Source organism: Gilliamella sp. B2838, from assembly GCF_026536185.1.
Classification (GTDB): Bacteria; Pseudomonadota; Gammaproteobacteria; order Enterobacterales; family Orbaceae; genus Gilliamella.
Genome location: NZ_JAFNOO010000004.1, coordinates 1 through 57,671 on the forward strand (window position 1 = coordinate 1; position 57,671 = coordinate 57,671).

A 57,671-nucleotide genomic window follows, 5' to 3' on the forward strand; every position below is an offset into this window, starting at 1 on the left:
GGATATATCAATGATAAGGATTTGAAAATTGCATTTAATAAAGAAATAATTGATTATCCTTTATATAATATTCCTATGTTGCTTACTAAAAATAAAAGCAAAAAACTTCAAGATGCTGTCATTGACACTGCCACAGCTTTATTCGGTTTTTTAAAAAAACAAAAATTATTGATCGATATTGAGCCCTTTGATGAACAAGGAAAATTAAAAACCGACACAGTGATTAAAAGGGAAAATGTAACACCAGAAGGTCTAGCATTATTTAATACAGCTGTAGAGGGATGGCTTAAATATTTAAATAGAAGTCAAGCTGCTAACAAATATCAAAACCTAAGTCGTCTTGAAAATGGCTTAGCTCAAATCAGAGAAAGTAAAAAATAATTAACTTTAAATAGGGTATTTTTATAGTCGGTATTGGATTGAGTCCGAACGGCTCATTTAGCATGCTTATTACATCAGTTTTCTGCTAGATCGGATTGGGCTTTTGGGTGGTGTTAACTTGTATCAGTATGTGCCTAAAGCAAGTATAAAAAATTTTATAAAAAGATATAATGAAAAACAGCATCAGGAAATCATTTTGAAAGTGCAAGAGTGTTATTAGTGAGAAATATTTGAACGTTAACAAGCACCCCTCCTAAAATCACCAATAATCCCCTTAAAGAATTAATAGCTAAAAATAAAAAATGTATCCTGAATTAAACAAGGTAAAACATAATAGTAAAAAAGGATGTTAAATGAAAATTTTAAAAAATGATGAATTAGTAGTTAAGTCACTTTTATCTGAATTACTTGATGAAGGGCTTCAATATTATAAAGTAAACTTAAGTGACTCAAGTCAACCAATAAATGAAGCAGATCCTTTTTCAAGATTAAGAAGTATAGTCGTCGGATTATCAAACAACGACCAAGAAACGATTTTTAATTTTTTACGCATAGTAATGGTAGACACAATGTCAACAATTTTTGGAACAATAGATGGCTCACATTTTCCTCCTAATATTAATGGTGATTTTGTCTTAACCTATAATGGCGAAGAAATACAAGGTACGTTGCAAGATGAGTTAATCGGAAAAGCAGAAGAATTAGGTATATATGAGTAAGATTAAAAGCCTTATTGAGAAATTGCATAATGAAGCTGAAGATGAAGTATATTGGCTAGGTTCTTGTGATGAATCTCAAATTAAAATACTTGAAAATAAATTAAAATTGTCATTACCAGCCGAGTTGAAAGAATTTATTTTATTAGTTGGTGGCGGCGGTATTGTAGAAGAAGAGATATCAGGCATAGTGAATAATGATGCATTAACAGAGTCTGAAGGTAGTATTTATTATGATACCTGTCAATGTCGAAATGAATACTCCTTACCGATGAATCTAGCGGTTATCTATTTTAAGGATGACGAAGTATGTTGGTGTGTTGATTGTAGAAAAGATACTTTTGGACAAATTATTAATTATGATCTTTTTTCAAAAAAAATATTAAATGTTCTTGCTCCATCGTTTGAATCTTTTTTTGAAGAATATGTAAATCTACGGACGTAAATATTGAATGAAAATTTTTATAACTGACTAAAAATGATTCAGGAAATTCGTACCAATAGAAGCACGCCAGTTGATGTTAGTGGTTATGACTGGTGTATTCAAAATAAAGAGTAAATCAAATAGACTAAATGAAAAAAAGTAATGACATCATTTATATGGGTTTTTCATGGACATGAAGCTGATTTTTGCTCAGGTGTGTATAGCGAGTTAGAACAGGCAGAAAACTTTATTAAAAAAAATCTTTTAAGTGGCGTTTTAACAAAAATGCCTCTAAATAAAAGTGTCTATGAATGGACGACAGAAAACGGTTTTTTTGAACCCAAAACGGATTATCAGCATAGCAGTAAATTTATTCAAAAATTTACTAGTGCTTATTTGGAACACTATCATTATCAAGATGGTGAGAGAATTTCATATTAAATTAATGGATAAATTAAATAAAGCTACTTCAAAATCGCAAGCTATAATAGACAGTATGCATAGTAAACATATGAAAGCTAAACCCAATTGTCTATAAATAAGGAATATTAGTGATGAGTCATTTAAATTCGGATAAAGTTACTATCCACCTGTGGATAGGTAATAATTTTTCTTCAGATGAAGAATACAAAAATTATTTTCACCAATTTGAAGGAATACAAAAAGATTACCTAAATCTTAAACCAAGCTGTCCGTTTTGTGCAGATATTGGAAATATTGCATACATGACAGAAAATCTAATCATGTTAGAAAAATTTTCTTCCCCTAAAGATATGGATTTTGTTATCAATAAAGTCGAAGTAAATGAAAATGAAAAGAAAAAAATAATAGAAAAATGCAATGAATTAGGCATTAAATCGGCAAATGCAGTATTTTGGTATGTTAATAACGATCCAATATTGGAATTAGAGGTAAAAGAACCTTATAAAGAAAATTACAATGGATTAAAATATATAGGTGAATTTGAAGCTGACTCTAAATATCCCATCATTGAACAAGATGATCTTACAAAAAATTGGCATCTATGGATAGGTACGAATACTATGCCAACTAGAGAATATAATAAATATTTTAAATTGGACTATAAGCATGATATTGATAGTCCTAAATATGTAATCTGTGGTTTTTGTAAAGACACGGGTAATGATTGGTATGATGAAGACTTTATCGGTTATCCTAAACCGTTAAAAAAAAGCGTCAAAATTGATAAACTGATTGATGAATTTGTTACATCAGATTTAGATTGCATACAACAAATTGAAACAAAATGCCATCAATTAGGTATAGAACAAGCTAATGCTGTAGTTTGGTATATAGCAGATGATGAATTAAGTGAATTCAATATCCAAAAACCTCTTAAAGAAAATTATAATGGACTAAAGTATATTGGGATTTTTAGATTTTAATTGGTTAATACTAAAACTATGTCATCAGCGGCAGAATCGAAAACTGCCGCAACTGACCTACTGGATAAAAGCGCAACGAAGACAGCAGTACCCGAAAACCAAAACGTGGTAGGCTTTAACCAACAACTTGATTTACACTGCCTCCAATACACCTACGACAGCAAACAAACTGCCAGAGGTACCCGTAGTATAGCTATGAAAAGTTAATATAGGAAAATTTGGCTCAACTAAACAAAAGCCTATAGGAATGACAACTGTAGATGGAAAAAATGGATCTCATATAATGTGTTTAGTGAAAAAGATAAAGGTGAACACTTTTTATTTGATGCTACTGAATCCGCAGTAATCAAACTTCAAAATCTATTTGTGCATCCATCTCAATCATGGAAAAATTTATGACACTTGATGATGAAATCAAAATACAACTCACTCAATTATTCGATCAACCAAAACTAATAGATAATTGGGGAGAGATTGCAGATAAATTATCAGATTCTTTTGATTGGAAAGGAACAAAGATTGATTGGACAAAAACTATTAACTATAAAAGCAGTCAACTTTTTGGAAACTATTCTAACTGGTTATTCCTGATAAAAAATTTTTTATATAACAATGATATATTTATTGAAATAAAAAAAAGTAGCGTAATTTATTATATCAATGATTCGTCTTTGAATTTTGCAGTGCAGTTAACAAATCAGCAATTTGAGCGTTTTCTTGCATTTGCTATTAAAAATATCCCTCAACATCATTATTTTTTTGATTCATCCAATAAATGGTGTCTTGTTATAAGTTCGGAAGGGTATATTGATTTTGGACTAGCCCAGAAAAATTGATAATTATAAAAAATAGACTATATTTTAATACTCACCTTGATGGTATAAGGCCGGCGAGATATGCTGAAGTTATGGATTTAAATAAACACGCTAAGATAACATAGATTAAAGCAATCAACGTTAGAAAACTATACTAGAGCAGTATAGGAGATAATTTTTTATGAATCGTGTAAAGATTGTATGGCTTCCAGAGTCTAAAGGAGGCAGAAAAACAATTCCACCTGCGGGAAAATACTATGCCGTATCTCGTTTTAAAGAGGATAAAGAATGGCCGAATAATGCATGGAGCGTAGTATTTGAGATAGGTGAGTGCGAAATTAAAAATAATGAGATATGCTCTTTAGGAGCGGTAAGATTTTTAATGGACACAGCACCAGAAAGCCGCTTGGAATCACAAAATAAATTCGAAATTTATGAGGGTCCCCAAAAAGTTGCATATGTGTATTTAATACACAATTAGTTTCAATTTATATAAATATAAGCTATAAAATTAAACTCTTTATTAGTCTAGAATTGTAAAAGAGATTTGTTAATTTTAATTTAACTTTAAATTTTGTTTCTATGACCTCACCGGCAGAATCGAAAATTGCCGCAATCACGCCGACAGGGAAACCCTGCAATACAATGCCGTAACCAACCGACTGGATAAAAGACACAAAGAGGACTGTAGTATCCAAAATCAAAACTTGTTACGCTTTAACCAACAGCTTGATTTACACTGCCTCCAATACACCTATGGAGCAAACAGCTCTCCCCACAGCAAACAGACTGCCAGCGGTACCCAGTACTATCGCTATGAGCCGAACACGCCTAACAAAAATACAACAGAACTTAAGCTCTCAAGCACAATATTTAGACAAATAAATTAGCTTACATTACAATACCTTAAGGTACTGCGACCCAGATATAGGTAGATTTACACAGCCGGACTCGATTGGGCTTTTGGATGGGTATAATACTGTATCAGTATGCGCTTAATGGGGTGATGTGGATTGATACAGTCGGTTTAAAATGTATCCTAAAAAATTTATTGAATTATTTAACTCCCTCCCTATGAATATGTTGGAAAAAAATAAAATGTATGAATTGAATAAAATTCAAAATGCTATTAAAGAATGTATTAAATTGCAAGATAGTATGCTTGATAACATTTTTTTATTAGTAAATTCCCCTAAATCTGTAGAATTAATTAGAAAAGATTTAACAGGAGTAGTAAACCCTTTATTATTACATGTAATTAAGCAACTACCAGAAGAAATGAAGGTTAACTTATTGCCAAATATCATAGAAGTAATGAAAAATTTAGATGGAAATACCAAATTATGTCAAGATATTATCCTATCTATAGATAAAAATTGGTTAAAAAAAAATATTTGGTTATACACTAAAGATGCAATTGATGATCAAGATTATCAAAATATTGGAATATTTATCTATTTGTTTAAATCTATCAGTGAAGAATTATCTAATAAACTTGCTCTTTTGGCATTAAAGAGTGATGTTGAAGATGTTCGTGAAATAGGCGAAATGTATTTTGATAAAATGGCTGTGTATTGTGAAGATGATGGTATAGCTGTAGATATAATTTTAAGTTGTTTTGGATCACAAAAAATTTCAGTTGTTTATTTAGAGTCTGAAGAATGTGATGAAAAAATGAAAACAGATATAAATTTTATTATATCTCACCAAATTGAGCTTCTTCATTTAATTGAGCAGGCAACAGCTTCATACATTGATAAAGTTTACAAAAAAAAATTAGATAAACTGACATTAATAAAAATTTATTTATTTCCCGATGTTGAATATCAATATGGTTTTTTATTTGATTGGTTAGGTGATATAGAGCATGGAATAGGGGTTAAAATTAAAAAATTAAAAGTAGAAGATATAGGTGGAGCTGAAATAGCATTTCTCTAAAAATATAATATTTATTTGTATAATCAAACTAAGCTGATACTAGAACGACTACCCCGACCGACTGGTCAGTAAAAAAACAAAGCTTTAGCTTGATTAGAAAAAGGTTCTAAAATTGAGAAAGTTAATATAAAAAATTTGGCTCAACTAAAAAAAAGTTTGTAGGAATGACTACTACAGATAGAAAAATGCGATTTAGCATTAAGTACGATAATCAATGGAAAAGGGTTGGTTAATGGGAAAAAAACCGATGAAATCAACAAAAAGCTGTTAGTTTATTAACAATATATTATTGGATAGAAAATGTTGAATAAAAATAAATTTTTTAAATGCGAAAAACAATAAACTAATGATAATTTAACCGAATGCGAAAATAAATCAGGTATCAAAATTCCTTCATCTTTAAAACAGCTTTATTTAACTTGCAATGGAGGGAATATTTACCAAATATTTACCAAAATGTTTGTATAATTGATCGTTTTCCATATAAATTTAAAATTTCAAAATTTCTTGCAATTAAATATAATCAAGCATTCAAAAATGACCCTGATTTCTTACTAGAAGGAATTGTATTAGAACATTGGAATGAAAATAAATTACCGAAAACTTTGCTACCTTTTGCACTGGATTATGGTGATGGATTTTATGTATAAATATTGATACTAGTGCTATATATCAATACATTAGATTTGCTTGGGATACTACGCTTAGTAAAGAACAAAATTTTGAAAAAAATAGTATTTATTTGATTCATTGGGAAAATTCTTGGATTGTTTAACTGAAGATGAAGAAAACAAAGATTGCGTTATAGAATATGAAGATATTAAACCTCGTAAAAGCAACAAATTTTACGATTCTCAAAAATCAGTTAACATAAATGATATAAGTGAAATTGAAAATAGTTTAAAAATAAAAATTCCAGAACAATTAAAAGAATTTTTATTAAAACATAATGGTGGTATGCCTGAAAATAATACATGGTTCGATCCTAAACATGAATATGTCACAATCCATGAGTTGACTCCAATTAAACATTATAAAAAATTTAATAATGATAAAAACTATTTGATGGACACAATAGCTAAAAATTTATGGGATAGAAATTTATTGGCCAAAAATTTACTACCTTTTGCTAGGGATGCTGGTGGTAATTATTTTTGTATTAATATCAACAATGGAAAAATTTACTATTGCACTTTCGATACATGGTCTGACAATCTATCGGTATCTGATAATCAAAGTAAAAGTACACTTTTCCTGTGTAATAGCTTTAATGAATTTATGTCTAAATTAGTTTGTGAAGATGACTTATGAATTTTTTAATATAATTGTATTACTTTTTGTTTCATCTAATAGTTAACTTATATCGATAACAAAGCTTATACACAATACGAAGTTTTACATAGTCAGCTACAATAATTCAGCTATACTCGCAATAGCCAACCGCAAAGCAAACAGACTACCAGTGGTACCCAGCATTATCGCTATTATGCCGGAAACCACCTAACCAAAATACAATAGAACCTAAGATCTCAAGGGCAATATTTAGACAAATAAATTAGCCTACATTACAATATTTTAAGGTACAGCGACCTGATATAGGTAGATTTACGCAGTCGGATACGATAGGGCTCTTGGGTGGGTTTAATTTGTATCAGTATGCGCTAGTGGATTGATATGGATTGATCCATTAGGCTTTTGTTGTGGCCTAATGGTAAAGAAAATTAAGGATTTACTGGCATCACTATCAGAACTCTGGATATATGCAGCTGATTCCACCGATTTACATAATGCAATACGACATTCAGGTGGCATTTTAATAAGTAAAAGGTAATTTATAGTTATGATCATTTGTTCTAGAAAAACGGTAACATTACAAGATATCTCTGATTTTGAGAAAAAAATACAAAGTATTTTACCAAACGATTATAAAGATTTTTTGATAAAGTTTAATGAAGGAAGACCTTTCCCGGCTTCTTTTAAATTTTTTTCAGATAGAATTGACGCATTTTCTGTTGACCAATTTCTTAGCTTAGGGAAAGAAAAAAATAGCAACCTTGAAAAGTATTATTTTAATTATAAAAATAGGATTCCATCAGGTTTTATTCCCATTGCCCATGATGCAGGGGGTAACCTTGTTATTATGAAACTAAAAAATGAAGAAAACCAGATCTATTTTTGGGATCATGAGCTTGAAGCTGATGAGGGAGAAAATCCTAATATGGAAAATGTCTATTTAGTTTGTAAATCATTTTCTGATTTTATAAACAACCTTTTTGATGAAGAAATTTAGATAATCCTAAAGGAAATGGTGGACGTTATCTCTGGCGAGTCAGCAAAGAAGACCGATGTGTAAGATTAAATGTATTAACAGGTAAAAAATTATATTAAATTTTATTATGGAGTACTTATACTATGCTGATTAAAGGTAACCTTTATCCAGTAAACGATATTATTTCTTATATAAAAAACCCAACAGAAAGAAATGATAATTTTTGTCTTTATGGCGAATTTGATGAAGATTTAAAGAGTAACAAAAGTTATTATATTGGTGACTATCCAAATGTGGATGATGATGGAAAAGAAATCTATCCATCTTTTGTTTTAAAAAAGAAACTATACTTTCTTTATTCAGGAGAGCAATTTGCTGATGTAATCGATTCAGTGATGGAACAGAAACCTTCAGCTACAACAAAAGACTTTATAAAAGCCTTAAATTATTATTCTGAATATGATGATTTTTTAGATTTCTAAATATACCCGATCATATTATCAATACTCATTGGATATGAAAACTTAAATGAATGAAATTCATAACAAGGATCAAAAGGAAAATTGGATACAAAAGCAATTTAAAGAAGCTTTAAATAAACGTATAAAAACAAAAAGAATTGAACCACGTAGTGGAAAACTATTTTAAATAAAAATTCAAGTAATTATTTTAAAGGATGTTGTTATGATTTATCAACTTATGATAGGTAATTATCCTGATCGTTATTGGTTCCAATATGACTCAACTGTCGTTGCCAATTACGAATTTATAGAATGCAAGGAGATTCAAATAAATAAACCCTTAGTTTTTAAATTAAAAGACAAAGTCAGTGAAAAGCGTTTATTCTCTTATGATTTTTATTTTAGTGATGGTCCTGATTTTATCTCGCCTAGACTTGCCAATTTACTTTCAAACAATCAAGATTTTTTACATGATGTCCAGCTAATAGATGCAACTATAACTGTTAATGGTCACAGCTATTCTGGTTATAAAGTATTAAATATTCTTCGTTTAATATCTTGTATTGATATGAATAAATCTGAATATGAACCAATATTAGATGATTACCCTGATGGACCAATGAGATTTTTTAAAATCGTATTTAAAGAAGATATAAAAGAGCAATTTTGTATGGCAAGGTGTGAAGAATCTGAAGGGCGAATTGTGATGTCAGAGTCGTTACGCCAGTTTTTTATAAACAATAAAGTAAAAGGAATAGATTTATCCACATCATGTAATCAATCTATCTATGGATGATAGTGAAGCTTAAATAAAAATTCAATTAAGTATTTTAAAGGATGTTGTTATGATTTATCAACTTATGCTAGGTAATTATCCCAATAGTTATTGGTTCCAATATGACTCAACTGTAGTTGATCTTTACGAATTTTTACAATGCAAAAAGATTCAATCAAATAAACCCTTAGTTTTTAAATTAGAAAAAAAAGTGAGTGAAAAGCGTTTACTCTCTTATGATTTTTATTTTAGTGATGGTCCTGAATTTATCTCGCCTAGACTTGCCAATTTACTTTCAAACAATCAAGATTTTTTACATGATGTCCAGCTAATAGATGCAACTATAATTGTTAATGGTCGTAGCTATTCTGGTTATAAAGCATTAAATTTTCTTCGTTTAATATCCTGTATTGATATGAATAAATCGGAATATGAACCAATATTAGATGATTATCCTGATGGACCAATGAAATTTTATAAAATGGTCTTTAAAGAAGATATAAATGAGCAATTTTGTATGGCAAGGTGTGAAGAATCTATAGGGCGAATTGTGATGTCAGAGTCGTTACGCCAGTTTTTTATAAACAATAAAGTAAAAGGAATAGATTGATCCACACAATGTAATCAACTTTTCTATGGATAATAGTGAAGCTTAAGTAAACCTTTTAAAGGATGTTGTTATGATTTATAGATTTATGATAGCTAATTATGCTAATCGTTATTGGTTCCAATATGACTCAACTGTCGTTGCCAATTACAAATTTATAGAATGCAAGGAGATTCAAATAAATAAACCCTTAGTTTTTAAATTAAAAGACAAAGTCAGTGAAAAGCGTTTATTCTCTTATGATTTTTATTTTAGTGATGGTCCTGATTTTATCTCGCCTAGACTTGCCAATTTACTTTCAAGCAATCAAGATTTTTTACATGATGTCCAGCTAATAGATGCGACAATAATAGTTAATGGTTGCAGCTATTCTGGTTATAAAGTATTAAATATTCTTCGTTTAATATCCTGTATTGATATGAATAAATCTGAATATGTACCAATATTAGATGATTATCCTGATGGACCGATGAGTTTTTTCAAAATCGTCTTTAAAGAAGATATAAATGAGCAATTTTGTATGGCAAGGTGTGAAGAATCTGAAGGGAAGATTGTGATGTCAGAGTCGTTACGCCAGTTTTTTATAAACAATAAAGTAAAAGGAATAGATTTATCCACATCATGTAATCAATCTATCTATGGATAATAGTGAAGCTTAAATAAAAATTCAATTAAGTATTTTAAAGGATGTTGTTATGATTTATGAATTAATGGTATGCAATTATGCTAATCGTTATTGGTTCGAATATGTCTCAACAGGAGATGATTATTACGAACTTTTACAATGCAAAAAGATTCAATCGAATAACCCAATAGTTTTTAAATTAAAAGACAAAGTTAGTGAAAAACGTTTACTCTCTTATGATTTTTATTTTAGTAGTGGTCCTATTTTTATCTCGCCTAGACTTGCCAATTTACTTTCAAGCAATCAAGATTTTTTGCATGACGTCCAGCTAATAGATGCGACAATAATAGTTAATGGTTGCAGCTATTCTGGTTATAAAGTATTAAATATTCTTCGTTTAATATCCTGTATTGATATGAATAAATCTGAATATATACCATTATTAGAGAGTTATCCTGATGGACCAAAAAAATTTTTTGAAATCGTCTTTAAAGAAGATATCAATGAGCAATTTTGTATGGCAAGGTGTGAAGAATCTGAAGGGATAATTGTGATTTCAGAGTCGTTACGACAGTTTTTTATAAACAATAAAGTAAAAGGAATAGATTTATCCACATCATGTAATCAACCTATCTATGGATAATAGTGAAGCCATCTATTACAATACGTTAAAGTACAGCGATCTGATGTAGGTAGATTTATTCAACTTAATCCGCTACATCAGCTTATGCAAACTTAAATGAAAGAAATTCATAACAAGGGTCAAAAGGAAAATTGGACACAAAAGCAATATAAAGAAACCATAAAGAAACAAATAAAAACAAAAAGAATTGAACCACGTAGTGGAAAACTATTTTAAATAAAAATTCAATTAAGCATTTTAAAGGATGTTGTTATGATTTATGAACTTATGATATCTTCTTGTTATCCTGATCGTTATTGGTTCCAATATGTCTCAACAGGAGATGATTATTACGAACTTTTACAATGCAAAAAGATTCAATCGAATAACCCAATAGTTTTTAAATTAGAAAAAAAAGTAAGTGAAAAACGTTTATTCTCTTATGATATTTATTTCAGTAGTGGTCCTGTTTTTATCTCGCCTAGACTTGCCAATTTACTTTCAAGCAATCAAGATTTTTTAAATGATGTCCAGCTAATAGATGCAACTATAACTGTTAATGGTTGCAGCTATTCTGGTTATAAAGTATTAAATTTTCTTCGTTTAATATCCTGTATTGATATGAATAAATCTGAATATGTACCAATATTAGATGATTATCCAGATGGACCCAAAAAATTTTATAAAATGGTCTTAAAAGAAAATATAAATGAGCAATTTTGTATGGCAAGATGTGAAGAATCTATAGGGCGAATTATGATGTCAGAGTCGTTACGACAGTTTTTTATAAAAAATAAAGTAAAAGGAATAAATTTATCCAAACAGTATATTGATAATGACTTCATATTTTCGTACTGATATAGACATATTCACGTAGCCTGACCCGATAGTTAACTGTTAGTGAAATAAAATAATGAACGAAATTGATTATACTTTACATAATTTACCAATGTTGCTTACTAGAAATAAAAACAAATGGTGGCAAGATAGCGTTATGCAAAGCTCAACAGCTTTATTTGGTTTTTTAAAAAACATGAATTATTGATCGATGTTGAACCGTTTGATGAAGAGGGTAATTTAAAAACTGATACGGTTCTTAAAAAATCAAACCTTACACCAGAAGGTCAGGAGTTATTTGATATTGCTGTTGATGGATGGTTTGATTATTTAGCTAGAAGTACAGTTACAACCAAATATCAAAATCTTAGTCGGCTTGAAAAAGCTTTAGCTAAAATTCGAGAAAGTAAAAATAATGAAGTAAGATAAACATCTCACAATAGATAATAATTAAAATATGAGGTATTTATGGCTTTGGATTTTATAGCATCAAGTAATCAAAAAGAAATAGATGAAAATTCACCGATATTTTCACTTGAAAAATTTGATTACGATGAATTATTCAATAAAGCAAAACCAATAAATCAGTATTCAATAATAAAAAAACTTGATGATTATTATGCTGATACAATTATTCTATATGGGGAAATTCAGCCGTTAATAAAAGAACTTGAAAATCTTATTAAAATAAAAAAATTCCAACCGCAATCAATTATTGATTTTATTAATTTTTTAAAAGAATCTTTTAATGATGGATTAAATATATATATCAATAGTGACTAAAGGGATTGAGTGGTAGACTTTATTTTATCTGTGCTGTGATCTTAATATTGACCGATTTAATGAGTAACACTATACGGCATCGATTGAACGGCAAAAATTACATGTATCACACCGTGTCGTTGTTTTGTATGATACCTGATGGATTAAAGGGCTAAAAAATGGATGTCAAATATGAGTATGGTAGATTTAGATATCGTAGATGTTATAAAAAAGGTGGTTTTTAGCGTGTTTTTCAACTCCAGAAAATAGACATTTATTAATGATTGTCAATTAAGTGTGATGAAATCAGCTTTTTTGTATACGGCAACTTTAAATCTTTTTAATATAGAAATATGCATTCCCAAAAAACAGCGAAATGGGTATGAAACAATCGATAATAAATTGTCCAAAAACATCAATTATATAAACTATATCAATTTAAGTGATTATCACGGGATAATGAAAACAACATTTAATGATCTATTACAATCTAATACGATCTTACTGTTACCAGAATATACAATAAAACAAGAAACGGATATTGAACAAATTGAAATAGAATTTAATAGCGGCACTACTATCATTTATCAAAATAGCAATTTGCCTCCTGCAATTATATCGAATAAATTAAAAAATCTCATTTTAGAATAAACGACAAGCTTACTGGGTAGCCCACAATACCATGCCACATCAACCTACAGGATAGCGAGTTTAGACCGATCGAGTATTGAGGATGTAGTGAGTTATGCCAAACAGCAATTAGATAGCGTGACACAAGAGTGAATAAAACTTAAGCCATTATTTACCTTACTTAGCATATAAAACGCCACCAGCTTTTTCACTGAATCTCCCATTAAAAAAATTTAATTGTGCTGAATATATATTGTTGTTTAAATGGAAAATAGCACTTAAAATCAAAACAGTGATAAATCGAAAGGATGATGTAATGAAAATTGATTTTTTATTCTTGTGGGCTGAAGTTGGCGTTTGTTACGAGATTACTAATACGGTTTTAAATCCGTGGAGATCAAATCTCAATAAATTAAACAAAACACTTCCACATTATGACAAATTGTTTAAAACAACAGATTATGAATTAGTATTTACCATATCTGCTACACAAGAACACAAAAATTTAGTCTACGGTCCTACAACATCGTCAAAAAACAAAGTGGTTTATTTCACAATTTTTATACCTTATAAAACGTTTAGTTGTTATAAGCAACAAATGTTCTATGTTCTTGATACCATCGCAGAGGGAATTATTTTTGTATTTAATAAATATAAAGTGGATCCTTCAGGAATAAAAGATGTGTTTGAAACATTAAAAACATTGATTGCCAAAGATCCGGAAAGATATCAAAAATGGCTAAAAGATCTAGAGGACTGAAAATTTTAAAAATTTACAGCGCTTAAGGCGTTATTGCCTTAGATAGATTGCAAAAGTAGCTAACCATTTGATAAAAGTTCTTATCGAAAAACACAAAACTAATGCACAAAACAATACGAATATTGAAAGTGCTGTTTGGAAAAATATAAATAATGGTAAATTTAAGGAATATCCATGAAGCGTGAACCACTTTATCACCTGTATTATTCAGGAATAGACACTGTCGATATCGTTCCCGAATGGGAGCATAAAAACAGAGAGCAATTTTGTCATTATTGCCATAGACTAAAACTACCTCACGGTGGTATGGATGTGATTACGGATGGCAAAATTAGAAAAAACCTAGATATGCCCATGGTAGGCGATCTTATGATACCTAGTATTATGTCGCTGCGCTTATTGAATTTGCTGGGTGAAGAGGCTGAAAAACATTTAAATATAGGTTTTATTTATAATAAAGTGGAAAGTGAAAAGCATAAACAGCCATTTATGACTTTTATTAGTAAATATGATTACGTTGTACTGAGAGGTGAAACGCCAAATATTTTTGATGGACAGCCTGTTCCTGAGAATGATCGTCTAGTTGTCTGTCCTGAATGCCATTTCCAATCAAGAAGAGAAAGAGCGCCAAGGTTTTTACTTGAGCGCGAATATCCACCATATCCAATATGCTGTACGGAATTTGGTTTACTTTTATATGAAAGTATTTATGAAAGGCTGAAAAATATTAAATTAGTTGGGGTACTTGTAGAGAAAGTCAAAGTTAAATAGCAAGATACGTATTCTTGAAATCATAATAGCAGGCTTGTTGGTGCTGTTTGGGAAAATATAATTAATAACAGATATAAGGTATACAGAAATGAAGCGTGAGCCACTTTATCACCTGTATTATTCAGGAATGGACACTGTCGATATCGTTCCCGAATGGGAGCGTAAAAACAAAGAGCAATTTTGTCATTATTGCCATACACTAAAACTACCTCACGGTGGTATGGATGTGATTACGGATGGGAAAATCAGGAAAAACCTAGATATGCCCATGGTAGGTCGTCTTCTGATACCTAGTATTATGTCGCTGCGCTTATTTAGTTTGCTGGGTGAAGATGCTGAAAAACATTTAAATATAGGTTTTATTTATAATAAAGTGGAAAGTGAAAAGCATAAACAGCCATTTATAACTTTTATTAGTAAATATGATTACGTTGTACTGAGAGGTGAAAAACCATATCTTTTTGATGGACAACCTATTCCTGAAAATGAGCGTCTTTTTGTCTGCCCTGAATGCCATTTTCACTCAAGAAGAGAAAGAGCGCCGTGGTTTTTACTTGAGCGCGAATATCCACCATATCCAATATGCTGTACGGAATTGGGTTTACTTTTATATGAAAGTATTTATGAAAGGCTGAAAACTATCAAATTAGTTGGGGTATGTGTAGAGAAAGTCAAGATTAAATAGCAAGATACTTATGCTATTGAAAATATAATAGCATGCCGAAAAGATTTTCCCAATCTTTTCGGCTATCATATCCGACATTCTTACCGACCGCCGTTACCAGTACGACAATCTGGACAGACTGGTGAGTAAAAAAACACCCGTCAGGGACAGACCGATTACCATTATGACGTCACCGGCCGAATCGAAAGCTGCCGCAACCAAGCCTACTGGGAAACCCTACAATACGATGCCGCCGCCAACCTGCTGGATAAAAGACGCAACCAAGACAGCAGTACCGACAACCAGAACCTGGTCCGCTTTAACCAGCTACTTCACTTCCGTGGCCTGTAATACACCTACGACGCAAACAGATATCCCCACAACAAACACAGACAAGCATTATCATTATGAACAGAACACCACCTAACAGAAATACAGCAGAATCCTAAGCTATCAAGAGCAATATTTAGACAAACAAACTGGCTTACATTACAATACTTTTAAGAAGAATTGGTTTACGTAGTGGAAAAACTATTTTAAATAAAAATTCAATTAGGTCGTCTAATGGATGTTGATATGATTTATGAACTTATGATAAGTAATTATCCTAATAGTTATTGGTTCCAATATGACTCAACTGTAGTTGCCAGTTACGAATTTATAGAATTCAAGGAGATTCAATTAAATAAACCATTAGTTTTTAAATTAGAAAATAAAGTCAGTGAAAAACGTTTACTCTCTTATGATATTTATTTCAGTGATGGTCCTGTTTTTATCTCGCCTAGACTTGCCAATTTACTTTCAAACAATCAAGATTTTTTACATGATGTCCAGCTAATAGATGCAACTATAACTGTTAATGGTTGCAGCCATTCTGGTTATAAGGTATTAAATATTCTGCGTTTAATATCCTGTATTGATATGAATAAATCTGAATATGTACCAATATTAGATAATGATCCTGATGGACCAAAAGAATTTTATAAAATGGTCTTTAAAGAAAATATAAATGAGCAATTTTGTATGGCAAGGTGCGAAGAATCTGAAGGGCGAATTGTGATTTCAGAGTCATTACGACAGTTTTTTATTAAAAATAAAGTAAAAGGAATAGATTGATCCATATAATTCAATTTAGTAAACCTGGCTATTAACAATAGTCAGGCAAGACATCTGATAAACAAAACGCTATCTGTGGGACGGGCTAAGCATAATTCAGGAAACCCGTACTGACAGAAGCAAAAGCGTCTATATCTACACTGATGAAAGCGGCTATGAACCCTTAGCTAGAGTAGAGACCACCGGTACGGAACAGAAAGTGCTGTACTACCACACCGATGTCAACGGTGCTCCGGAAGAACTTACTGATGAAGACGGTCACACTGTATGGGCATGCAGCTATCAGCTGTGGGGCAAGCCGATACAGGAAATCGAACATACCGATATACAACAGAACCTAAGGTATCAGGGACAGTATTTAGACAGAGAAACGGGCTTACATTACAATACTTTCAGGTACTATGACCCTGATATAGGCAGATTCACGCAGCCGGATCCGATTGGGTTACTGGGTGGGTTTAATCTGTATCAGTATGCGCCTAACTCACTGATGTGGATTGATCCGTGGGGCTGGAGTTGTCGTACAGATGCTAAAAAATTACGTACTAATATGAAAAAAGCGCATGTACCTGTGCCAAACTATAATTATTCAGCACACCATATTGTTATGTCTAATTCACAAGATGTAAGAATGAAAAAACTTAGAGATAAGATGAAAGTGCTAGAAGTGGATAAAAATTCATTTGAAAATGGGGCATATTTACCGACTTCTTCTAAAGATAAAGCAAAGGCACAAACTAAAGCAATTGCTCATTCTAAAGTTCATACTGATATATATATGGAGAATGTTTATAATAGACTTATAAATATAAATGACTCTAATGAATTCACTAATGAATTGATAAAGATAGGTAAGGAGCTATTAAATGGAACATTTGAATATTAAACTAGGAAAATTGAATTTAGTTAACATAATAAATATCCTTAAGAAAAAATATGAAAATATTATGTTGTCCCCCAAAAAAATAAATGATGAATATTATCAAAATGCTTTGTCAGAATTTGCATATAAAAAAATATCTAAAGGTCCAAGTGTTAATATTAAACCATTTGATTTTCAGCTAGATGGTTTCAAAAAGGGTAGAGAATTAAAGGCATTACCAAAAAATATCGATTATACACATGTATATTACTTTGATAATAATAATAATTTGCTTTTAACTGAAATTTATGGTCAATCAGAAAATATTGTTAATAAAGAGTACTATTTTTATGATGAAAATCATATTGAATCAATCTATTTTGCAAGTGGTACAAATAATGTACGTAATATTTCATTTTTGATAAATGAAAAAAAACAAGCAAAATATTGGATAAATTATTCTGAATATGGATATGGAGTTTCGGAATATATTTATAATGATGATAAGCTTACAGAGATAAATGTTAAAATAAGACAACATGAAACAAATGAGTGTACATGCTTTACCAATTTTTTTGAATACAACAAAGGTGAATTAGTTAAAATAACGAGTAAATATTCTAATGGTTATGAAGAACAACTCTACCCATAAAAAACATGTTCATTAAATCTTTATTACTTATCTTGAACTGCAATAATAGCCAACATACCATAAAAAATTAACATGTTTATTAGTTAAAGGATATATGTTTGAATGCTTTTTTTGATTTTCTCAATGAGAAAAAAATTAAATTTAATATAAGAGACCAATATATTTATATTCATAATGATTTAGATTTAAGATATACTAAAATTAAAACATTGCCTAATAATTTGATTGTTAACGGTAATTTAAATTTAGAATACCTAAATATTAACATATTACCAGAAAATTTATTTGTTAAGAAAAATTTAAATTTAGCATATACAAAAATTAAGTCATTACCTAATAAAATACGTGTTGATGGTAATTTGTATTTAAGAAATACAAAAATTAAAATGTTACCCCAAAATTTGGATGTTCGTGGTAGTTTAGATTTAAGATATACAAAAATTAATGTATTACCTAAAAATCTATGTGTGAATGGTAATTTATTACTTGCTCATACAAAAATAGAAACATTGCCTGATAATTTATCTATAAAGGGTGATTTATATTTAGAATATTCTAACGTTAAGATTTTACCTAATAATTTATCTGTTAGTGGTTTTTTAAGTTTAAATCATACAGAAATATATAAGTTACCTAATGATTTAAATGTTAAAGGAAGTTTAGATTTAGCATTTACAAAAATAAAAACATTACCAGATAATTTTATTATTAATGGTTTTTTAATTTTGAATTCATCTAATATAAAAGTATTGCCAGAAAATCTATCAATTAAGGGATTTCTAAGTCTAGATAATACAGATATTGAACAGTTGCCTAAAAGTTTATTAATTGGTGGTGATCTATTCATAAAAAACACGAAAATTAAAAATTTACCTGACAATTTTTTTATAGGTGGAAGTTTAGAATTAATAAACACAGAAATAGAAACATTGCCTGATAATTTAACAATTGGCGGTAATTTGAATGTAAAATCAAAAAAAATAAAAATATTACCAAAAAAAATGTTAATTAAAGGTAATTTAGATTTAAGTCACACACAAATTAAAATTTTACCTCATGATTTAATTATTCTCGGCAATTTAGATTTGAAATATAGTAATATTGAATTATTACCTGAAAATTTTTCCCTTCAAGGAAATTTAAATCTAAGAAACACTAAAATTAAATTTTTACCCAAAAATTTGTTTATTGGTGGCAATTTAGATCTGAGCTATAGTGATATAAGAACATTGCCGGAAAATTTATTTGTTAGTGGCTCTTTAAACTGTGAGTTTTCAAAAATTGAGTTTTTATCAAAAAATATTATTGTTAATGGTGATATAATTCTAAGACATACTCCAATCGAAATTTTACCTGAAGATTTTTCTATCAACGGCAGTTTAGATTTGGGATTTTCTAATATAAAAAAATTACCAGAAAATTTAAAAATTGCTGGTTATTTGAATTTAACTAACACTTCAATCGATATATTGCCTGACAATTTGTCAGTTGATGGAAATTTAAATTTAGTAAATACAAATGTTAAAAGATTGCCTAAAAATTTATCAGTCGGTGGAAAGTTATTTGTAAACAAAAATAACTCTTTGGAATAATATAAATACTACTATAATACGATGCGATTGCTAACCTACGAGGCCAAAGACGAAACCAAGACAGCCGCATTGAAAACCAAAACTTCGTACGCTTTAACTATATATTTCAAAGCAGTAGGAATACTTAACTGAGGCGGAGGAGCATTAAAAAAATAAAACCAAATCTAAAACAAGTGGAAAGAAATGTTAATCAAAAACAACGCAGTCAAGAAAATACAGTATTCGGTGTCTATATAAAAGATGGGTTGTATTCATTAGCGCAATCCAGAAAAAACCATTGGATGGAGTTTTTTAATATATTTAATGATAAAGATGAATGGAATGGGGTAGACCTGAATAAGGTTAATATCTTATTTACCTATTCAGTGGCAGCACACAGACTTAAAGAGTTATTAGTTTCTATACAAGATGAACATGTACGAAAAAATGTACGCCCACAGCAATCTAGAATTATTGCAATAACAGATATTTGGCTGGTACAAGAAGTCTGGTGGAAATGGATGACAGATATGATACCGTAGATAATAAAGTTTTGATTCCTCAATTAACTGTAAAAGATTATTTAGATATTATTCATACAAAAGAATTAGCAGGCATGCACGGAGATTCTAAAGATATCCAAAAACGTATACTTAAATTTTACGAAACGGGAGTCAATTGGGATGAATCTAAAAAATTTTTATTTCCTGATGTAATACCACCAGCACCTACCCAAAAACCTTTAACCAAAGAAGATTATTTGCACTAGTATAAAAACTTGTATGCAAAAACTTTATTAAGGTTTGGATGGAACAAGTTATAACTATAGTCTACTAAATAGGAAAAGAACGAGGTTGCCAAGATAAATTTTGAAGGGCGAATCTGCTTTTAATTTATCACCTTTCCCAAATTACCATTACATTGACCGTAGCCGAAGCCAACACAACATTTCAGCTACCGTTTTAAGGATATGCTTTTAAGTGAAACCAACGCTTAAGGCACACGCAGCCATCACTACAATTAACTAAGTAAACAAATTACCGCCACCTTTATACACCTACGACGAACACGGTCGCACCCACAGCAAACAGACCGCCAGCGGTACCCAGTATTACCACTACGATGCCGAACACCGCTTAATCGAAGTTCGTATCGAAAAATTAAACCGTACTGAACGCTATGGCTACCTCTACGACGCCTTAGGCCGACGTATTGAAAAACACCAAATAGACCTAGCAGGCAAAGCGTATAACCGAACTCGTTTCCTGTGGGATGGTTTACGCATGATTCAAGAAACCAGCCCAAACAAACAGCACAGCGTATATATCTATACCGTTGAAAGCAGCTACGAACCACTGGCACGAATAGACAGCAACACCGGTACGGAACAGAAAGTGCTGTATTACCACACAGATGTCAATGGCGCCCCAGAAGAACTCATTGATGAAGACGGTCACATTGTATGGACGTGTAGCTATTAGCTATGGGGCAAACCGATACAGGAAATCGAACACAGCCAGATACAACAGAACCTAAGGTATCAGGGACAGTATTTAGACAGAGAAACGGGATTACATTACAATACTTTTAGGTACTATAACCCTGATATAGGCAGATTCACGCAGCTGGACCCGATTGGGCTATCGAGTGGGTTTAATCTGTATCAGTATGCGCCTAATGGGGTGATGTGGATTCGATCCTTGGGGGTTAATATCGACAGATGAACCTGGATATTTTGTTTATGCATTATATGACCAAGGAGCTAGAGAACCTTGCTATATTGACATTACCAATGACATTGACAGAAGAACGATTGAACATCGAGAAACTGGAAGATTATCTGCATCTGGATGAATGGAAGTATTAGAAAAAATATTATATATGGGCACGCAAGAGGTTATGAACAATAGTATATTGAAACGTATGGAACGAAAACTGGTAAAATAGAAGAAAAAATGTCTTCTACAAATAGAGGAAATAAATATAATTCCTTTAACTATCAGCATAATGATGACAGAGCTAAAATATTTAAATAAGCCTATAACATTAAAAAAGCGAGTGATGTAAAGAAGGGTAAGTCAGGGAAAGGAAAGTGCTAATGAATGATTTTAAAATATGGGGTTGGGATAAAAAACCTCGTACGATGTTACGCTACATTAAAGCAGGAGACATATTCTGTTTTAAATTAGATAATCAAAATTATTGTTTTGGAAGAATTGTTATTAAATTTATAGTTGGCCATATTGCTGAGATTTTTGATATTATTTCCAATTCTCCAGATTTATCAGAAGCAAAAATTAGAAATGCTCACCGAATGATTGATCCGGTAATATTAGATAGCTATTTACTATTTGATAGAAAATTTGAAGGTGATTGGAGAATAATTGGGCATCAACAAAACTACTCACCCAGTAATATGCAAAATGTATATTTTACATATGGAATAGAGCCTTGGTTTAAAAAAGTAGACATATGGCAAAATGAAACATCGATATCTGAAAAAGAAGCTGAATTTTTGCCTCGCGTATCGCCACTCAATGATTATCATATTAAACAATTAATGAAAAATTTTAATATTAAGCTGAATATACATTAAGCTTTCTTTATGGCATCTATTTTTATTATGGATATCAATTTAGTTATCTAATGAATCAAAATAATCATTTGATATCAACTTAATTTGCATTGAAAAATAATTACTATACTAATAACTAATAACTAATACTAAACATGAATATTATCTTTTTTTCATAATAAAATTGTATGTGTTTTTTAATAAATACTTAAAAAATTGGTCGAAAGAAATGTTAATCAAAAAACAACGCAGTCAAGAAAATACAGTATTCGGCGTCTATATAAAAGATGGGTTGTATTCATTAGCGCAATCCAGAAAAAACCATTGGATGGAGTTTTTTAATATATTTAATGATAAAGATGAATGGGATGGGGTAGAACTGAATAAGGTTAATATTTTATTTACCTATTCAGTAGCTGCAAACACTTAAAGAGTTATTCGTTTCTATATGAACATGTACGAAAAAATGTACGCCTACAGCAGCCCAAAATTATCACTTATACAGATCCATTAGCTGAAAAAATAGTTCTGGTGGAAATTGATGATAGATATACTTTTATAGATCAAAAAGTTTTGATTCCACAGCTAACCGTAAAAGATCACTTAGATATTATTCATACAAAAGAGAATGTGGGAATGCATGGAGGTTCTAAAGATATCCAAATACATCTACTTAAATTCTATGAAAATGGCATTAATTGGGATGAATCTCAAAGTTTTTTTCCTCTGATGTAACACCGCCAGCATCTATCCAAAAACCTTTAACTAAAGAAGAATATTTACACTAGTATAAAGACTCGAGCGCAAAACCTTTATTAAGGTTTGGATGGAACAAGTTATAACTATAGTCTACTAAATAGGAAAAGAACGAGGTTGCCAAGATAAAGTTTGAAGGGCTAATCTGTTTTCAATTTATCATCTTTTCAAATTACCATTACATTGACCGTAGCCGAAGCCAACACATCATTTCATTTACCGTTTTAAGGATATGCTTTTAAGTGAAACCAACGCATAAGGCACACGTAGCCATCACTACAATTAACTAAGTAAACAAATTACCACCATACGCCCGCAGCCTTCAATATACCTACGACGAAAACGGGATGCACCCACAGCAAACAGACCGCCAGCAGTACCTATTATTACCACTACGATGCCGTACGTCGCCTAATTGAAGTTCGTATCAACAAATACCAAATAAGACCGTGCGAACAAAGCCTGCAACTGCCCTGGTCTTGTAATTATAGGATCATGTTAGTTTTTTATTGAAGAATTGCGTTATGCAATAGGATTATGTATAAAAAGAGTTATTATAGATAAAAAGTTATAACTATCTAAAATTTTACTTAAACCAAAAACAGTGATAGACCGAAAGGGCGATGTAATGAAAATTAATTTTCCATTTTTGTGGGCTGAAGTTGGCGTTTATTATGAAATTAGAAATACGGTTTTTAATCCGTTGATAGAAAATCTTAATAAATTAAACAAAACGCTTCCATATTATGACAAATTATTTAAAACAACAGATTATGATTTATTCTTTACTATCTCTGCCACACTAGAAAACAAAGATTTAGTTTACGGCCCGTTAGCCTCGTCAAAACGAAAAGTGGTTAATTTCTCAATTTTTATACCTTATAAAACGTTTAATTGCTACACACAACAAATGTTTTATATGCTTGATACCATAGAAGAGGGAATTATTTTTGTATTTAATAAATATAAAGTGGATCCTTCAGGAATAAACGAAGTGTTTGAAAAATTAAAAACATTGATTGCCAAAGATCCAGAAAGATATCAAAAATGGTTAAAAGATATTGATGCAAAAGATATAGATGAATGGTGACACTAGAATGAATAGAACTTAAGGCATTATTTACCTTACTTAGCATATAAAACGCCACCAGCGTTTAACCGAAATCTGCATTGAAAAAATTAAACTAACCGAACGTCTATGATGCCTTAGACCCACGTATCTTAAAACATCATCGGGCATCAAATAAAAGAATAACACTCTATTTTATTTAAAGTTGATAGCGCTAAGGCTAAAATAGTTAAACGACAAAATGTTTTTTTAAGACGATACATAGAAAACATTTTACTGAGATAAAAAAATAAACTTCAAAGCGATATTAACAAGAATTTACTATTGTGAGTGAGTTTGAGGGGAAAATATGGAATGGACTGGTAATATGTATGGATTTTATACCGATAAATCCGTCGATAATGTATGGTTTTCATTAATTGAAAAATTATCATCTATTAATTATAAATATGAACAAAGTAGTTTTAGAGATGAAGAGTTTTTATTTTGTTATAAAAACGATGAAATGCGAGATTATCATGATAATCATGGTTACAATTTAGATTTACAAGGGGAAGGTTGTTTTTCAGTTGAAGCAAAAAGCACACAGTTAAATGGAATAGCAACTTTATTTGAATTCGATAATGCTTCTGATTTTGAACCCTATGATATAAATTTGCAGTTTAACCAGGTCTTTTATTATGTACTTGTGTTACCTGATCTCATTGAGAATTCAAAATTTTGTCATGACATACATAGTTTGTTTATTAAGATTCTTCATGAGAAAAATGACAACATTAGGTAAATATCTACTTTCAAAGTTGTTATTGTTGAAATTGCATTAATCTGAAACAAGATATTTTATGAAATATCAGAGGACGCTATTCGATAGAGATGCATTAAACATACTTCATCTGAATGGTTTAAAACAATAGTCACCAAAGCTTTTTTTACAAGCTTTAAAAAAAGGCTAAAAATATTTTGATGATATGCTAACTTTAATACTAACAATTTTGTTTTTGAATTATACCCTATTCGTTGAATGGAGAATTTTAGATGGAAAAAAGAGTTATTGAAATGTTGAATATTCTTGAGCAAGAGATGAATATTAAATTTCCGAATTTGTATGTAAAATTTTTATCCGAAGAGGTTCAAGATAAAGAGCCATATGAATTAATCAATGAAAGGGAAGAGTACATATACATCTATAATATAAATAATATTAAAGAGAGAAATAGTACCTATAATATACAAGACGTTGAGCCTAATTATTTTTTAATCGGTCAAGATGGTGATATAGGCTATTTTGTATCTGTAAAAAAAGATAATGAATCTAATTATATATATAGTTTGGATTTGGGGGCGTTAGGCTGCCTTGACATGGATAAAGAAGCAACTGATATTTATCACTTAGGAAAATATGTTAAATGATGTATCTGAAAACACTATTCAAAATGAATTGCTTCGTTTTCTTATACCATTAAGCTGATGATAGTTGAATATAAAATAGTGGATTGATTGGAGCAATAACTCGGTATAATGCTTTGAATATTTGCTCATGAATAATAAAAAAGAAAAATGCCCAAAGTGGTCCTAATTTTTGCGAAATATAGTCGTAAAGCTTAACTAACATAATATTATTAACTGTAGCGTATCAAAAGTGGGAGGAAGAAAATAATGGATAAACCAGATCCTATTTTATATGATTTGCCCATGTTGATAGCTAAAAATAAAACAAATCTTTGGCAAGAGCATAGCACTAAAACTTCAACAGCTTTAATGCGTTTTTTAAAAAAACATGATTTATTGATTGGTGTTGAACCGTTTGATGAACAAGGAAAATTAAAAACTAATACAATAATTAAAAAGTCAAACCTGACGCCTGATGGCTTAGAATTATTTAAAACAGTTGTAAATAGTTGGTTAAAATATTTAGACAGGAGTAGTGCTGCTAATAAATATCAAAACTTCAATCGACTTGAAAATGGTTTAACCGAAATTAGAGATTTTATAAAAGCAAGGGATGAAAACGATTATGCTTTACATAATTTACCAATGTTGCTTACTAAAAATAAAAACAAATGGTGGCAAGAACCCATCATGCAGAGCTCAACAGCTTTATTGAGCTTTTTAAAAAAACATGAATTATTAATTGGGGTTGAGCCGTTTGATGAACAAGGAAATTTGAAAACCAATACGGTAATTAAAAAGTCAAACCTGACGCCTGATGGCTTAGAATTATATAAAACGGCTGTAGATGGTTGGTATAATTATCTAGACGGGAGCACTGTTGCTGATAAATATCAAAACGTCAGCCGTCTTGAAAAAGGTTTGGCAAAGATTAGGGAAAATAAAAACAAAGAAGTCGATTTTATCGTATACGATGTTGCTGTGTCACTGGCTACTAATAAAATCAATCAGTTACCTGAGCCTATCATACAGTCTTCAATTGCTTTATTGGTTTTTTTAAAACAACATCAATTATTGATCGGTGTTGAACCATTTGATAAACAAGGAAATTTGAAGACTGATACGGTGATTAAAAAGTCAAACCTGACGCCAGATGGCTTAGAATTATTTAAAACAGCAGTAGATGATTGGTTAGCGTCAGTAGACAAAACAACTGCTGCTAATAAATATCAAAACGTTAGTCGTCTTGAACAAGCTTTAGCACAAATTAGAGAAAGTGATTAAGTTAATTCGTATTGAATTGAAGCGTTGTTTCTGATTTTTATTGATTCATTTTTAGACGTTTATCGAGAAATGAATTAGCATTGGGTTATTGTTGTTAAATAACCTGCCATAAAATAGATCGCCTTAGGATCAATCATTCAAAGTTTAAAGAAATGGAAAGAAAATATATATTTGTTAGTTAAGGAATAATATGGAAAAAAATGTACAGCAGGCTGTATCAGTGTTAAAAAATTTTATAACGGATATGAATAAGTGGGAAGGATATTGTGAACCACTTTGCGAGCTAATCGAAAATGGTGAGGATGACGAGCCTTTAAAAGATAAGATGAGAAGTGAGTTAAATACTATATTCAATCAGTATTGTACTATTAAAGAAAGAAAGTACGGTCGCCAAGTTTCATTAGACTGTGGATATCCACCAGAGTATTCACCCGATGAAGAAATACTAAAAACAGAACAACTATCAGAAAACAAACTACTCATTTATACGCAACAACATACAGAATTTAAAAGTCAGTTTCGTTATTCCTTAATATATACTCATAAACAATGGCGAATTGATAAAAAAGAAATATTTGATAAGTCTGACAATAAATGGGAAAAATTTTCATTATAAAAAGGGATAACGGCTTGTAACATCGCTTTAACTTGATAATTGTCGTTATTCGATTGCTAAGCTGTATGCCTGAAATTATAGATATCACTACCAGCCAATATAAGCTCAATAAACGAAATGAATTTATTTCATTTGATGAGTTGTTATCTCTATTTACCTTTTTTTAGATACGTTAAATAAAAGCTAAAAGCCTATAGCGTATTATAAAATGAATTAAGTCGTCTTTATTACATAACAGAATAAAGACTATTAAATGGCATTGACACTTAAAATTATATTGAATAATTTTGCCTACTTTGTGATTGATGCTTATAACATTATGCCAATGTAGCAATAAGACTTAAATTTTTAACTTACTTAAATATAAGCTATTAAATTTAATTAAATCAATGTAATGCAAAGTATCGTTGAACAACATACTGTTAAATTAAATGTTATATTGTTAACTCCATATAATGTTATAATTTAATAAGTTCCAATTAATTTTAAAGAAGTTATGGCAAAGTCTAAAAAATGATAACTAAAGCGATACCAATCAAATACGGCATTATTTATGCTCGAAACGCATTAATTCTAAAAAAGGTTAACTTGGATTGCTACCCGTTTACATTGATTGTTGAAACGTCATTATCGCTAGCTAATTGTCAGCCCGAAGTGTTGAACGTGCCTGATGTATGGGTAAAATTTATTTTTACTGATATTGATAACTTATCTATTTCTCAATTAGATAATTATCCTAATCAAAGATATTTAACCTCAAGTTTTGATCTTGTTGAACAAGTTCATCACAAAGGTAAAAAACGCATAATACTCAGCACGTACGATCATATTTTTGATGTTGTTGGTCGTTATCGTATTGAATACTAAGCATAATCAAACGTAGCGTATTGATTAAAAATAATGGGTGCAACATGGCTAACAAATAAACCGGCAATGTTTGGTAAAAGTTGTATTAATGAGCACTATAATATAGCTCGCTACTTGGTGTTAAAAATATTGCAATTAACTCGTATTCTTACTTGAACAAATGGGCTTTGGGTTCTAATCAAAATGCACTAATATAAGAGAAAGTAACACAATCCTACATCCAAATAAAACGTAAAACAGTTAATGTCAAAATATATTGGTTACCCACTTAACAAGGTGGTAAAAATATTGCTACTAAATATACTATATTATCCAACGACTGAACCTCTTCAACACCATCATTAATCCCCCATAACTTGGTCATTTTCGATAAGAATTGATAATAATAGTCGAATTAATGATTATGAAATAATAGGTTAGTGAGAAGCGTAATTTTGAATAGATAATGTATCTGATCATTAATTTACAAAAGGTTTAAAGTCAATATTTTTGAAGAATCAAAACTTATTGCTGTTATGGGGGTCGATTAGTCTATTATTAATAGAAAAAAAACTCGTTAGTTCGAATTAACCTATAACCATCAATATGTTACATAAAGAAATTAACAAATTTTTTCGCGGTTGATTGTATATATTACTAGGTATTGATTATTAATATTATTTTTTTCGGTTAATAAGCTATGGACGATATATTCTGTATTACTCATGCATCAGTTTTATACTAATTGCAAACTTTATCCAATAACACACTCATCTTACTCTTGGAAAATTGAATTATATTGAAAATGAATGTAATCGAAATTAATTTAGTGGTTTTCTAACAAAGATGATATGCGTCAAAATGTAAAGTCATTGTTGAAAAAGTGTAAATTCTATATTAATATATTGAAAACTATATAGAATATATGGTTATTAAATAAAAATTATTGATAAGAGTAATTATTTCTAAGCCTTAAGATGATACTACAAATATAATAAATTAGCTCACAGCTATATAGGTATCTAAATCAAAGTTAAAGGTTAAAATAATAAAAAATTAATATAACATGCGCTTATATCAAATGGTTAACATACTTAGACAGTATATATTCTATAAAGAATAAAATATTCATATGTAGCGCGATTATCAATTAATGGATTAAAAGTTATTTTTTTACAAAACAGATTCGGAGTTACAATGAAAAAACTAATTAGTATATTTTTATCATTATTTGTAGTTGGGTGTGCAAGTAATATAGATCCAATGATTGAACAAAAAGCAAAAGAGCCATTATACTGCGATGGAGCTGAACAATGTTCTCTATATTGGAAAAGAGCGGAATATTGGGTTTCTACAAACTCTAGATGGAAACTTGAAACAGTAACAGATGTGACTATTAGAACAGCTAATCCATTAGCGAATGATCCTTACTTAGCATTTCAGGTTTCTAAAAAACCTATTACTTCTGATAAATATCAAATCTTGATCGCCGCCTATTGTGATAATATGTTTGGATGTGTACCAAATAAATATGGAGCTATGGCTGCATTTAAACAATATGTTAAAACAGGTGCAGATAACTAATTTAATTAAATCCCCGTTTAATCATAATCATCCTAAAACCTTCATTGCGAAGGTTTTATTGTATTTGCTGAAATTTTTCTTTAAAAAAATTAAATGATTTTAAAATCTAGATAATTGAACACTGAATCAATCATTTATAAAAGTAAGATCACCTTCAATAATGTTTTATTCTTTTAGAAAAGTATTATCCATACATGCATTTAGCACTTAAATATGTAAGTCATAACTATTCACGGTTTGTGTGTCGGGTCTTCAGTGATGAAAATTCAATCCATTCTTGATGAACCACAATATCCAGTTGCAAAACTTAATTAAAAAATCCAAAATTTACTGTTATCTATATGGCAATATCAACATTTATTCAGCTAATGATGTTGTCGAAGTAATCAATATTGATTTTCACGGTAATCAAAAGCATCCCGTAATATTGGGAAAACCCGACAATTGGCGACTTGCAAAATGGTTATCATGGGCTGAAAGTAACGCTTGGCAAGTTGAACAGGGGGATCAACTGGTTAATTTATCTACCAATAATTTGATCATTCAATTATTTCTAAGTGGCAAGTTAGTGTTAGTTTCACTCTACTCATCTTAAATTAGTTTGTAAATTGTAAATAGGCCAATTTTAGAATATTTACTATAAACTTTTAACTAACCTTACTATATGTTTAAAACTTAAAATAGTTATGAATTTATTGGTAAATTAGTGTGATAAAATACATTGAGTACCACATCGATTTAATCATCAATTGCGAAGTAATTTAAAAATATGGATATTTATAATAAAAAACTACCAACAATCAGGCAATTGCAATATTTTATTGCGATTTGTGAAATGCATAGTTTTCGTGCTGCGGCAGATAAACTGGGTGTAAGTCAACCACCACTATCTGTGCAAATAAAAGAACTAGAAGATAAACTGCAAGTGAGCTTATTTTTAAGAAATTCCCACAACATGGTATTAACTAAAGAAGGTGAAAAATTTAAAAGCCAAGCACTGGAGGTATTAAACAGTTTATGTCAATCAGTGGATAAGATTAAATCTTGTCAAGGCAATAAAATTATGTTAGGTATGACGAAAACTTTGTGTTTTGATTTTATTCCTTTTTTCAAAAAGTTTTTAGCAAATTTTAATGATAGCATACAACTTTATCAACATGACTACACGTCTAAAGAGCTATTATTAGAACTCCAAAAAGGCAATTTGGATTTTGCTGTTGTATCTGATTTTGCTTCAAGAAACCAACAAGAAAATTCGATGTTAATTTATAAGGAGCCACTTATTTTGGTTCTTCCAGAAAGTCATCCTTGTAGCCAACAAGATTATGTTGATCTAAATGATGTCACTGATTTACCTTTATTTTGGTTTAAAGCTCATTTAAATAAGACTTTTTATGCACAGTGCGAGTCTGTATTTAAAACCTTAAATCATCCATTGATTCGCCGAGCTGAACGACCAGACACGCTTTCTATGTTATTGGATATTGCACTAGGTAAAGGTATGATGCTATTACCTCAGTCGATGACACAGGCTAAAATTGATGGGGTAGTGTATAAAAAATTAATTAGTACCCAAACCAGTAAATTATATATCGACATTTATCTTGTTTGGCGCAATAATTTACATGCAAATTTGATTTATGAACAAATCATCAATTATTTCAAATTGTTATAAGTCGTTACTTAAGGCGTATTTGACTAATTGTGATGTAAAAATAGTGATGATAGCTTTACAAAGTAGTTTAATCAAAGGAGCGCATGATTAAACATTGTATTGAAAGGTAATGTCGTTTTTACTCTAGACTAGCTCGATAACCCTTAAGCGTTTAAAAATGGCATTGCGGTAGATTGTATACAGTTGATGTTATCGTATTGAAAAATTAGAAAGATTTTTACATATTAATGATATTGTAGCTAAAAGTTCGGACCTAATTTTGTTTTAAAAGGTCCGAAATGACATTTATAGAAATGATACCATTAAAAATTTTACCTTTGCCTATAATTGATTAAGCGTGTTTTTTATGGATTGATGTCAGTTAATTGATAAACCGATTCATCACCCCAAGTACCGATATACAGTTGGTTTTTGTACAAACTTAATGCAACAGCACCAGACAATGATGTCACTAGTGTAGTGGTATTTTTGCTATTAACATCAACTTTACGAACAGCCCCAGCACCATTATCAATGACAGCAACTTCGCTAGGTGAAAGACTTACTATACCTACACCGGGTTGGTTAAATGCACTCCCTAATTCTATCTGTTTTCCATTAGGTTCGATTAAAGTTAAGCGTCCACTATATTGTGACACAACTAAGCGATTGTCAGCTAATTGTGTTACACCGACAGGTAATGATAATCCTTTTGCAACAACCTTTTTTTGCTTTGTCGTTAAATCCAAAGCGACAACCTCGCCAGAGGAGCGATTAGTAATCAACAATTCACCTGTATTAGAAAATGCAATTCCAGTTGGCGTATGATAGTCAGTCGATATTTTTTCTACTTTGCCATTTTTGGTGATTTGTAAAATATAATTGCCACTATAAGATGAAACATAGATATTATCTTGTTTATCAATAACTATTCCTGCAGGAGAGGATATGTTGTTATAGATAGTGTTACGTTTACCTTCCGTTGTGATTTTTTCTATTGAACTTCCAGACCAATTTGTCACATACATCGAACCTTGGCTATCGAAGGCGATAGCGGTTGGCGCACTAAAAGATTTTGCAATAAGATTCAATTTTGCCATAGCTAATTCCCCATATAGAATAAAACAGATAAATAGTGCAATTTGAAAAAATACTTTTTTGATCATTGTTTTTCCTCGTAAAGTGATAGTATTGCGATATATGTTCGCCTATTGTTTAAGTATTGCTCTGTTTAATTTTGATTAATTTAATACCAAGTAAAGCTAAAGCAACATTAAGTATGGTTAAAATTAAGATAGCCACAATTAAATTAGGCCAATTTAATTGTTGATAAATGCTTCCTAATAAATAAGTGCCTAAACTGCCACCAATAAGGCATGCAAGTAAATATAAAGACGATACCGCGCCTCGTAAGTCGAGTGGTACAATTTGATTAAGTATAGCCATGACAATGGGTTGAATTCCAAACACAAACATAAATAGACAAAAAATACCTAAACTAATCATTAATATGTTGGTACCAAAACCAATGATCGTAATTGAAGCACTTACGCATAAAAGTAATAAGATGAGTAAATTGTTTTTATTGATAATCTGTGCCAATTTTCCCGTAATGATCGAACCAATTATTGCGCTGATTCCTGCAAAATTTAACCAACCAAGTTCTGTTGAGGTTAGATAAAATGGTGAACCTTTCAAATAAAAAGTGAGCAATGAAGACAACCCTAAATAAACAAAAAAGAGCAAAAATCCAACCAATAAGAAAATAATGACAGTTTGATTAAACAGCAGTTTTGATGCGTGTTGATAAGTTTCAATGATGCTGATTTTAGCCGTGTTGTTTAAAGTGGGTTTGATCGCAGATGGAATAAAAATAGTGACAATTAAAATCAGGCAAGCATAAACCCCAAAAGCAACTTTCCAAGAATAGATATCGGTTAACATGGCTGCTAAACTACGGCTGAATATCATTCCTACAATTGAGGCCGAAATTAACATCCCCATTGCTTGTGATAATTTTGCGTTGTCTGTATTTTTAGCGGTGTAAGCAAATAAAGCGGCCGGTACTGAGGCGGCAAAAAAGCCAATTAATGACATTACACTAAGATATAGATTAAATGACGTTACTATACTTGCATCTAAAATCTCAATGTTAAAGTTTATCGATATCTCCTGAAAAATAAGTTGAGTAATATAAACCGAACCAACCAAAAGCATAATAAGAAGTGCAGATATAATAATGCTCATTTTATTTGATAATCGTTGAGTGGATGTCATCCTTGAATTCATACGGCTAAAGTTCCTTATTAAACAATATCGTGATTGATGTGTACTGAAGGTTTAGGTCGAGAGTAAAACGATCTAAACCTTAGATTTACTATCACTGTTTTTGGCAATAAGCATAAAATAACAAGTGTAAAATATGGAAATACTTATTTTGTGATAGTAAAAAACTATCAGAGTTGAAAAGTCAGTTTAAAACGTGTTGCTTAAGTGTTTTTACTATAAATATTAATCGGTATAACAATATGTTAGCTATAAAACTTAGTTTGATCGTATAAAATCAAACAGTCTAATTGATTTCTGTTTTTGAATAATAGGGATAAGCAAAGTCGACTATTTTTATGCAAGGATTGATGATTAAAAGGCGTGGTTATTTAAATAAAACAATGTAAATTTTCATCTAGATAATTGTCTTGTAAAATAACAAAAAATGATGATTGTGCTATTAAAATGGTAATTGAAAATGTATTTATGAACAGTGAATAAATTAAATTACTTGCTTTATGCTCAATCTCTTTTTTTATTACCCGTTTATTCAGAACAAAGTTTTTAAAAAAAGTTCAGTTAGGTCTTGGAAACAATCAATCTAAAATGACCGGATTATTCATCTCATTTTTAAAATTAATTATTGTTATGCTTTGTAAGCATAAAGCGCAGATAGTTTAATTTCAAGATGAATGATTTATTCAACTTTATGGCATGTATAAGATTGTTATACATTGTTTTTTGAATAGCTGATTGATTAAAAAATAAGGTTATTGGATAATGTGGCGACTAAATAACCATGTCTACACTATATGGAATAACAAAATGAAATTAAATCTAATCCGTCCGTTATTTTTTATTACCATTGTTTTGTTATTAACCGGCTGTTTTTTTTGTACCTATAAAGTCAACACCGCTGAAGTTAAATTAGATCAAAATCAAAAAGTTTGCATCAACATACCAAAAGAAAAAGCGCGTTCAACTGATGTGTTTAATATTTCATCTAGCAGTATTTTTGTAACGCATATTGGGTATATTTGGGAACAGGAAGATCATGGTTCAATTTATCAAGCTAAAGCAGGTGAATGTTTACGCTTTGATTATCCTTTTCAAGTCGATGTGGATTATTCAATTGATTTTGTTTCAACCAACCTCAAAAATAATGAGGATAAACCATGGATTGCTAGTTTTCGGTTAAAAAAGAAGGCTGATGGTAATTTGAAAATATTATGGCCAAATGATCCTGATGAAACTAAAACTGAATAAATTCAGTCAATTTAATTTGAACACTTGAAGGAAGCTGATTGAGCGTAACTTGGCAATCGGACCTTTGTTTGACAAATTGATCAACCCATAATGGTATTTTTTGATAGGTAGATAGACTAAACCCAATTGATAAGGTTTGTTGATACTTTTTATTTATCTGTTTGGCATAAGTAAGAAAATTGTCATGTGATTGTAGAATCGACTTTGCTTGAGCATAGAGTTGACCACCAAAAGTAGTCGCGGTTGCACCTTGCCGACCTCGAAAAAAAAGTTGACCGCCAGTTAAAGATTCTAACGCTTGTATTTGTTTGGATAAAGCCGGCTGGGTAATAAATAACGCTTTTGCTGCCAAACCGTAATTACCGGTTTCAACAAGTTTTACAAAAGCACGTAATAATCTTAACTCTATTCCTTGCATTTATTGAATCCTAAAAAATTGGAATTATACAGAGTCTAAAATCAAATCTATGATAGGCGTTATTTAGTCAGGATAACAGATATGGATTGTTTTGACTTGTGTAAGATAAAAGATAAGGAAAAAATTATGCGTGAAACTCTTACTAAAATTACTGCGGTATTGTTTGATATGGATGGGGTATTGATTGATTCGAATGAGGCAATTGAACGAGCGTGGCGTGAAGCTGTACACATGTATGGTCGAACTATTAGTGACACAGATATGGTTAAACATATTCATGGTCAACCTGGTCGACATACGATTGCGACGCTATTTGGAGATTTGTCTATTACTGATCAACAAAAAGTTCAGGCCCATATTATTTATGTTGAAAACACTGCGATTTACAAACCAATTGCTGGCGTTGCTAAGTTCATTACTGCTTTACATAAAGCTGGTGTGAAAGTCGCCATCGTTACCAGCAGTTGGCTAGACAAAGTCAATTCGGTCATGAATTTATTGAAAGTGAAGGAGTGTATTTCGGTCATTATTGATCGTGACAGCGTCACTCGAGGTAAACCTTATCCAGACCCTTATCTAAAGGCTATCAAGTATCTTAATATTGCAGCAAAACAGGCAATGGTCTTTGAAGATTCAATCAGTGGCGTTAAATCTGCTGTGGCTGCAGGAACATATTGTGTTGGTGTTGGTCATGAATCGCTAATGACTTTAGGGGCAAAATTTACTATTGCTGATTTTTCGCTTATAGAGGTGATTATTCAACCTAATGGATGCGCAATTATTGATTTTGGTAATGCGCATCGAATATTGGTTGGATAGAATAAAATAACCTTGAATAAATTCGCTAAATTTGAGTAGACGATGGAACAAATTGTTAAGTCACCGGTTGATATCTTTATTAGAATAGACCAATTTTCATTAATTGATTACCCAGAGTAGATTCGCATTTTTATTTTATATGCTTCTATTTATGATTTTTTTATTTGTTTTTTTGTTTTATTTTGAGATAAAAGAATTTTGTTCGTCTTTTTAATTGATCCTTATTGTTAAATCACCTACTATTGATACTCAATTTATAAGTAATGGAATGATATGAATAAAAATATAATTATTGGACTAGTGTGTTTAGTCATGTTTGGATGCAGTGAAAATAAAGTCACCGAACAAATGCTTATTGGTAGTTGGTCTTGTGTTTCAAATCTAAAGTCTGCTAAATGGCGAAATGGCGCTTTTGAGGATTATGGTGAAGTTAAAACCGAAAAGGGCAATATTAATTATCTGTTAGAAGGTGGCCAGCTTTTATGGAAAACAGAAACAGATTCATACCCCTTTGATTTAAAAACTTTTTATGATAAACCTAAACAGTTAAAAATAGCTCATGGTGGAATGAGAAATGTTCATAAAAGTATTGAGTATTATTCACAGAATAAATTTAAAATGGTTAATGTCTTTGAAACCATTTATCCAGAAGATAGCCTAAACAATCATAGAGAAAAAATTGAGTTTGAATGCTTACGTCGTTTAAATATATAAATGGTATTAAGATCGAGACGATCTTTTATGTTTAATAATCCAGTTTTGTGATTGTTTATCAGCTAACACTATTTAGTAATTTTGTTAATTAAAGGTTGTTAAGAAATCAGTTGATAAAAATAGACTACAGGTTAACGTTACCTTTGAGCAAACTAATTCCAATTTTACTATCAAAATTGTTGTCATTTAATTAGTTCAAAAAATTTATCATGAATTAATAATGCTTGCAAATCAGATTAATTTTATTATTTTTAATAGATTATATTTTTATATCACTATTTTGCTTTTGATAGCCAAACGAATGAAACAAAATAAAGTTAATACCAAGCTTGATTTTTTATTGAAACCGCGTTTATATAGTACTGATAAGTAATGTGCTTATCGCTAACATAACCTTACTGGAGAAGCTTATTATGGTACAAAAATTTGCTGCATACGGTAGTGATGTTTCAGCTGGCACTTATAAGTGTGCCGACTGTGGTTATATTTATTCAAACCAAAGTAAGAAATCTTTACCACCTTGCCCTGATTATAATAAAAAACCGCATAGCAAAAATGGTTGGTATGTGATGTCAGGTCAAGGTGATTCTGTGAAAGATCCTCATCCAAATAAAAAATAATTGTTTTACGTTTCATCAAAAGGTAACCAATTTGTGTTACCTTTTCGATTATTTGCTTGCTCGTTTAATATTTGTTGTTTTAATGGCTCTAGCAAATCACGAAACCAAAACAGCGCTATGTCTTTATCCCGTTCCCTTAAATTCAAATTTTCAGTAATAACTCTTGAAAGTAATTCAGCCCGTTCAATTGTTTTTATTTTTTCTAACTCATCCATTATTTATTACCCTTTTACTGCATTTCTATACAGTTAATAATAATTACCTTTCCGACCAACTGTTAGTTGATAATATTATTGATTAATCAGAATGTTATGAATTTTTCTGGTTATTTAACAAAATGTTATTTTAGCTAACATTAACGATACATTTGGATCGGTTTTACTAATGTTGTTTTAAAAATCACTTTCAGAACAGACCTTTAAAAAAACCATTATTTGGCTTTTAACCTAGACTAATCTGCATTTACACTATACCGTTAATTTTTTATTTTTGCTATCCCGATAAATTCAAAAAAGTCGGTGTTTGGTTAAAATAAATGTGTGAAAAGATCGTTTAATTTTATTAAAGTTATATATCTTTTAATTAGTTATAATACTAACGGTTTCCAATTATTTTTTATTAAACATTTTTCTTAGAAAAAATAAAGTGAGTTTAATTTGCATTTTTAGAATTGGTTTATCTTTTCAAATGATTAATTAATGGATAAATATATCGTATATTTTTTCAAATAAGCATATTATGATGGTTATGAGATGCCAGTAAAATGGAGCATTATAAAAAACGTCTTTAATAATTTTTTTCGAAAAATTAACTATTCATAATTTTATACCCAGTTTTTAGATTAAATTTATTAATTTGTAAAAAATTAGTATTGGCTTATTCCATAATTTAGTGCTTAAATATGCGTTATGACTCATAATGGATCCTTGAGTAAGTTAAGTAAAGGATTATATAATTTAGACTTTTATGGATAAACTCAGTCATGTAGCTTATGGTTATTTTCTATTCGGCTTGTTCGTGAATCATATTCTTCACGGATATATTTTGCCTAATCAGCATTCATGCCTATATCCAAACAAGTTTGTCAATCGTAATATAACTCGCTGAAATAGAGATTGAAATTGATGTCATCATGGTGCATTATTCCTAGCTAATTGTAATTTATGATTGTGTTTTAATTTAACTTACAAAGTTAAATTGAATATAAAATTATATTAGTTTGAGTTTAATGTTTTTTTAATTATTTTTATCTGAGCTTAATTTATTATGAGTATTAATTTTAATTCTGGTGGAGCTAAAGTATTAGATAGAATCATTGAGGCTTATGGTTTTCGATCCAAAGTTGAATATAGCAATTATTTGGGTACATCTGCTGCAAGCTTATCCATTCGTTATAAACGAGATTTGTTTCCTTCTGATTTAGTCATTAAATGTATGGACGAAACAGGTGCATCATTACAATGGTTAGCATATGGTCAAGGAGAGTTTAATCAGATGGATACGGATAAAGAAGTGGTTATATATGATAAAATTTTAGATAAACTAGAGCGGCTAATAGCCTTTAAAGAAAAAGGTGATATCACACCGCAAGAGTATAACGAATTGAAAAGGGCACTTATCAAAATGGGTGATGTAAATAATGAATAGTGATTAAAAACTATTAAATAATCATCTCTTATTTAAAAATAAAACATTCCAATTCAATGCTAAAATAATTTTTTTAATTTTTTATTTGATAACATGACATTATAAGATGCCCACCATATTTAATTCTTTTGCTAGCTAGTCAATTTCAAATTTGTTTTTTATTTAGTTGATGTTAGATGAGTTGAATATTATCAATCACTTAAATAAAGCAAATAATCTAATTCGTTTAACTTGGACTAGCTATCTATTTTGTTTTAACTTATTCTTTATTTTTATGGTAATAGCGTCGTTATAATGGAATGGATTAATAATAGCCGTTGAGTGTTATTTGATGTAACTTTGCCAGTCTTATTTCAGCTTGATAAAGATGAACGTTTAGCTATGCTTTATATTTAATGTATTGAATATATTGATAAACTAAAAATAATTGATTTGAGAAAATGTCTATCACTACCTATCTTATTAAGATCAATTGCACAATAAAAATGTACTAACTTAATTAAATACTCTTTTTTTATAAAAAATTTTGTGTAAGATAACCATCAAATATATTAATGAATAAATATTTGATAATTATCAGCAGTTACTAGAGTACTTACTCAAAATAGTGAATGAGCATTTTTTATCGGGTAAGATTAAATAATACAATAAGGGATAGCACAATGAAAAAATTAGCGAAATCAGCAGCGATATTGATTGGATTATTGATGTTTTCATCAGCTTATTGCGATGAATTACCGCCAGTATCTAAAGTAAGTTCGGCTATTGTGAATAGTGCAAAAAAATCGATTTTAGGTGAAAACGGTAAGTTTCCATATAAGACGGCAGATGGTACCGAATTAACCAATATTAGCGCAAATAGTAATAACATTATATTTGAGTATAAAATTCCCGCAGATAGCCAAACCCTACCCGTACAGGATCTTTCTGATTATTTTAGAGTTCAGCTTAAAGATGAATTTTGTAATAAGCAAGATGTTGTCAATGTCTTGAGTTTTTATGATATTCGTTTTTTATTTCGTTTTCAGTATTCTGATGATCGTAACGTACCAGCTACGCTATCGATTAAAGAAATTTGTCAGTAATATTTTTAGTTAAGAATGCGTTAGCTAATCGCTATTGGATAAGCTTTAATAAAATAATGCCCATATTTTGTAAAAGTCTTATCCAAACATAACGTATTTATTGATACCACTTCCTATTCCACATAAAAGCCCAAACTGGCTACTAGCGTATTGGTTTTCGCCAAATCTACATCGTTAATATGTTTAAATAAGGATTGACTAACTGCTCATCAAAAACTCATTATTCAAGTTATAAATCATGTATTGTAATTTCATTCACAATATTCATCTATTACTGTTGGGTAAGGCAAAAGATCGCAGTCAGGCAATGACTATTACCGCATTATTGCGAATCATTTATTGTGCCAATTGTTAGTCATTTTAAAGAGACATTTTGATTAACACTCATCATCACTATTTGTGTCTATTATTGGTTTGTAGACTAGTTTTTAGCAATAAATACTGCCCGCATTGGGGCAGGATAGCCTTCTACGGTTTTGGTTATGTCATTGGGATCTAAAAAATCAGCCAGTGAATCAGATGTCATCCATTCTGTTTTACGTTGTTCATCCAAGCTAGTAGTCGAAAGATCAACAAGCTTAACTTTGGTAAAACCACATTTATTGAGCCAGTTAATCATGGTGGGTACTGATGGAATAAAATAAACATTACGCATCTGAGCATAACGTTCACCGGGCATTAGCGCTTGATGCAGCTCACCATCAATGACAAGTGTCTCTAATACTAATTGTCCACCCTTAATCAGCTGATCTTTTAATTGATAGAGATGATCAAGCGGGGAGCGACGATGATATAAAACGCCCATTGAAAATACGGTATCAAAAGCATTGAGTTTGGGTAACTCTTCAATACCTAGTGGTAATAGGTGGGCTCGCTGGTCATTACCTAATAATTTACGGATTGCTTCAAATTGGCATAAATAAAGCGCCATTGGATCAATGCCCACAGCCAATTTGGCTCCAGCACCAATCATACGCCATAAATGATAACCACTATTACAGCCAACATCTAAAACTGTTTTACCTTCTAAGGTATCAATATGATTGATTAATCGTTGCCATTTCCAATCTGAACGCCACTCGGTATCAATATAAATATCATACAAATTAAAAGGTCCTTTACGCCAAGGCATCATGGTTTTTAATAACTGCGTAATCCGTAATTGTTCGCCATTAGTTAGCGGTTGTTCGGTTTTTGCTGTGACACTATGCAATAAATCAATTTGATAAGGCGTGATAGACGGTAGATGCTTAATACTGTTGAGCCATTGATTAAAGCGATTATCAATGTTTTGTTTTTGCCAATTGGCTAGTTGTGCCGGTAAAACCTCAAGCCAACGACTCAGTTTACTTTTTGCGATTATCTGGTAAAAATCACCAAAGTCGATCATGTGTTATTCCTTGTTATCTGTGTTTGCATTTATACATTATTTGATTGCGATAATAGATCCAAAATTAAAACACTGGAACCAAGTGTCTATATGATTAAACCCTGCCTGAGATAAGCGTTTTTTATGTGTTTTGATCGAATCGGTCAGCATCACATTTTCTAACATGTTTCGTTTTTGACTAATTTCAAGTTCGCTATAGCCATTCGCACGTTTAAAGTCATGATGCATATTGAACAGTAATTCATCAATAGTTGGATCACTAAAACTAAATTTTTCAGAAAGGACCAAAATACCATTAGGTTTTAATGCTTGATAGATATTATTTAAAACACGTTGACGATTGTCTGGGGTTAAAAATTGTAAGGTAAAATTAAGTACCACCATTGATGCATTTTGCATACTAATATTGCAAATATCATCACAGATGACTTCAACAGGAACTTTAGCTTTGTATGCTTCGATGTGTCGTTTACAACGTTCAACCATGGGTTCGGAATTATCTACTGCAATAATACGACAATTAGCATGATTGATATTACGTCGAATAGAGAGAGTAGCCGCACCTAAAGAGCACCCCAAATCATAAACTGTTGAATTTGGTTGAACGAATCTTTCTGCTAACATGCCAATCATTGAGATAATATTAGAATAACCAGGAACCGAACGTTGCACCATATCAGGAAAAACTTCTGCAACCTTTTCGTCAAATGTCCAATCGCCTAATTTATCAATGGGTGTCGAAAATAATTGGTCTTTTTTGATATCCATAAAAGTTATTGGTACTATAGAAATTAATTCTGTTATCATACCATTTTTTAGGTTCAATTGTTCGGGTAATTATGAGTTTTATTGCGCTTATTGCCATAGTTGTTAGCATTCTGATCGCTATCTATTTAGGCAAACGTTGGCAATTTTGGTTTAAATGTCATCCACGTGGTGTATATCAAATTGCTTATTGGTTTTTTGTTGGTATCGCGAGTTTATCTTTAGTACTTTCTAAGATATTTGATAGTTTGTCTACATATTGGCTGCCTTTATTGGCGAATGTTACTTTCGGTTTAATTATCTGCGCTATTTTTGTCACTTTATTGTTTGATATTGTGCATAAACTTATTAAAAATAAATTTAGCCCCAATTTAGCGACCAAAATTATCTATATCATTTGTGTTCTCGCACTATTTTGTTATGGCCATGAGATGGCTTTCGAATCTAAAATTGTTAATTATCAAGTTAAAATTAATAAACCGGCTAATGTTGATCATTTACGTATTGTTCAGCTTACAGATATTCATATCAATGAATTAACTACACATAGAATGATTCAACAAATGGTTGATAAAGTGAATAGTTTGAATGCCGATTTTATTGTTATTACTGGTGATACGTTAGATAAACGTTTAAAACCATTTATTGAGCAAGATTTTTATAAACAATTTCAGCAATTAAAATCAAAATATGGTACATATATCATTTTCGGTAATCACGAATATTTAGGTACAAAGGAACCGAATAATCGTGAACAAGATATCATTAATGCCTTTCAACAAGCGAATATGAAAGTGTTAAAAGATGATATAGTTTATCTGGATGATGTCGGTATTAACCTGGTTGGGCGCGATGATTTTTCATCTGCGTTATATGATGTAAAACGGGCTTCTTTATCTGACTTGATGATGTTTACTGATACGCAAAGCCCAGTTATTTTATTGGATCATCAACCGAAAGATTTAGTTGAACCTGCTTCGTTAGGAGTGGATTTAATGATTTCAGGTCATACTCATGGTGGACAAGTGTTTCCTATTAATTTGCTCGTTGCGGCAATGTATAAAAATGCCCACGGCATCTATCAAGATAATGAGAAACCTTTTGTTAGTATTGTGAGTAGTGGTTATGGTCTTTGGGGACCGCCAATTCGTTTAATGACGCGTTCTGAAATCGCAGTTATCGATATCGATTTTGCTAAACAACCAGCATCAAGCACTAACTAAACTAATTAGGAAACAGACCTTGCCATATCAATTTATTACCAATAATGCGCAGTTAAATCAATACTGCGTAAAAATTGCCAATAGCAATGCAATTGCTTTGGATACAGAATTTGTGCGCACTCGGACTTTTTATCCTCATTTAGGATTGTTGCAAGTGTTTAATGGTGAATATGCTGCCCTGATTGATCCGCTAGCAATTACTGATTGGCAGGCTTTTTTAGCTATCTTAAATAATCCTACTATTGAAAAATATTTTCATTCTTGCAGTGAAGATATTGAAGTCTTTTTACACTTTTTTGGTTGCTTGCCAACGCCAATTATTGATAGCCAAATATTCGCTTCGTTTTTAGATAATCCAATAAGCAGCGGTTATGCCAGCTTAGTTAACAAATATTTAAATGTTGAATTAGATAAAAGTGAAACGCGTACAGACTGGTTAAAACGTCCATTAACTGAAAAGCAATGTAATTATGCTATTAATGATGTTTTGTATCTATTCCCTTTGATGAATTTACTTAAAACGCAATTAACGAAACAAGGTTATCTAACGGCAGCTTATCAAGAATGCCAAACCGTAATTAAGCGTAAGTGCGAAATCATTAATCCAGATGATGCTTATCTTAATATTAAAAACAGTTGGCAACTAAAGGGCAAAAGTTTAGGTCAATTATATAAACTCGCACGTTATCGTTATAATACCGCTAAACAAAACGATATCGCTTTAAATTTTGTCGTGAATGAAGAAACACTATTTAAAATAGCGCGTTATTCGCCAAGTTCCTTGGCTGAACTTGATAAATTAGGTATGAATGGCAAGGAAATACGGTTATATGGACAGGCTATTTTAGCTATTTTATTAGAGCCTATTCCAGACATTCCACCTATTCGTCGAGTGAACTCTTACCCTAACTACAAATATATTGCAGATAAATTAAAACAAGCAGCACAAGATATTGCTGAGCATACTGGGTTGAATCAAGATTTGTTATTATCAAGACGATTAATCAATCAGTATGTTAAATGGCAAATAGATAAAACCGATGCTTTACCTGATATTTTATCTGGTTGGCGAAAGCCTTTATTTGAAAAATATATCGCGAATGAGCAGTAAAAGTTCAAGAGTATTGTGATGGCGATTATTTTTTTAATCCAACTATAGGTAGTGTTAAATTACGATAAATCGCTAATAGGCGAATAATAAGTGTAACTGAAATACCGAGCAGGGTGGATATCTCTAACGGCAAATTAAGTCCGTTATAAGCAATGACATGTGTTGTTCCACCGATTATGCAGGCAGTTGCGTAGATATCAGTTCTAAAAACCATAGGAATATCTCTGGCAAGTACATCTCGTATAATTCCACCACCAACACCTGTCATAACACCCATACACACAGCAATTAGGCTATTGACTTGAGAGTCAATAGCTTTGTTTACCCCAATACCGACAAATACAGCAAGACCAATTGCATCTAATACCGAAAATAACCATTTAGGAATAGTAAGGGTTGATGAATAACGCAACAACAACATGGTTATTAGTGAGGCGATAATAGCAACATATAAATCTGTTGAGTCAGTTATCCAAAAAATCGGTCCATGATTTAACACCATATCTCGAATAGTTCCACCGCCAATAGCGGTAATAACAGCTAAAACAAGTGCACCAATTGGATCCATCTCTTTTTTTGCGGCTAACAATACGCCAGAAATAGCAAATACAATAGTGCCTAAAAGGTCAAACCAAAAAAGGTAACTCACGCAAGTTCACTCAACATTGATTCTACAATCAACGATGACTGTGCAGAAGCAAGTTTTAAAAATGATTGAAAATCAATTGCTGATTCATTATCACCATTATCGGAAATTGCTCGCACCACAACAAACGGCACCTTAAAAAGCCAACATACATGACCAATTGCTGCAGCTTCCATTTCAACAGCAATTGCATCAGGAAAGGTTTGTTTTATTCTATCTAAATGGTTTTTACCATTAATAAATGCATCGCCACTACCAATCGAACCTACAATTGCATTGACGCCATGTTTTTTTATGCAGTTTTCAGCAAGTAATTGATATTTTTCAGCAGATTTAAAGGTGGCAGGGCAGCCAGACATTTGTCCTGGTAGGTATCCAAAAGCAGTTAAATCAACATCATGATAAAAAACATCCTGTGACACAACAATATCGCCAATATTAAGTTTAGATGATAATCCTCCTGCTGAACCCGTATTAATAACGGCATCGACGTTGTAATTATTCAATAATAATGTTGTGCCCGATGCTGCTGCAACTTTACCGATACCGGATTGGAGCAATACAATGTCACAACCGGCAATTTGACCTAAATGAAAATCACATCCTAAATGGTTTTCTACACGATAGTGATTGATTTTAGTTTTTAATATAGCAACTTCTTCTTCCATTGCGGCAATAATCGCGATTTTCATTTAATCCTCTTAGCTTTGATTAACTCACTTAAATTTAGATGTGCTATCATAATTGCAGAGGATTAACTTGACAATATATCATTACAAAGGAGTGACCAAATTTGCGAACAATATTTATTACCGGTTGTTCTAGTGGTATTGGTTTGATTTCAGCGATTGCTTTAAAAAAACGTGGATATCGCGTTATTGCATCGTGTCGTAAAGCGTCTGACCAGAAAAAACTTATTGAGCAAGGGTTTGAAACAGTATTACTTGATTTAGATAACCCTGAATCAGTTAAACAGGCAGCAAAAGAGGTGTTAACATTAACTGATGGTAAATTATATGCATTATTTAATAATGCAGGTTTTGGTGTTTATGGTCGGTTAAATACCATTAATCGTGAGCAATTAGAAGCTCAATTTTCAACCAATTTTTTTGGTGTTCACCAGTTAACCCAATTACTGCTTCCTGCAATGCTTGAACAAAATGAAGGCCGAATTATTCAAACAAGCTCTATTGTGGGCATCGTAGCAACCCCTGGTCGGGGGGCTTATTCTGCAAGCAAATATGCGTTAGAAGCATGGTCAGACGTATTAAGATTAGAATTATATAAAACCAATATTAAAGTTTGTTTAATTGAACCAGGTCCCTTAAAAACCTATTTTTCCAGTAATGTTAATCAAACTGAAAAGAATAATACTATAGAAAATCCACCTATTGCTAAACGATTTACGCTTCTTCCTGAAGCGGTATTACCTTATTTATATCATGCATTAGAGAGTAATAAGCCAAAAATTCGTTACAGGGTAACAAAAGTCACTAAACTTGCTGCTATCGCTAAACGTTTGCTTCCCGATAGATTAATGGATAAAATTTTATCTAATAAATAATAAGCCGAAAAATTTAGGAAACATTTATGCAAAACCAATTTATTTTTGATGTGAATGAACACAATATTCAAGCAATTATTGAAAAGTCATCGCTATCACCGATATTGTTTTACTTTTGGTCTGCACGAAGTCCAGAACACGAAACAATGACACAAACACTAACAAAATTAGCAAACGAATTTAATGGGCAATTTATATTAGCAAGTGTCAATTGTGATGAACAGCAAATGCTAGCGGCTCAATTTGGTTTAAGAGCAATACCAACTGTGTATCTATTCCAAAACGGCCAACCTGTAGATGGTTTTCAAGGACCACAATCAGAGCAAGTGATAAGGGATTTTTTAGCTAAAGTATTACCAAATGAAGATGAATTAAAATTAATCGAAGCACAATCATTATTTAATGAAGCTAAATACGAACAAGCTTTACCTTTGTTAAGACAAGCTTGGAAAGCCTTGACCGATCATCTAGGTAAGCCAAGATCTGATATTGCACTAATGCTTGCTAAATCGCAAATAGAACTCAAACAATTAAGTGAAGCAAAAGAGGTACTTAGTACCATTCCATTGCAAGATCAGGATTCCACTTTTCATGGTTTACAAGCAGAAATAGAACTACTCGAACAAGCAGCTAATTCACCTGAATTACAATTGTTGCAAGCGCAATTAGCTCAACATCCCGATAATATAGAATTAATGATTCAATTGTCTTCTCAATTAATGCAGGTAGGGCGTCATGAAGAAGCGTTAGAATTATTATATCAACCGCTGACCAAAGATCTCAATGCTGGAGATGGGCAAGTGAAAAAAACATTGCTGGATCTATTAGCGGCTCTTGGTACCAGTAATCCTCTGGCAAGTGCTTATCGACGTAAACTTTATACATTATTATATTGATAGATAAAGTGTATCGAAAAAGATCAATATTTATTGCTATCTATTGTTTTATTGACTTTAATCATTAACAGTATAACTAACTAATAAAGTGAATTGTTTGGTATTGGTTAGTTAAACAATAGATAGCGAATAAAAAATGGTGGTTTGCTAAAAATAATAAGTAATGAAAGATTCAACAACTGTATCATTGTTGAATCTTTTTTATTTAGTGTTCAATAATGCGAGGAAAGTTTTCATCTTTGCGTAAGGTTAACACTTCAACGCCGTTATCGGTGACTAAAATAGTATGTTCATATTGTGCAGAAAGACCATGATCTTTTGTTTTAACTGTCCAACCATCTTTCATTGTGCGAGTACGCCAATCGCCGGTATTAACCATTGGCTCGATAGTGAAAGTCATTCCCGGTTTTAAAATCACTCCGCCATCGTCAGCATCATAATGCAATACCTGTGGTTCATCATGATAGACATTACCAATACCATGACCACAATATTCTCTAACTGATGAAAAACCGAATTTTTCAACATATTTTTGAATCGTTTTACCGATTTCTTTTAAACGAATACCAGGCTTAATAATTTTTATTGCTTCATATAAGCTTTCTTGAGTGACTTGACATAATTTTTCACCGGCAATTGTTGGTTTACCCGCAATATACATTCGTGAGGTATCGCCATGATAACCATCTTTAATAACAGTGACATCAATGTTAAGAATATCACCATCCTTAATTTTTTTTTCGAAACTTGGAATGCCATGACAAACTACATCATTGATTGAAATACAACTAGTATGTTTATAGCCACAATAACCAATATTGGCAGGAATTGCTTTTTGAACATTAACAATATGCTCATAACAAATTTGGTCAAGTTCACCTGTACTTATACCGGGTTTAACATAAGGTTCAACTATTTCTAATACTTCAGCGGCAAGTTTACCAGCTATACGCATTTTTTCGATTTCATCGGGAGTTTTTAACTTGATAGACATTAATTCGTTCCTATAATATTAACGGCATTATCCTATCATATACCGGTATTTCGTCAAATCATAGCTATTAGTATATTTACAATGAATCGAAAAATGTTGAAATGTTTGGTAAAAAAATTAAGGTAAGCTGATGTTTTAGTATAAAATTGAATAGAAATCATCACTCATAAAAAATTATCAATAAAATATACATTAAAAAAATAGGTTTTATCATCATGCAATGTCGCTATTATCAGCAAAAAAAGTGTTTATCGTGTCCATGGATTGAACGACCTTATCAAACACAACTCGATGAAAAACAACAACAATTGATTAAACAATTAACACCTTTCCAACCGTTAGAATTAAAAGCGCCTTTTGCCAGTGAACAAAAAGGGTTTCGTAATAAAGCAAAAATGGCAGTACTTGGAACAGTTGAAAAACCAATCTTAGGTATACAACACCAGGGACAAGCTGTTGATTTATGTGATTGTCCACTTTACAGTGATAGCATGCAAAGCATTCTTAAAATTGTACGTAGCTATATTCGTAAACAAGGAATAGTTCCCTATAATATTAATAAACGAAAAGGTGAATTGAAATTCATTATTATTACTGAAAGTGCTAGTAATAATCAAAACAGTTATATGTTACGATTTGTCCTAAGATCCTTAAAATTTGTTGAACAAATTAAAAATACAATCAGTCAGTTACAAAGTTACATACAAAATTTACACGTAGTATCAATTAATATTCAACCTAATCATGCCGCAATTTTAGAGGGTGAACAAGAATTGGTTATTACTGAAAATCCATATTTACCAATAAAATTAAATAATATTAAACTCTATATCAAATCGAAAAGTTTTTTTCAAACTAATACCTATGTTGCTGAAAATCTGTATAAAACTGCAAGTGACTGGGTCACTCATTTACCAATTAACTCTATTTGGGACCTTTTTTGTGGGGTAGGTGGTTTTGGGTTAAGTTGTGTGACAAATATTGATAATACTATTTGCAATGATATTAAGTTAACAGGAATTGAAATCAGTAGTGATGCAATTGAATGTGCCAATAAATCTGCTCAAAAACTTGGGTTTAAACATTTAACTTTTAAATCACTCGATGCAACTCAATTTGCCATTAATCAGCACGATATTCCTGACTTAGTGTTACTCAATCCTCCTCGACGTGGGGCAGGTAAAACGCTTATGCAATATTTAGAACAGGTTGAGCCAAATTACATTTTATATTCGAGTTGTCATTTGACGTCATTAGTAGATGATTTAAATGAATTATCTAACTATAAGATCTTAAAAACTCAATTATTTGATATGTTTCCACATACCTCTCATATGGAAATATTAGTCTTATTACAAAAAAAAGATTAGTTTCCCCATAGCCAGTTCTCAATTTTCTTTATGCTATTAACCACGCATTATTAATGGTAATTATTTTTCATCACTTTTATGAACGTTATACAAATTACCATTTTTATTGCACGACTACTTCTATTTTATTAAGCACAAAGCGTTTTTATATAACCTATTAATTTGATTGAATATAATTTATATATCGTCAACATGATAATCATTATCATATGTAAATGGTAATTATTATCATTGATAATTTTAATTAAATTTGTTAGATTAAAAAATAAAAAATGATAATTATCAAATATTGGAGCAATAGTTAATATAGTTCATATGGATAGGGTTTTTAAAACAGGATGAAAGTAAATAAAGTATTGTTAACTATTCTGGCTGCTTCAATGACATTTCAGGTTTATGCTGAAAATGATGATTTAGATACCATTACGGTAACCGCTAGTCGACAAAAGAAAGCAAAATTGGCCATTCCCGAAACGGTTGATGTGATTAATAAAAAAAATATCGAAGATCATCAAATGTCAACAATGGAAGATGTAGTTCGCTATCTTCCCGGCGTTACTGTTAGCAGACAAACCTCGGGGACTGATCCTTTTGGTAATTTAGGTGGAATTAGAATACGAGGAATGACAGGTAACCGCATACAAATGCAAGTTGATGGTGCGAGAGTCATAGAAGGGTTACAAGATGGCAACCGTAATTTTATCGATTTATCAACAATAAAAGCGGTTGAAATTGTTCGTGGTCCGGGCTCTGTATTATGGGGAGCGGACGCACTGGGCGGTGTGGTTGCCTTTAAAACATTAGATCCAAGTGATTTATTGCAGAATAAGCCTTATGCAGTGCAAATTAATGGTGCTTATGATAGTTTAAATAAACAAAATACTAAAACGGGTATGCTTGCTTTCGAATTAATGCCAAATTTAGAAGCTTTACTAAGTTTTAGTCGGCGTGATTATCAAGAAGCTAAGTTAAGAAAAGCTAAAGCTAATGGGGGAATTTGGGGGTGCCCAAGAGGGGATGAAGCCATCGGATGTAATAAACTTAATCCATTAGATGCTAAAGCAGAAAACCTGTTATCTAAGTTGGTTTTCCATAATGATAACCGCGAAACAAAATTAACTTTTGAACATTTTCGTTCAAACTCTTATGTAAAACAGCTGTATGATTATGGTTTGCAATCTTCGGGAACCTTTAATGGCGACTATAAGCGCACTCAAATACAAACACGAAAACATTATGCCATTGATGATACGTGGTCACCTTCGGTAAATTTTGTTGATCAAATAAAAACAGTGATTTCTTATTCACCCCAAGAGCGATATTTAAAATCTCACCGTGAACAGAGAGATAAGAAAAATAAACCTATCTATACTTATACTACTAATGATTATAAAGAGAAGTTTTTACAGTTTGATTTACAATTAAATTCTAGCTTTGATTTTTTAGATACAGCGCATGATTTAGTATATGGTTTTCAAGGTGATATAACCCGTAGCCATTATCGTAATGAGAGCACTAAAAATGGTGTAAAAACAATTGGTGGCGGATTTAACTTTGCCAATGCAAAAACTCGTCGAGCAGACATCTATCTTCAAGATGAATTTCATTTAATTACAGAGCGCTTTAAAATCAAACCAGGGTTACGTTATGCCACTTATGAAATCAAACCCAATATTGATGATTACTATGTGGTGATTAAAGACAAAGAGCCTCGTAAATTGACTTCACATCGTTTAATCCCACAACTCGGTACACTTTTTTCCCTTACTGATCAATATTCAATTTATGCACGTTATGCCGAAGGTTTTAAAATGCCAACGGCGCAACAGCTATATACCTCATTACCTTCGGCTTCAATGAATTTGATTCCTAATCCTAATTTAAAACCCGAAAAAGTAAAATCGTATGAGACGGGGTTACGCGGTGATTTTTTAGAAGGCTGGTTTAGTTTTGGTCTATTTAAAGCCAATTATAGTAATTATATTAAAAACTTTATTCAGGTTGGGCCTAAAGATTATACCTACAAAAATTTATCTAACGTTAATATGTGGGGGATAGAGTCATCTGCTGAGTGGCATTTTCTAGAGAATTGGTCTTTGAACACTTCGGCCTCATACCAGTATGGTAAAAAGCAATCTTCACCTGGCGAGAAAAAATCTTACTTTAACGAAGCGATGCCTTTACAAGGTAATCTTGGCATTAAATGGCATCAACCCGACCTTAACTTAGATAGTGAGATTGTGAGTTCGTTTTCTAAAGCGGTTAGCCATGTATCAAAAGATGACGAGACAGCAGGCGACGTATTTAAACCTCAAGGGTATGCCATTTATGATGCCTATTTTAATTGGCATCCTAATCAACATATCACGTTAAGAGCCTCAGTCTTAAATATTTTCGATAAACGTTATTTTAAATGGCCTATGTTCAGTACTTATTATAAAGATCCGAAAGATAATGTGAAAGCAACCAATCCATTGGAATTGCAAACCGCACCGGGACGAACATTTGGTTTTGATATAGCGGTTAGTTTCTAAAAAATTTAAATCTAATTAATGATCAATTTTTGTTTAAAGAATTGATCATATTGATGAGTAATAGGCAGTATAGAGAGTAAAGATGTTGCAAACCTTAAAAAATATTTTTTTGCTCATTAAGTTATGTTGCAATACAAAACAAGGTAAGTTGGGATTTGGTTATGCATTTATTGTCATTAGCTTGAATATTATTCTAATAAAAATCAGCCTCGAAATGATAGGTTGGAATAAAAACTTCTATAATGCATTAGAAAAGTATGATATGCAGGGTGTTTTAAATCAAATAATGGTTTTTATTTTATTAACTTTTTTAGGGGCGATGACTTATCTTATTGCTGATTATTTAAAAAAAGTTTTGACTATTACTTGGCGTAATACACTTAATAATAAGATTTTAGATTATTGGATTGATAATAGAGCTTATTGGTATCTTAATAACAAACAACAAAAAATTGATAATCCAGATCAAAGGATAGCTGAAGATTGTCAGTTATTTGTTGAGAAATTAACCAATGAAGGGTTTTCATTTATTACACAGTTAATAGGACTTTTTTCTTATTTTGTCTTGTTATGGCAAATTACCGACAGTTTTGTATTAGCTTTTAGTATTTGCGGTATCAATATCAGTATTTCTCATTATCTGATTTGGTTAGCGCCGTTGTATGTATTATTTTGCTCATGCCTTGCCCATTGGTTAGGAAGACCTTTAAAAAAACTCTTAGTTGAACAACAACATAAAGAAGCAAATTATCGTTTTGCTTTAACGCGGTTTCGAGAATCGAAAGAGCCTATTGTTTTATTAAAAGGTGAAAATGTTGAAAAGCAAATTTTAAATCAGTATTTCGATGAAATAAAAAACAATTGGTATCAATTAATTAAGCGTCAATTACGATTAGGTTGTTTCACAAGACCTTATAATTTGACTGTACTTCAAATTCCCACTTTTTTTGCATTACCGATTTATTTGATTGGCAAAGTCAGTTTAGGTTCATTGATGCAAATTAGCAAAACTTTTAGTAATGTTGTGGTTAATTTATCTTGGTTTATTTTTAATTATAATAAATTGGCTGAACTGATTGCTTGTAGTCACCGGTTGTGTCAATTTGTCAAATATACACAATCTGTTACGGAAATACATCGTCAATCCGATCAACCTGAAGATACGATAAATACTCTGCAAATTAACAATTTGATCATAAAAACTCCGCAGGGCAAAGTTTTACTTAAATGCCCAACATTTCAGCTAAACCAAGGTGAATCGGTAATTTTGTCTGGCGTATCTGGAGTGGGAAAATCGACACTGTTAAAAATATTATCTGGCATTTATCCTTATTATGAAGGAACAGTGCAATTACCCGCATCAAAAATACTCTTTTTATCTCAGACACCTTACTTTCCAATAGGTGGATTAGCGCATGCAGTTAGCTATCCCGAGCCTTTACTCGAAAAAAATTTAACACATATTAAAGCACTTTTATTAGTAGTTGGTTTTTCGTCAGAAAATATCGAAAATCAATTACTTGATTGTGATTTTAACAAACTATCTGGTGGTGAAAAGCAGCGCTTAGTAATCGCCAGAATATTGATGCAAAAACCTGATTGGATATTTATGGACGAAACAACCAATGCCCTCGATAAAAAATCAGAACAACAACTATTACAATTATTACAACGTAAGTTACCCTCAAGTAGCTTTATTATTATTTCACATACAGATGTCTCAAATTATTTTACCAATTGTTATCAATTGATTTTATAACACATGACAGTAAACATAATTTGAAGATTAAATTAAAATAAAAAAGGAGTTTTTCTATGGCTGAGTCCACAAATGATCTTGTACATAATACTTTAAATAGTTTGCATGAGTCAGTTTTAACCTTGATATTATCAACAATAAATAAAGATACTGGTATTGAAACTAGCTATTCACCTTACTTTTTTGATGGGAATGATTACTATATTCTGATCTCTAATTTGGCGCCTCATAGTCAAAATATTAAAACAAATCCTAACCTATCGTTTTTAATTATTGAGGATGAAACAAACACTAAAAACATTTATGCTCGTAGGCGTATAACATCACAAGCGACAGCTAAGATCATAGAAAGAAGTTCAGATGTGTTTGAACACATTATTGATAATTTGGCTAAGCGAGTCAGTAAAATGGTTTATATGTTGGCTGAAATGAATGATTTCAATTTATACAAAATCACACCAACAGTGGGTCGCGTTGTAATTGGTTTTGGTCGAACATTTATTTACGATCATCAAACCAAAGCGATAACGCCAGTTGATGAAAGCTATCTTGCTAATCAAAAAGCACAACAATAAAAGTAAAATCAGGGTTCAGTTTTAAAAATAGTTAAAATTGAGTAGGCTAATAAAGTCTACTCAATTTATAAACAAATAATAACGTTGCATTTTATTTTCTATCTATCAACATCTTTACATTATCAGTTTGATTATTGGAATCGGCACTTTGTTCAATCAATGTTACCATTTTTGCCGACTAACTCTATAAAAACTTATTTAATGATTTTAATAATATCAAAATTGCATTTAGCATAAGGCAAATTGTGTTAATATGATATTAATAAAAAATATGATTAAGGAAGCACTAAACTATGATTCCTGATGTTTCTAAAGCACTCAACTGGTTAGAAAAGCATTATACTATTTTACAAGGTATTCAACGTGGTGTTGAACGTGAAACATTGCGTATTTTACCTGATGGTACATTATCTAAGACCCCGTTTCCTAATAAAATTGGAGCTGCTTTAACTCATCCATGGATCACAACAGATTTTGCCGAATCGATGTTGGAATTTATTACGCCAGTTAATACCAACATCGATTATATGCTAACGTTTTTACGTGATTTACATCGTTACGCTAGTGTCAATATTGGTGATGAAATGATGTGGCCTTTAAGCATGCCGTGCTTTGTCGCAAATGAAGATGACATTATTTTAGCGCAATATGGTAAATCAAATGAAGGACGCTTCAAAACAACATATCGAGAAGGTTTAAAAAATCGCTATGGCGCGATGATGCAAACCATATCTGGCGTGCATTATAATTTTTCATTACCAATGGCTTTTTGGCAAGCTCGTGATGGTGTTAAAAATAGTGAAGAAGGTAAAGCGGTCATTTCTGAAGGCTATTTTAGATTAATTCGTAATTATTATCGTTTTGGTTGGGTCATTCCTTTTTTGTTTGGTGCATCACCCTCTATGTGTTCTTCTTTCATTCAAGATCCCCAAAAAGCCAAAGCGTTTATTGAACAAACCAATGGTAATTGCTATTTACCTTATGCGACCTCATTAAGATTAAGTGATATAGGCTATACCAATAATGCTCAAAAACAATTAGGTATTACTTTTAATCATCTTGAGACTTATGCCGAAGGATTAAAACGAGCAACGCAAACTAAATCCCCAGAATTTGCAAAATTAGGTATCAAAGTTGACGGTCACTACCGTCAATTAAATGATCATGTATTACAGATAGAGAATGAATTCTATGCGCCAATTCGACCAAAACGCGTGCCTAGGGCTGGTGAAACCCCATCAGATGCTTTATTACGTGGTGGAATAGAATACATTGAAGTTAGAGCCTTAGATGTAAACCCATTCTCACCGATTGGTATTACTGAGGAGCAAATTCGTTTTATTGATCTATTTTTAATATGGTGTGCCTTAGCACCCGCACCCGAAATGAGTAGCCAAGAGCTTGAATGTGCAAAATTAAACTGGAATCGTGTTGTCATAGAAGGGCGTAAACCTGGGCTTGAAATTGGTATAGGTTGTGATAGTTATCATGAGCCGCTTTCTAAAGTTGGTCATGATTTATTTAAAGACTTACTGCGTGTTGCTGATGTTTTAGATCATAAAGATGATCAACAGCAATATCGTAAAGTTTGTGAACGATTAGAATTGATGTTTGATCAGCCAGAGCTAACACTTTCAGCAAGAACATTACAGGCTATTAGTGATTTAGGTACGTCTGAATTTGGTTTAGTACTTGCAACTCAATATAAAAAACAACTTATTACCGAACCACTATCGTTATTAACCGATGGTGATTTTGTTCAGCAACGTATTTTATCTATTGAAAAACAGCAAAAGAAAGAGCAAAGTGATACATTATCATTTGATGATTATTTGAAACAAAAAATGACCGTTTAGTATGTTTAAAAATCGTGATTATACATTAAGATATCAAGGAAATAATGATGTTGAATTGATTTTACCTAATCATCATATCATCGTAAATCAACCTTTAATTGACCAAAACTCTTTTTCAGTTTTAGTTTGGAATATTTTCAAGCAAAAAAGGGCGGATTGTATTCAAATTTTGGAGCAATATGCAAAAAGTACCAAAATAATCTTATTACAAGAGGCCCAAACCACACCACAATTATTAAACTTTATTGCAAAGCATAATAAAATAGCTGATCATGTTCCGGCTTATTGTTTAAATGATATCTATGCAGGCGTTATGACCATAACTGATAGTTTACCTACTGCCTTATTATCTTTTAAAGAGAGAGAGCCACTAATTAGAGTACCTAAGTCAGCATTAATTACCTATTACCCGATTGAGCACTCTTTAGAGCAATTATTAGTCGCCAATATACATGCTATTAATTTTAGTTTGGGGGTAAAAGTTTATCGCCAACAAATGTTCATATTGTTAAATCGTATTAAAGAACATCATGGACCGGTCATTTTGGCTGGGGATTTTAATGCGTGGAGTCGTCAACGTTTAAATCTTTTATATCATCTGATTCGTTCTATAGGATTGAAACCGGTCAATTTTTCTGTCGATATTCGAAAAACATTTATGGGTAGACCGTTAGATTTTATCTTTTATCGAGGATTACAACTTGATGCGGCTGA

The 57,671-nt window shown here is 31.3% G+C and carries 68 protein-coding genes and 2 pseudogenes (1 of these 70 running past the window's edge); 61 read left to right on the plus strand and 9 right to left on the minus strand.

The genetic code is table 11. From position 1 onward, the window contains the following. From J3U63_RS05470 to J3U63_RS05675, 45 genes and pseudogenes are all read left to right on the plus strand, one after another. The coding region (locus tag J3U63_RS05470; protein WP_267370811.1) for a hypothetical protein at positions 1-381 on the plus strand (381 nt) is incomplete at its 5' end. A 353-nt stretch (positions 382-734) separates the two neighbouring features. After that, positions 735-1,100: a hypothetical protein gene (locus J3U63_RS05475; RefSeq protein ID WP_267332755.1), complete on the plus strand. Its 366-nt coding sequence runs from the start codon at positions 735-737 to the stop codon at positions 1,098-1,100. Then, a complete protein-coding gene (locus tag J3U63_RS05480; RefSeq protein WP_267332756.1) occupies positions 1,093-1,542 on the plus strand; it encodes an SMI1/KNR4 family protein in 450 nt (149 codons plus the stop codon). The genes J3U63_RS05475 and J3U63_RS05480 overlap by 8 nt, the downstream gene beginning before the upstream one ends. A gap of 141 nt (positions 1,543-1,683) precedes the next feature. Further along, positions 1,684-1,962 carry a DUF7710 domain-containing protein gene (locus J3U63_RS05485; protein WP_267332757.1) on the plus strand — a complete coding sequence of 93 codons (279 nt, stop codon included), beginning with the start codon at positions 1,684-1,686 and terminating at the stop codon, positions 1,960-1,962. A 113-nt stretch (positions 1,963-2,075) separates the two neighbouring features. Further along, positions 2,076-2,927: an immunity 22 family protein gene (locus J3U63_RS05490; protein WP_267332758.1), complete on the plus strand. Its 852-nt coding sequence runs from the start codon at positions 2,076-2,078 to the stop codon at positions 2,925-2,927. Beyond that, positions 2,928-3,134, plus strand: a complete 207-nt coding sequence (locus J3U63_RS05495; protein WP_267370814.1) for a hypothetical protein — start codon at positions 2,928-2,930, stop codon at positions 3,132-3,134. It begins immediately after the preceding gene. 188 nt (positions 3,135-3,322) lie between these two features. Then, on the plus strand, positions 3,323-3,763 hold the full coding sequence (locus tag J3U63_RS05500) for a hypothetical protein (RefSeq protein ID WP_267370817.1): 441 nt from the start codon (positions 3,323-3,325) through the stop codon (positions 3,761-3,763). Between the two features lie 160 nt (positions 3,764-3,923). Continuing rightward, complete coding sequence (locus tag J3U63_RS05505) at positions 3,924-4,223, plus strand: hypothetical protein (RefSeq protein ID WP_267332760.1); 300 nt, start codon at positions 3,924-3,926, stop codon at positions 4,221-4,223. 446 nt (positions 4,224-4,669) lie between these two features. Beyond that, positions 4,670-4,741 carry a hypothetical protein gene (locus J3U63_RS13385; RefSeq protein ID WP_416380301.1) on the plus strand — a complete coding sequence of 24 codons (72 nt, stop codon included), beginning with the start codon at positions 4,670-4,672 and terminating at the stop codon, positions 4,739-4,741. A 33-nt stretch (positions 4,742-4,774) separates the two neighbouring features. Further along, positions 4,775-5,680, plus strand: coding sequence for a hypothetical protein (locus J3U63_RS05510; protein ID WP_267370818.1), 906 nt, complete (start codon positions 4,775-4,777; stop codon positions 5,678-5,680). A gap of 354 nt (positions 5,681-6,034) precedes the next feature. Next, positions 6,035-6,148: pseudogene (locus J3U63_RS13390) on the plus strand (SMI1/KNR4 family protein); the annotation flags it as partial. Between the two features lie 294 nt (positions 6,149-6,442). Continuing rightward, complete coding sequence (locus J3U63_RS05515; protein ID WP_267370819.1) at positions 6,443-6,991, plus strand: SMI1/KNR4 family protein; 549 nt, start codon at positions 6,443-6,445, stop codon at positions 6,989-6,991. 529 nt (positions 6,992-7,520) lie between these two features. Further along, positions 7,521-7,970 (plus strand): SMI1/KNR4 family protein, encoded by a 450-nt coding sequence (locus J3U63_RS05520; protein WP_267370820.1) that lies wholly within the window; start codon positions 7,521-7,523, stop codon positions 7,968-7,970. A 122-nt stretch (positions 7,971-8,092) separates the two neighbouring features. After that, positions 8,093-8,431 (plus strand): DUF7716 domain-containing protein, encoded by a 339-nt coding sequence (locus J3U63_RS05525; protein ID WP_267332763.1) that lies wholly within the window; start codon positions 8,093-8,095, stop codon positions 8,429-8,431. 202 nt (positions 8,432-8,633) lie between these two features. Then, the gene (locus J3U63_RS05530; RefSeq protein WP_267370823.1) at positions 8,634-9,206 is read left to right on the plus strand and encodes an imm11 family protein; all 573 of its coding nucleotides are present in this window, start codon (positions 8,634-8,636) and stop codon (positions 9,204-9,206) included. A 49-nt stretch (positions 9,207-9,255) separates the two neighbouring features. After that, positions 9,256-9,795 carry an imm11 family protein gene (locus J3U63_RS05535; RefSeq protein ID WP_267370824.1) on the plus strand — a complete coding sequence of 180 codons (540 nt, stop codon included), beginning with the start codon at positions 9,256-9,258 and terminating at the stop codon, positions 9,793-9,795. A 70-nt stretch (positions 9,796-9,865) separates the two neighbouring features. Next, positions 9,866-10,438, plus strand: coding sequence for an imm11 family protein (locus J3U63_RS05540; RefSeq protein ID WP_267370825.1), 573 nt, complete (start codon positions 9,866-9,868; stop codon positions 10,436-10,438). A 49-nt stretch (positions 10,439-10,487) separates the two neighbouring features. After that, on the plus strand, positions 10,488-11,060 hold the full coding sequence (locus J3U63_RS05545; protein WP_267370828.1) for an imm11 family protein: 573 nt from the start codon (positions 10,488-10,490) through the stop codon (positions 11,058-11,060). Positions 11,061-11,312: 252 nt separating this feature from the next. Further along, positions 11,313-11,897, plus strand: a complete 585-nt coding sequence (locus J3U63_RS05550) for a hypothetical protein (RefSeq protein WP_267370830.1) — start codon at positions 11,313-11,315, stop codon at positions 11,895-11,897. Positions 11,898-12,080: 183 nt separating this feature from the next. Further along, positions 12,081-12,305, plus strand: a complete 225-nt coding sequence (locus J3U63_RS05555; protein WP_267344161.1) for a hypothetical protein — start codon at positions 12,081-12,083, stop codon at positions 12,303-12,305. 39 nt (positions 12,306-12,344) lie between these two features. Next, complete coding sequence (locus J3U63_RS05560; protein ID WP_267344160.1) at positions 12,345-12,659, plus strand: hypothetical protein; 315 nt, start codon at positions 12,345-12,347, stop codon at positions 12,657-12,659. A gap of 438 nt (positions 12,660-13,097) precedes the next feature. After that, positions 13,098-13,289, plus strand: a complete 192-nt coding sequence (locus J3U63_RS05565) for a hypothetical protein (protein ID WP_267332769.1) — start codon at positions 13,098-13,100, stop codon at positions 13,287-13,289. 295 nt (positions 13,290-13,584) lie between these two features. Beyond that, a complete protein-coding gene (locus J3U63_RS05570; RefSeq protein ID WP_267344159.1) occupies positions 13,585-14,028 on the plus strand; it encodes a hypothetical protein in 444 nt (147 codons plus the stop codon). Positions 14,029-14,202: 174 nt separating this feature from the next. Beyond that, entirely contained in the window at positions 14,203-14,799 is a 597-nt protein-coding gene (locus J3U63_RS05575; RefSeq protein WP_267370832.1) for a hypothetical protein, read from the plus strand. Positions 14,800-14,887: 88 nt separating this feature from the next. After that, entirely contained in the window at positions 14,888-15,484 is a 597-nt protein-coding gene (locus tag J3U63_RS05580; RefSeq protein ID WP_267370834.1) for a hypothetical protein, read from the plus strand. A gap of 555 nt (positions 15,485-16,039) precedes the next feature. Continuing rightward, positions 16,040-16,579 carry an imm11 family protein gene (locus tag J3U63_RS05585; protein ID WP_267370836.1) on the plus strand — a complete coding sequence of 180 codons (540 nt, stop codon included), beginning with the start codon at positions 16,040-16,042 and terminating at the stop codon, positions 16,577-16,579. Between the two features lie 70 nt (positions 16,580-16,649). Next, positions 16,650-17,465 (plus strand): annotated as a pseudogene (locus J3U63_RS05590) (RHS repeat-associated core domain-containing protein); the annotation flags it as partial. Beyond that, positions 17,446-18,093, plus strand: coding sequence for a hypothetical protein (locus tag J3U63_RS05595; RefSeq protein WP_267370841.1), 648 nt, complete (start codon positions 17,446-17,448; stop codon positions 18,091-18,093). The pseudogene J3U63_RS05590 and the gene J3U63_RS05595, both read left to right, overlap by 20 nt. 98 nt (positions 18,094-18,191) lie before the next feature. Next, entirely contained in the window at positions 18,192-19,685 is a 1,494-nt protein-coding gene (locus J3U63_RS05600; protein ID WP_267370844.1) for a hypothetical protein, read from the plus strand. 245 nt (positions 19,686-19,930) lie between these two features. After that, a complete protein-coding gene (locus tag J3U63_RS05605; RefSeq protein WP_267370846.1) occupies positions 19,931-20,206 on the plus strand; it encodes a hypothetical protein in 276 nt (91 codons plus the stop codon). Then, complete coding sequence (locus J3U63_RS05610; protein WP_267370848.1) at positions 20,182-20,433, plus strand: hypothetical protein; 252 nt, start codon at positions 20,182-20,184, stop codon at positions 20,431-20,433. Before J3U63_RS05605 ends, J3U63_RS05610 begins: the two co-directional genes overlap by 25 nt. Positions 20,434-20,947: 514 nt before the next feature. Next, the gene (locus J3U63_RS05615; protein ID WP_267332779.1) at positions 20,948-21,145 is read left to right on the plus strand and encodes an RHS domain-containing protein; all 198 of its coding nucleotides are present in this window, start codon (positions 20,948-20,950) and stop codon (positions 21,143-21,145) included. Positions 21,146-21,160: 15 nt separating this feature from the next. After that, the gene (locus tag J3U63_RS13395) at positions 21,161-21,388 is read left to right on the plus strand and encodes an RHS repeat-associated core domain-containing protein (protein WP_416381298.1); all 228 of its coding nucleotides are present in this window, start codon (positions 21,161-21,163) and stop codon (positions 21,386-21,388) included. A gap of 374 nt (positions 21,389-21,762) precedes the next feature. Then, entirely contained in the window at positions 21,763-22,260 is a 498-nt protein-coding gene (locus J3U63_RS05620) for an immunity 26/phosphotriesterase HocA family protein (RefSeq protein ID WP_267370849.1), read from the plus strand. A gap of 208 nt (positions 22,261-22,468) precedes the next feature. Beyond that, on the plus strand, positions 22,469-22,669 hold the full coding sequence (locus J3U63_RS05625) for a hypothetical protein (RefSeq protein WP_267370850.1): 201 nt from the start codon (positions 22,469-22,471) through the stop codon (positions 22,667-22,669). Between the two features lie 101 nt (positions 22,670-22,770). After that, complete coding sequence (locus J3U63_RS05630; protein ID WP_267370853.1) at positions 22,771-22,974, plus strand: hypothetical protein; 204 nt, start codon at positions 22,771-22,773, stop codon at positions 22,972-22,974. A 649-nt stretch (positions 22,975-23,623) separates the two neighbouring features. Next, complete coding sequence (locus tag J3U63_RS05635; RefSeq protein WP_267370856.1) at positions 23,624-24,085, plus strand: hypothetical protein; 462 nt, start codon at positions 23,624-23,626, stop codon at positions 24,083-24,085. 328 nt (positions 24,086-24,413) lie between these two features. Then, positions 24,414-24,848, plus strand: a complete 435-nt coding sequence (locus J3U63_RS05640) for a hypothetical protein (protein WP_267370857.1) — start codon at positions 24,414-24,416, stop codon at positions 24,846-24,848. A 251-nt stretch (positions 24,849-25,099) separates the two neighbouring features. Continuing rightward, positions 25,100-25,474: an SMI1/KNR4 family protein gene (locus J3U63_RS05645; protein WP_267332784.1), complete on the plus strand. Its 375-nt coding sequence runs from the start codon at positions 25,100-25,102 to the stop codon at positions 25,472-25,474. A 246-nt stretch (positions 25,475-25,720) separates the two neighbouring features. Next, on the plus strand, positions 25,721-26,737 hold the full coding sequence (locus J3U63_RS05650) for a hypothetical protein (protein ID WP_267370860.1): 1,017 nt from the start codon (positions 25,721-25,723) through the stop codon (positions 26,735-26,737). Positions 26,738-26,927: 190 nt separating this feature from the next. Beyond that, positions 26,928-27,353 (plus strand): NTF2 fold immunity protein, encoded by a 426-nt coding sequence (locus tag J3U63_RS05655; protein ID WP_267332786.1) that lies wholly within the window; start codon positions 26,928-26,930, stop codon positions 27,351-27,353. A 513-nt stretch (positions 27,354-27,866) separates the two neighbouring features. Then, positions 27,867-28,220, plus strand: a complete 354-nt coding sequence (locus tag J3U63_RS05660) for a hypothetical protein (protein WP_065632922.1) — start codon at positions 27,867-27,869, stop codon at positions 28,218-28,220. A gap of 1,176 nt (positions 28,221-29,396) precedes the next feature. Then, positions 29,397-29,783, plus strand: coding sequence for a hypothetical protein (locus tag J3U63_RS05665; protein WP_065632923.1), 387 nt, complete (start codon positions 29,397-29,399; stop codon positions 29,781-29,783). 280 nt (positions 29,784-30,063) lie between these two features. Continuing rightward, positions 30,064-30,378 carry a hypothetical protein gene (locus tag J3U63_RS05670; protein ID WP_267370862.1) on the plus strand — a complete coding sequence of 105 codons (315 nt, stop codon included), beginning with the start codon at positions 30,064-30,066 and terminating at the stop codon, positions 30,376-30,378. 174 nt (positions 30,379-30,552) lie between these two features. Next, positions 30,553-31,458, plus strand: a complete 906-nt coding sequence (locus tag J3U63_RS05675) for a LysR family transcriptional regulator (protein ID WP_267370864.1) — start codon at positions 30,553-30,555, stop codon at positions 31,456-31,458. 344 nt (positions 31,459-31,802) lie between these two features. On the opposite strand, the gene J3U63_RS05680 is transcribed toward J3U63_RS05675, so the two are convergent. Both J3U63_RS05680 and J3U63_RS05685 read right to left on the minus strand, forming a co-directional pair. Next, the gene (locus tag J3U63_RS05680; RefSeq protein ID WP_267370866.1) at positions 31,803-32,603 is read right to left on the minus strand and encodes a PQQ-binding-like beta-propeller repeat protein; all 801 of its coding nucleotides are present in this window, start codon (positions 32,601-32,603) and stop codon (positions 31,803-31,805) included. 49 nt (positions 32,604-32,652) lie between these two features. Continuing rightward, positions 32,653-33,714, minus strand: a complete 1,062-nt coding sequence (locus tag J3U63_RS05685; RefSeq protein WP_267370868.1) for an MFS transporter — start codon at positions 33,712-33,714, stop codon at positions 32,653-32,655. Positions 33,715-34,530: 816 nt separating this feature from the next. Between J3U63_RS05685 and J3U63_RS05690 the strand changes: the two genes are divergently transcribed. Continuing rightward, entirely contained in the window at positions 34,531-34,971 is a 441-nt protein-coding gene (locus tag J3U63_RS05690; RefSeq protein WP_267332795.1) for a putative T6SS immunity periplasmic lipoprotein, read from the plus strand. Here the strand turns inward: J3U63_RS05690 and J3U63_RS05695 are convergent. Beyond that, positions 34,958-35,389 (minus strand): LysR family transcriptional regulator, encoded by a 432-nt coding sequence (locus tag J3U63_RS05695; protein ID WP_267370870.1) that lies wholly within the window; start codon positions 35,387-35,389, stop codon positions 34,958-34,960. The two genes, J3U63_RS05690 and J3U63_RS05695, sit on opposite strands and share 14 nt — an antisense overlap. Positions 35,390-35,515: 126 nt before the next feature. Between J3U63_RS05695 and J3U63_RS05700 the strand changes: the two genes are divergently transcribed. The 3 genes from J3U63_RS05700 (at position 35,516) to J3U63_RS05710 (ending at position 37,542) form a co-directional block, all read left to right on the plus strand. Continuing rightward, complete coding sequence (locus J3U63_RS05700; RefSeq protein ID WP_267370873.1) at positions 35,516-36,208, plus strand: HAD family hydrolase; 693 nt, start codon at positions 35,516-35,518, stop codon at positions 36,206-36,208. A gap of 273 nt (positions 36,209-36,481) precedes the next feature. Next, entirely contained in the window at positions 36,482-36,922 is a 441-nt protein-coding gene (locus J3U63_RS05705; protein ID WP_267370876.1) for a hypothetical protein, read from the plus strand. 413 nt (positions 36,923-37,335) lie between these two features. After that, a complete protein-coding gene (locus tag J3U63_RS05710) occupies positions 37,336-37,542 on the plus strand; it encodes a hypothetical protein (RefSeq protein WP_267332799.1) in 207 nt (68 codons plus the stop codon). Positions 37,543-37,547: 5 nt separating this feature from the next. On the opposite strand, the gene J3U63_RS05715 is transcribed toward J3U63_RS05710, so the two are convergent. Continuing rightward, a complete protein-coding gene (locus tag J3U63_RS05715) occupies positions 37,548-37,757 on the minus strand; it encodes a hypothetical protein (RefSeq protein ID WP_267332800.1) in 210 nt (69 codons plus the stop codon). 1,051 nt (positions 37,758-38,808) lie between these two features. Here J3U63_RS05715 and J3U63_RS05720 point away from each other — a divergent pair. Both J3U63_RS05720 and J3U63_RS05725 read left to right on the plus strand, forming a co-directional pair. After that, positions 38,809-39,189, plus strand: a complete 381-nt coding sequence (locus J3U63_RS05720; RefSeq protein WP_065632876.1) for a helix-turn-helix transcriptional regulator — start codon at positions 38,809-38,811, stop codon at positions 39,187-39,189. Between the two features lie 662 nt (positions 39,190-39,851). Continuing rightward, on the plus strand, positions 39,852-40,274 hold the full coding sequence (locus J3U63_RS05725) for a hypothetical protein (protein WP_267332802.1): 423 nt from the start codon (positions 39,852-39,854) through the stop codon (positions 40,272-40,274). Between the two features lie 421 nt (positions 40,275-40,695). On the opposite strand, the gene cmoB is transcribed toward J3U63_RS05725, so the two are convergent. Continuing rightward, the gene (gene cmoB, locus J3U63_RS05730; RefSeq protein WP_267370878.1) at positions 40,696-41,664 is read right to left on the minus strand and encodes a tRNA 5-methoxyuridine(34)/uridine 5-oxyacetic acid(34) synthase CmoB; all 969 of its coding nucleotides are present in this window, start codon (positions 41,662-41,664) and stop codon (positions 40,696-40,698) included. 36 nt (positions 41,665-41,700) lie between these two features. Next, complete coding sequence (gene cmoA, locus J3U63_RS05735; RefSeq protein ID WP_267332804.1) at positions 41,701-42,471, minus strand: carboxy-S-adenosyl-L-methionine synthase CmoA; 771 nt, start codon at positions 42,469-42,471, stop codon at positions 41,701-41,703. A 32-nt stretch (positions 42,472-42,503) separates the two neighbouring features. Between cmoA and J3U63_RS05740 the strand changes: the two genes are divergently transcribed. Together J3U63_RS05740 and rnd are read left to right on the plus strand one after the other, a co-directional pair. Next, the gene (locus J3U63_RS05740) at positions 42,504-43,652 is read left to right on the plus strand and encodes a metallophosphoesterase (RefSeq protein ID WP_267344143.1); all 1,149 of its coding nucleotides are present in this window, start codon (positions 42,504-42,506) and stop codon (positions 43,650-43,652) included. 19 nt (positions 43,653-43,671) lie between these two features. Then, positions 43,672-44,763, plus strand: a complete 1,092-nt coding sequence (gene rnd / locus J3U63_RS05745) for a ribonuclease D (RefSeq protein ID WP_267370881.1) — start codon at positions 43,672-43,674, stop codon at positions 44,761-44,763. A 25-nt stretch (positions 44,764-44,788) separates the two neighbouring features. Here the strand turns inward: rnd and J3U63_RS05750 are convergent, their stop codons facing one another. Together J3U63_RS05750 and mtnN are read right to left on the minus strand one after the other, a co-directional pair. Further along, positions 44,789-45,412: a TRIC cation channel family protein gene (locus J3U63_RS05750; RefSeq protein ID WP_267344141.1), complete on the minus strand. Its 624-nt coding sequence runs from the start codon at positions 45,410-45,412 to the stop codon at positions 44,789-44,791. Then, on the minus strand, positions 45,409-46,101 hold the full coding sequence (gene mtnN / locus J3U63_RS05755) for a 5'-methylthioadenosine/S-adenosylhomocysteine nucleosidase (protein ID WP_267370883.1): 693 nt from the start codon (positions 46,099-46,101) through the stop codon (positions 45,409-45,411). The genes J3U63_RS05750 and mtnN overlap by 4 nt, the downstream gene beginning before the upstream one ends. Before the next feature lie 101 nt (positions 46,102-46,202). Between mtnN and J3U63_RS05760 the strand changes: the two genes are divergently transcribed. After that, the gene (locus J3U63_RS05760) at positions 46,203-46,973 is read left to right on the plus strand and encodes an SDR family oxidoreductase (RefSeq protein WP_267332809.1); all 771 of its coding nucleotides are present in this window, start codon (positions 46,203-46,205) and stop codon (positions 46,971-46,973) included. Positions 46,974-46,999: 26 nt separating this feature from the next. After that, positions 47,000-47,869: a co-chaperone YbbN gene (locus tag J3U63_RS05765; RefSeq protein WP_267370886.1), complete on the plus strand. Its 870-nt coding sequence runs from the start codon at positions 47,000-47,002 to the stop codon at positions 47,867-47,869. A 205-nt stretch (positions 47,870-48,074) separates the two neighbouring features. On the opposite strand, the gene map is transcribed toward J3U63_RS05765, so the two are convergent. After that, positions 48,075-48,863 carry a type I methionyl aminopeptidase gene (map, locus tag J3U63_RS05770; protein ID WP_065634177.1) on the minus strand — a complete coding sequence of 263 codons (789 nt, stop codon included), beginning with the start codon at positions 48,861-48,863 and terminating at the stop codon, positions 48,075-48,077. Between the two features lie 215 nt (positions 48,864-49,078). Between map and rlmC the strand changes: the two genes are divergently transcribed. The 6 genes from rlmC to J3U63_RS05800 form a co-directional block, all read left to right on the plus strand. Beyond that, positions 49,079-50,233, plus strand: coding sequence for a 23S rRNA (uracil(747)-C(5))-methyltransferase RlmC (gene rlmC, locus J3U63_RS05775; protein WP_267370888.1), 1,155 nt, complete (start codon positions 49,079-49,081; stop codon positions 50,231-50,233). 338 nt (positions 50,234-50,571) lie between these two features. Then, complete coding sequence (locus J3U63_RS05780; RefSeq protein WP_267370890.1) at positions 50,572-52,767, plus strand: TonB-dependent hemoglobin/transferrin/lactoferrin family receptor; 2,196 nt, start codon at positions 50,572-50,574, stop codon at positions 52,765-52,767. 82 nt (positions 52,768-52,849) lie between these two features. Then, positions 52,850-54,526, plus strand: coding sequence for an ABC transporter ATP-binding protein/permease (locus J3U63_RS05785; protein WP_267332813.1), 1,677 nt, complete (start codon positions 52,850-52,852; stop codon positions 54,524-54,526). A gap of 56 nt (positions 54,527-54,582) precedes the next feature. Then, entirely contained in the window at positions 54,583-55,101 is a 519-nt protein-coding gene (locus J3U63_RS05790; RefSeq protein ID WP_267332814.1) for a HugZ family protein, read from the plus strand. A 293-nt stretch (positions 55,102-55,394) separates the two neighbouring features. After that, the gene (gene gshA / locus J3U63_RS05795) at positions 55,395-56,957 is read left to right on the plus strand and encodes a glutamate--cysteine ligase (protein WP_267332815.1); all 1,563 of its coding nucleotides are present in this window, start codon (positions 55,395-55,397) and stop codon (positions 56,955-56,957) included. Position 56,958: 1 nt separating this feature from the next. Next, positions 56,959-57,671, plus strand: the 5' portion of a protein-coding gene (locus J3U63_RS05800) for an endonuclease/exonuclease/phosphatase family protein (protein ID WP_267332816.1). 67 nt of this gene lie beyond the right edge of the window; 713 of the gene's 780 nt are visible here — the first part of the coding sequence; the start codon lies at positions 56,959-56,961; its stop codon lies beyond the right edge, outside the window.

Coding starts and splice junctions, on each gene's coding strand:
- J3U63_RS05475 (WP_267332755.1), top strand. CDS start 735: ATGAAAATTTTAAAAAATGATGAATTAGTAGTTAAGTCACTTTTATCT.
- J3U63_RS05480 (WP_267332756.1), top strand. CDS start 1,093: ATGAGTAAGATTAAAAGCCTTATTGAGAAATTGCATAATGAAGCTGAA.
- J3U63_RS05485 (WP_267332757.1), top strand. CDS start 1,684: ATGACATCATTTATATGGGTTTTTCATGGACATGAAGCTGATTTTTGC.
- J3U63_RS05490 (WP_267332758.1), top strand. CDS start 2,076: ATGAGTCATTTAAATTCGGATAAAGTTACTATCCACCTGTGGATAGGT.
- J3U63_RS05500 (WP_267370817.1), top strand. CDS start 3,323: ATGACACTTGATGATGAAATCAAAATACAACTCACTCAATTATTCGAT.
- J3U63_RS05505 (WP_267332760.1), top strand. CDS start 3,924: ATGAATCGTGTAAAGATTGTATGGCTTCCAGAGTCTAAAGGAGGCAGA.
- J3U63_RS05510 (WP_267370818.1), top strand. CDS start 4,775: ATGTATCCTAAAAAATTTATTGAATTATTTAACTCCCTCCCTATGAAT.
- J3U63_RS05520 (WP_267370820.1), top strand. CDS start 7,521: ATGATCATTTGTTCTAGAAAAACGGTAACATTACAAGATATCTCTGAT.
- J3U63_RS05525 (WP_267332763.1), top strand. CDS start 8,093: ATGCTGATTAAAGGTAACCTTTATCCAGTAAACGATATTATTTCTTAT.
- J3U63_RS05530 (WP_267370823.1), top strand. CDS start 8,634: ATGATTTATCAACTTATGATAGGTAATTATCCTGATCGTTATTGGTTC.
- J3U63_RS05535 (WP_267370824.1), top strand. CDS start 9,256: ATGATTTATCAACTTATGCTAGGTAATTATCCCAATAGTTATTGGTTC.
- J3U63_RS05540 (WP_267370825.1), top strand. CDS start 9,866: ATGATTTATAGATTTATGATAGCTAATTATGCTAATCGTTATTGGTTC.
- J3U63_RS05545 (WP_267370828.1), top strand. CDS start 10,488: ATGATTTATGAATTAATGGTATGCAATTATGCTAATCGTTATTGGTTC.
- J3U63_RS05550 (WP_267370830.1), top strand. CDS start 11,313: ATGATTTATGAACTTATGATATCTTCTTGTTATCCTGATCGTTATTGG.
- J3U63_RS05560 (WP_267344160.1), top strand. CDS start 12,345: ATGGCTTTGGATTTTATAGCATCAAGTAATCAAAAAGAAATAGATGAA.
- J3U63_RS05565 (WP_267332769.1), top strand. CDS start 13,098: ATGAAAACAACATTTAATGATCTATTACAATCTAATACGATCTTACTG.
- J3U63_RS05570 (WP_267344159.1), top strand. CDS start 13,585: ATGAAAATTGATTTTTTATTCTTGTGGGCTGAAGTTGGCGTTTGTTAC.
- J3U63_RS05575 (WP_267370832.1), top strand. CDS start 14,203: ATGAAGCGTGAACCACTTTATCACCTGTATTATTCAGGAATAGACACT.
- J3U63_RS05580 (WP_267370834.1), top strand. CDS start 14,888: ATGAAGCGTGAGCCACTTTATCACCTGTATTATTCAGGAATGGACACT.
- J3U63_RS05585 (WP_267370836.1), top strand. CDS start 16,040: ATGATTTATGAACTTATGATAAGTAATTATCCTAATAGTTATTGGTTC.
- J3U63_RS05595 (WP_267370841.1), top strand. CDS start 17,446: ATGGAACATTTGAATATTAAACTAGGAAAATTGAATTTAGTTAACATA.
- J3U63_RS05610 (WP_267370848.1), top strand. CDS start 20,182: ATGGATGACAGATATGATACCGTAGATAATAAAGTTTTGATTCCTCAA.
- J3U63_RS05615 (WP_267332779.1), top strand. CDS start 20,948: ATGATTCAAGAAACCAGCCCAAACAAACAGCACAGCGTATATATCTAT.
- J3U63_RS05620 (WP_267370849.1), top strand. CDS start 21,763: ATGAATGATTTTAAAATATGGGGTTGGGATAAAAAACCTCGTACGATG.
- J3U63_RS05625 (WP_267370850.1), top strand. CDS start 22,469: ATGTTAATCAAAAAACAACGCAGTCAAGAAAATACAGTATTCGGCGTC.
- J3U63_RS05635 (WP_267370856.1), top strand. CDS start 23,624: ATGAAAATTAATTTTCCATTTTTGTGGGCTGAAGTTGGCGTTTATTAT.
- J3U63_RS05640 (WP_267370857.1), top strand. CDS start 24,414: ATGGAATGGACTGGTAATATGTATGGATTTTATACCGATAAATCCGTC.
- J3U63_RS05645 (WP_267332784.1), top strand. CDS start 25,100: ATGGAAAAAAGAGTTATTGAAATGTTGAATATTCTTGAGCAAGAGATG.
- J3U63_RS05650 (WP_267370860.1), top strand. CDS start 25,721: ATGGATAAACCAGATCCTATTTTATATGATTTGCCCATGTTGATAGCT.
- J3U63_RS05655 (WP_267332786.1), top strand. CDS start 26,928: ATGGAAAAAAATGTACAGCAGGCTGTATCAGTGTTAAAAAATTTTATA.
- J3U63_RS05660 (WP_065632922.1), top strand. CDS start 27,867: ATGATAACTAAAGCGATACCAATCAAATACGGCATTATTTATGCTCGA.
- J3U63_RS05665 (WP_065632923.1), top strand. CDS start 29,397: ATGAAAAAACTAATTAGTATATTTTTATCATTATTTGTAGTTGGGTGT.
- J3U63_RS05670 (WP_267370862.1), top strand. CDS start 30,064: ATGAACCACAATATCCAGTTGCAAAACTTAATTAAAAAATCCAAAATT.
- J3U63_RS05675 (WP_267370864.1), top strand. CDS start 30,553: ATGGATATTTATAATAAAAAACTACCAACAATCAGGCAATTGCAATAT.
- J3U63_RS05680 (WP_267370866.1), bottom strand. CDS start 32,603: ATGATCAAAAAAGTATTTTTTCAAATTGCACTATTTATCTGTTTTATT.
- J3U63_RS05685 (WP_267370868.1), bottom strand. CDS start 33,714: ATGACATCCACTCAACGATTATCAAATAAAATGAGCATTATTATATCT.
- J3U63_RS05690 (WP_267332795.1), top strand. CDS start 34,531: ATGAAATTAAATCTAATCCGTCCGTTATTTTTTATTACCATTGTTTTG.
- J3U63_RS05695 (WP_267370870.1), bottom strand. CDS start 35,389: ATGCAAGGAATAGAGTTAAGATTATTACGTGCTTTTGTAAAACTTGTT.
- J3U63_RS05700 (WP_267370873.1), top strand. CDS start 35,516: ATGCGTGAAACTCTTACTAAAATTACTGCGGTATTGTTTGATATGGAT.
- J3U63_RS05705 (WP_267370876.1), top strand. CDS start 36,482: ATGAATAAAAATATAATTATTGGACTAGTGTGTTTAGTCATGTTTGGA.
- J3U63_RS05710 (WP_267332799.1), top strand. CDS start 37,336: ATGGTACAAAAATTTGCTGCATACGGTAGTGATGTTTCAGCTGGCACT.
- J3U63_RS05715 (WP_267332800.1), bottom strand. CDS start 37,757: ATGGATGAGTTAGAAAAAATAAAAACAATTGAACGGGCTGAATTACTT.
- J3U63_RS05720 (WP_065632876.1), top strand. CDS start 38,809: ATGAGTATTAATTTTAATTCTGGTGGAGCTAAAGTATTAGATAGAATC.
- J3U63_RS05725 (WP_267332802.1), top strand. CDS start 39,852: ATGAAAAAATTAGCGAAATCAGCAGCGATATTGATTGGATTATTGATG.
- cmoB (WP_267370878.1), bottom strand. CDS start 41,664: ATGATCGACTTTGGTGATTTTTACCAGATAATCGCAAAAAGTAAACTG.
- cmoA (WP_267332804.1), bottom strand. CDS start 42,471: ATGATAACAGAATTAATTTCTATAGTACCAATAACTTTTATGGATATC.
- J3U63_RS05740 (WP_267344143.1), top strand. CDS start 42,504: ATGAGTTTTATTGCGCTTATTGCCATAGTTGTTAGCATTCTGATCGCT.
- mtnN (WP_267370883.1), bottom strand. CDS start 46,101: ATGAAAATCGCGATTATTGCCGCAATGGAAGAAGAAGTTGCTATATTA.
- J3U63_RS05765 (WP_267370886.1), top strand. CDS start 47,000: ATGCAAAACCAATTTATTTTTGATGTGAATGAACACAATATTCAAGCA.
- map (WP_065634177.1), bottom strand. CDS start 48,863: ATGTCTATCAAGTTAAAAACTCCCGATGAAATCGAAAAAATGCGTATA.
- rlmC (WP_267370888.1), top strand. CDS start 49,079: ATGCAATGTCGCTATTATCAGCAAAAAAAGTGTTTATCGTGTCCATGG.
- J3U63_RS05780 (WP_267370890.1), top strand. CDS start 50,572: ATGAAAGTAAATAAAGTATTGTTAACTATTCTGGCTGCTTCAATGACA.
- J3U63_RS05785 (WP_267332813.1), top strand. CDS start 52,850: ATGTTGCAAACCTTAAAAAATATTTTTTTGCTCATTAAGTTATGTTGC.
- J3U63_RS05790 (WP_267332814.1), top strand. CDS start 54,583: ATGGCTGAGTCCACAAATGATCTTGTACATAATACTTTAAATAGTTTG.
- gshA (WP_267332815.1), top strand. CDS start 55,395: ATGATTCCTGATGTTTCTAAAGCACTCAACTGGTTAGAAAAGCATTAT.